General features: G+C 43.1%; 4 protein-coding genes and 1 riboswitch (1 of these 5 running past the window's edge). All 4 genes read right to left on the reverse strand.

The genetic code is table 11. The features are described from left to right. Positions 1-52,815, reverse strand: a 52,815-nt coding sequence (locus MUF05_06565) for a helix-hairpin-helix domain-containing protein (protein MCU0666738.1), incomplete at its 3' end; no start/stop codon positions are given. 1 nt (position 52,816) lies between these two features. Further along, positions 52,817-55,975 (reverse strand): hypothetical protein, encoded by a 3,159-nt coding sequence (locus tag MUF05_06570; protein ID MCU0666739.1) that lies wholly within the window; start codon positions 55,973-55,975, stop codon positions 52,817-52,819. 86 nt (positions 55,976-56,061) lie between these two features. Next, a riboswitch (cyclic di-GMP riboswitch) is annotated at positions 56,062-56,169 on the reverse strand. Between the two features lie 362 nt (positions 56,170-56,531). Continuing rightward, positions 56,532-57,077 (reverse strand): sensitive to high expression protein 9 homolog, encoded by a 546-nt coding sequence (locus tag MUF05_06575; GenBank protein ID MCU0666740.1) that lies wholly within the window; start codon positions 57,075-57,077, stop codon positions 56,532-56,534. Beyond that, positions 57,058-57,671, reverse strand: partial view of a hypothetical protein gene (locus MUF05_06580; GenBank protein ID MCU0666741.1) — the 3' portion only. The gene runs 283 nt beyond the window's last position; the window shows 614 of its 897 coding nt (coding positions 284-897); its start codon lies off the right edge, out of view; it ends in the stop codon at positions 57,058-57,060. The genes MUF05_06575 and MUF05_06580 overlap by 20 nt, the downstream gene beginning before the upstream one ends.

Raw genomic sequence — 57,671 nt, forward strand, 5'->3', positions numbered from 1 at the left:
AATATTGTGCTCGGTTGCCGGGTCAGATAATACATCATTTATCCCGGGCATCCCCATGGTGGAGGTATGGGCAACGCGGGAGTTGAGGAAGTCGGGGTTAGGAATAGTTGGGGATTTTTTCACTATCTGGCTGGCAAAATACGCCGCGCCAAATGCCCCTTCTCTTCCTAAAACATTGGAGTTTCTCGGCCCTAATGTTACTTTAACTCCACGCCCCAATCCTGTAGATGTCAAATATGTGTTGGCGGCATCAACAATGACCTTGCCGGCACCGCCCCAAGTGATATCCCCATAGATTAAAACTTGTTTCATTCTGAAGACATCACTTAATTCATGAATAGCCACGGCTAAATAACGGCCTATATTTTCATAAATCAACTTGCCAATTAACTGGGCGCACTTATTATCCTCATTTTCAAGGTCCTGGGTGATCCGCTGATAAGAAATCTGGCTTGCAAGATAGAAATTGATCTTTTTCAATCCTGGAAAATCTCTTTCAAGCATCTCCCGCATTTCTTGAGCAGACAACAAGGAGTGAAAAGTCTTAACAATAAGAGCATTCACTTCATCTCTGTTAGAAAGAATTTCTCGCAGCTTATTAATGATCAAATTTCCGGTAAATTCCCCAACGGTTTGATCCGGAATTAAGATTGTTGGCACCTGATATAGGCGATAATAATTTATGACTTTAGCAGCAAAACCCAGGCTTATAGCTTTAACAATATCGTCTAACGGCTTGCCCTTAATCGCATTGGCTAGTTTTAGTATAGCATCCTGCACAAGCTTTACGCCTGCGTCGGTAGGCTCACACAAAGCCGCATCTAATTTTTCAATATCAATATCCAAAAGTTTAGCTTTTCTAGGGGCATCTCTTTTCATATAATGCGAAATAAGGCTGGCTTTTTCCCTGCAGTCCTTCTTCTCATCTTCCAGCTTAAGGGCTAAATCCATTAACTCGAAGAATTCCTCTTTCTTTAAGCCATGGGTATCGCTCTTTTTCACTACAATATCAACCGCATCTTCAAAATCGTTATCCACTTCCGAAGACAACAAATCTCCCATTAAAAGCCTTTTTCCTAACCTGGCAACGCCCATCTTAGAGAGATACTGCTGGGCAGCTCCCTGCACATGGGAGATAGAGTGTTTAGCAGCTCCCAAAGATAAATCAATAATGAGATTGGTGGCCTCATTGAAAACAGCTGCCAGATGGCCGTCCTCACCAATATAACAGGAGCTTACTGAATCACTCATACCTAATAACAGTACGTTATCGTTTCTTGTCTCTACTGCCTCCCATAAACCCGCGGCTACGCCATCATTGACTACGATAACCGGCAATCCCAGGAGCCTGCCAACTTGCTCCCCTAATGAACTTATTTGTTCCTCGAAATCCTTTTTGGTCAACCTCATGGTGCTGGAGCCTCTGGCTATAATCTTGCCTTCATTCACCGCTCCTGGCCAACTGATACCTACTGCGTCTATTCTGCCCATATCCTCCCTGGCTTTATTTACTTCATCTATTACTACCTGGGCATAATAGCTGGCGTCGGTAATCATTCCTGGATTCCAGGCAAAATCACGGCTATATTTTATCGAATTACCATTGCTTAATCCAATCACCCTTATAAAGCTACGGCCCAACTCTATGCCCAGAACATTCTTATCTGATAAATCAATGGCGGTGCCCGCTAAAAACCGACTAGCAAGATTACCTTCGGCGGAATTGATAACTTCCGGGGCATCATCTATATGTATTAATCCGAATTCCGGTAGACAATGATATTTTTCCATATATTTCCCGATCTTGCTATAGGAATAACCCATGCCTTGCTTGTATGCCTTATGAAAATCTTCAGAGATGGCAGCGAATAAGGCGCGGTCGCAATCGATCACCACTCTCCTGGCGCCTAATGAGCTCATTTTGTTATATATATAATTGACAAGAATGCCAGACATAAATCTGGTTTCGTCGGATGTTAAGTCATTTACTATATCCAGATTGAAGCTGCGATACTCATCTTTTCTATATTCAAGCCATACCCTTACCTTTTCTAAGGGACGCGTGCTTAAATGCGCAAGATGCTCTATAGTGTCAAATACATCCGCGGAGGCCAGAAAATGCGGGGCATAATAAGCCTCATTCTGTTGGTGCATACGAACATTAAGACGCTGCGTACGCCAATCTCTATATGCCTTCAGTGGCTCCGGCGTGAAGATCCTGAACAGCCTAAACATCATGCCTATTTCATACAGGGTGTGGGTCAGGTTCAAGCGATTATAAAGCAAAGATTCCAATTCTCCATTTTTCCTGTGCTCGGTAAAATCGGTGACTTCGTAAACAATCAATCCACGCTCTGATAAAAACTCAATATCTTCTGGAAGTAATTTCTGCACGTCACCGGGAACTTTACTGAGCTTTTTTGACAAATCACCCGCAGCTCTTTTCTTTTTAATTTCATCGCGTTTCTTGTCCCTTATATCGATAAGATGCTGACGCGTCCTCTCCGGAACCATTGGAACAATTATAAAAGGAAATATTTCTTCAAATTTTATCTTACTGCCTATAGCGCGCTCAAGGGTTCTTTCAAAGGCCAGTATCTGTTCTTTTACTGTTAGCCCGGCTGACTCTATGTCGGTTGTTGCCTTGACAATAAATACCCTGGCAATATCCTTGCGCTTTGCAAAGCCTAACGAAATATCACCGACCATAAAGTTGGGGATAGCGCTGGTAAACAAACTCCCGTTTCCTGCGCAGAGCAACGTGATTGTCCTTTCAATCATTTCTTTTACGCCTTTACCAGCCCCGGGTATTTCTTGAGGGGTAAGATTGCGATAAACCCTTCTTTTTATTTTGCTATCGATAATAACAACGGGTTGTCCATCTTTGTCTAGCTTAATTTTGCCTTCCTTGTCAAGTTTGTATTCGTATTCAATCCTTCCTTCTGCGTCGGTCTTGACCTTTTTATTTATCAATACCCATACAGGGGAAGGATGAAATTCGGCGGCATCGGTGATACTGACCTGTTCTTCAATAAGGCGGCTCTTAAAACTAACGGTTACCCCAGCCGGAATAACATCAAGGCCACCGTCGCTAATAACAGCCTTATAAATATTGCCGCCGCCATCCTCATCATCAACTTCTGTGGCTTCTATTTTTCCTGCTTCCTGCTTCAAATTTTCCCATTTGGCCCTGGTGTTAGGCACAATGGTAATATGGCCGTCAACGCGTAGAACGGTCTTGGCTTCCTCTTCTTTGTCTTCCATAATAATTATTTCATCTTTACAGCCATCTATCCGCATGGCGACATCACCATCTGCAGTCTTTCTAAAGTACACCTGGCATCCGTCTAATTTTAAGGCTACTCCGGCTGATGTAACTAGCGATCCTGTCCCTGCCTCATTCAGATGCGTAGTTTCCACTTCCCCGGGTTTATCTTCTTCACCAGGCTTACCTTTTTTGCTAGGATTGGTTTTCTTAACCGGAGTTACGAATATCCCCTGGCCTTCAACCATTCCTATAATCACTACATCTTTGCCGATCTTAACTGCGGCAGCTTCCATTATTGTGCACAAAGTAACTTCATCATACGTAGCCGGACATACACACCCCTCGACTCCCAGTATCTGTTTTAATTTACTAAAATCTTTTTCTGTATCAAGCTTGGCTGTCTTGCCGTCTTCTGATACATTTAACATCCCGATTTCTTCCATAGAGCAGGCCAGAAAAAGATTCATCCAGCTTTCGTTCCGAAGCTTTCTCATGCCGCTTTTTATATATCTTTGATCGGCCTTTCTAGCCATATTCAATACGTTAGCGGTAAAGAACAGCAAATCCTTTGGACGGGTATGCTGGCCATATTCCTGATAAGGACGGCCGATCAGGCCGTCTATAGCCCTTATACGCTCTTTTACCATGCCCTCTACTGTCGTGATTGAATGTTTACCTACGAGAACGTTATCTTTAACCTTATCGAAGGCCTTCTTATCAATTGCGCCTCGAGCAAGTAACTCCTCGACTTTTTCGATCGGGCCAAACAATTTTATGTTAGCAATGATTTGCTCTGCCTCTTCTTCAGATAGAGATAATAATTGCAGGGTAGCGGCATCTGCTTCATTAACGTTTACCTTCGCGGAGAAATCGCTTTTTTCATAAATAAGCTCTAATTTGGTGGGGTCTCCGGTTAACCAATGCCAGAGCACAATGGCATCGCCGGGAGAAATAATATATATCTTCCAGATGTCCCTAATAATATCCTGCAATTCCCTGGAACGGCTTCCGTCATCTGCGGTTGTGGTGATAGTGGCGAATATATTCTGAACCTTGGCCTTGATCTCTCTGGCGGATCTAGTGAATTCCCAGGCCAGATCGGTAGTAGATCTGCCGCCGCCGCCGCTATATACTACTTCATAAATATAATCTTCTTTCGGAGGGCCGCGCGGCATCTGGGAAAGAAGCAGGGCATCCTGAGGTTTAGCCGGGTCTAAACCTACCATACCGATTACGGTCAATAGCACAGGCATACCGGTGTTCTTTGATTCTTCAACGATACTTCTCATCGTAATCATGCGTGCTTTGTCCAGCTTCTCCTTGGCAAAATACTCCATACTCATAATCTCAAAGTTAACTGTAAAGCGGCTATCAAGCCCGGTATAATAAGCAATCAATCCCTCTGCCAGGCTGTCAATATTATATTTAGCGGTAATTTCCGCTGGATATACCCCGCTTTCCAACCCAAATCTAAACGCCAGATCAAACAACCGTTCTCTTTCGCTGGCTGTTCTCTCCTTTTCCAGCTTGTCCATCCTGGATTGTATGCCTATAATCTGCTTTAATATATTGCGCTTTTCTTTGCTTAAACCATACTTTTCTTCCATAAGGTCAAGCAGATTATAGAATTTGAACAAATCCGGATAAGACCTAACTAATACTGTATAAAAATCATTATCATGAGAATTGATTGCTCTTTCTCCTATAAGACTGTTTAAATAGGATGCCTGCCCTTCTAAGCTTAACGAGTAGAAATAAAGCCCTTGTTCGATATCGGTTCTAAACTCGGCGCAGGCGCGTTCACTTGGGGTTTGCGCAGCGGTAATAAAATGGTCAAATTCTTCTAAGAGCTCCCCGGTTACTCTTTCTTTACTGCCCAAAGTATCATAGCTTAACAATAAGACATCCGGGCTGACTGAAGCAGCTACCTGCATACCGCCAGCTACCTGAATGGGAAGATTGTGTAAAATTCCGGATCTTTCGCCATAGCGCTTGCTCATTCTATCTAAGGCATCGCGGTAACCATTCTCTAAATTATCTAATCTTGTTCCATAAACTCCCTTGGCTCGTAAATCCGCGATAACCTGTTCAATCTTGCCCCTTAATGATTCCTTGGCATCAACGCTTGGCTGAATAATGCGACGAGGAGAAGTAAGGGTCACTCCGGCTATAGCCGCACGCACTATTTGAATCGCCGGCCTGACCTGCTGGGCTTGGGTTAAGATATCGGACTGGGCACAGGCAAACTCAAACCATTTTTTGGTAAATTGAATGCCTACTCCAACGCCATAAAGGCCGGGTAAATTAATAGCCTGATGTTCGCCGACATTTACTCCCATTATTCCGGGCATAGCCATTACCGGCCGGTCATTGCCGCCCTCTTCAAATTCATTACCAAAGTAAAGGATGTCTTCTGGGGCAATGCCCTCGTTCTCTACCAGGTCCTTGACTGCGGAGAGTTTGTTGATCCCGCCGACATTAACATCAATGCTGACTGCGCCACCTGCGATAATATTGTATTTGGTACGAAACTCCGGTGACAACTCGCCTGCGGCAATCCTCTGCTCAATATCCGCGTTAATCTCGGCAAGCACCACTTCTCTTTCGTCCTGCTGAAGATTAAGCTGGGCTAATCTATCCTTGGCTATGAGTTTGCGGGAAGGAACAAGCACTATTGAAAGTTGAACCAGGCTTCCGTCGGAAGCCTCACCGCGGGAATCCAGGAATGCCTTTCTAAAGTTTCCTGCTACGTCCACAAAAAATTCCCGTTTAGTATCATAGAGGCTAAAGTAGGCGGCCTGATTCTGCAGGAATCTCTGCCAGTATCTTTCTATGGCAGCCTGTAAGATTTCGGTAATGACTTTGCGGTCGTGGCTGGTGATACTCTTATCCGACCGGTAACGCAGGTCTTCCTGATAGTCGCCGTTCTCATCAAAGATGAATTTCTGGGCAGCGCCGTTGACATAGATGGAGAGATTTCTTCTTAACGTGGGAGGAATGTAGCTGACTACGCGATAAATGAACTGATCTAAGTTGTTGCCGGTAATCGGGCTAAAGCCAAAGCTTCTTTGCAGTAAACCGAAAACATCATGGAATACCGGGTTTTCCACCAGTATCTCTTGCTTGTCTCTGGTGGGAGATTCGAGGACCGTTCCGTCTATATCAGTGACGATCCTTCCCCTGGCAAGGACGGGATGAGCAGAGGCCGCAGCCGGGTAAGTGGCATTGGAAAGACGGGTGTATTCAGCAGTTAGGCTGATTAATAATTTTTCTAATACTTCTTCCGAATATCCTCTCTCTCTAAGATACGCCCTGTGCAACGCCTGTGCCTGCTCATGGGTTGATCCGCTAAGGTGAGCAACTTCGTGAATCAATAAAGCGGCGAGATAATCATTCAGTGTTTTTGCATCTAAGTTACCTTGGAAATATTTTACTAAGGCCAGGGCAATATAAACTGTGGGGGTCTTTTTGTCTTTGCCTTGTCCGGCATGGACATACTGCCAGAGCTTGGCGCTAAAATACATCAGGCCTAAGAATCCCGGAGGAGATCTTTCCTTGGGAACAACTAAATCTATGGCCAGCTTATTCTTGGTGTTCTCATCCACCACTGTTCCCTGCGCATCCAGGAAGGCCAAAGCAGCGCTCTTGGCTGCGGCAACAGCATCTTCAAATCCGGTGTTATTGCCTACTATGTTATGCTGGGTATGCGGATCAACTAACAGATCATTGATGCCGGGCATTCCCTGGGTGCCTTTGTGCGGAATGGCGGAGTTAAGGAAGTCGTGGTTAGGCTGACCTTCGCCTTTTCCAAGGTGCTCTTCCAAATACTGTTTTGCAGCGAGAATGTCATAACCAGTGAGAACAGTTTCAGTATTATAGTCTACAAAATACCCATCTCCTGAGCAAGAAGCTCCGCCTGCAAATCCCTGATTTATTATTTCATTTCCTGGAACGTTTTTATACGTAGCTACGATAGCTAAAGCAGTCTTAAGACCAGAAACTATTTCCTGCGGCTTATCTGTTTTTGATAATGCTACAGTGATTAAATCCTTAATATCTGATAAAAATAGGCTGAATCCTGTTGCCGCGTTAATAATTCTCATTGTATCTTGAATATCGGGTATTCGCGGTAAGACAATATTGATTAAATCTTTAATGTCGGATAAAGAGATCCCACTATGTGCTAATGATTCAAAAATTTCTATCGTGACTTTAATATCAGCTGCTCGTTCTAAGACAATATTGATCAAATCTTTAGCATCAGATAACACCATATTACCATACCCTGCTGCTTTAAGAATTCTTATGGTAAGTTGCATATCGCTTGTTTTTGTTAATGCAAAATTAATTAAATCTTTAGTATTAGGCAAAGAGAACTGCTCCATAGCAATTGCTTGAACGATATCTATAGCATCACGGATATTGCCTGTTTTTAATAAAATAAAGTCAAATAAATCATTAATATCTAAAAGTGAATAACAATACAACAACCTCCTGAGAAGCTCCAGATTATTTTCGATATCTATATTTCTAGCTACAAAGAAATTGATTGAGTCTTTAATTTTGTCTAGTAGGCAATTCTCTCTACTTGCCGTTTGTATTACTAGCCCTATCCTTGCGATTGGCCAACCTTTTGATAACATAAAATCAATCAAATCTAAGCGTTTAGAAATGGAGAATTTATTTCTCCAAATATCAGAACTTGCTAAATTTAACCTATCTATTTCTTGAACACTTAAATTTTTTCTTAAATAATGATTTAATTTATTTAAAAAACTTATAAGAATGGTGTTTCCAAACAAGACCGTAGGAATTAACGTGATGATCCATACAAAACAGCCAAGACCAAATGCTGCTGGCCAAGAAGAACCGTTCTTTATAGCTACAACAAGGTAAATTGCTGATGCTAATATGGATAATCCACTTACAAAATTCTTATTATATTTTTGCTCTTTAGAAGTTATTTTTTGAGCAATATTAAGTTTAAAACTCAATACTCGCTCAATCCGTTCTATTTTATTTTGATTTAATAAAAACAGGCAACAGATAAATATGGGAACCGATATAATTGTAGCGGCAGCAACTACAATAAAACCAAGGCTACTAATAAATGGGTGGTAAAAAATGAGGTCTTTTATGCCGCTTATAGTAACTTCTGGAATTCTATCTCCAGGAGCAATTTCTCCATTACAACCAATACCCAAAAACGCTAAAGCTGAAACTAATCCTAATAACAGTAAATTATTACGATTGGTGAAAAATCTCCAAGCTCTGCTTAAAATTACTTTACCGCTGCCCGTTGATAAGATGACCGCATTCTCCTCCGATTCACCACCAGCCCTAAAATCGCAAATCTGGCCAAACTGTTCTTTTTGAAAAGCTTCAATTTTTACTTGAAGAGCTGAAGGCAGCACGGTTAAATCGCGCTTAATCTTGGCTTCAGCTAAATTTTTATCAAAATTAGTATTTTCTTGGTGGGTTAAACCGGGGATTAAAGCCGCGCGTAATTCATGCTCAATACTGTCAGCTTTTGCATCTGCGGGCAAGATTATCGTAATATTGGCGGCTGTAGGCGTAGACTCGTCCAGAATACATGGCCCGTATTTCCAGCCATCCGGCGCGCGGCTAAAATGAATACCGCGCTGCTTGATAAGCTCTCTAAAATCTATCGCAACCTTACACAACTCAAATCTCCTGGTGAGATTATCTATTGCTTCTTTTATAAGATCTTCCTTAACGTCAGAATTAAAGTTGGCTCTTCCGAACTCCTTGATAACCCAAATCCGCACATTATGCCCCTGAACCCGCTGATTGTGCCGCGCTACAGCGCGATTACGCTCATCTATTCTTTTTTTAAACCAATCAAGTATCAATCCAATAATTCCTATTTTGATAATATTGCCATTTTCATCTCTGACTATATTGCCCTTATTATCTTTCTTATCAAACGAACCTGCGCCATGAATAACTCTGCTCACCCATGATGCCAGTGTTTCAACTTTTACATCATTCATTATCCAGGGTATTTTTAATTCGTTTACCTTCCGGATTAAATCATTATCCTTACCTATTTTTCTACCTGCAAATTTAAGCTGAATCTGTTTTGCCCATAGCATTACCCTTATTTTAGCCGGGTAATAAAGTACGCTCAAAATATAGGCGACAAATGGCCCGATATGTAAGGTAGCGCCCTGATGATTTCTTCTTGAATAAGCATAGTTAATTGCGAGCTCGATAACACCAACTGCAACTGCAATCGCTGCGCTGATTCCGCCAAGGGCAATGCCCAAAGGAATTGCAGAACCAATCGTTAATAGACCCAGAGTTTTTAACCATTTCGTATCATGACCTTTTATTCTCGGATAAAACTGATTTAATAAGACTAAACCCATACCAACTGCAACTGCAATCGCTGCGCTGATTCCGCCAAGGGCAATGCCTAAAGGAATTGCCGCAGCAATAGTAAGCAAGGCCAAAGTTTTTAAGCGGATAGAATGCAACAGGTATAAGCCTATCACTGCCAGAGTAGCAATAACCAAACTAGCCATGATATAAATAACCGCGGCTTGGGAAAAACCAAGCAAGCTAAGGCCAATCAAAACCACAGCTGGAGAAATAGCCAAAAGTCCCTGAACAAGCCCAATTAAGAACTTTTGTATCATGAGCGGTAAATTCTCCATCAACTCTTGTGTCTTTAAAGGTAATCTTATTATAAAATTTTTTCTTGTAACTTTTGCCAATCCTCTGCTTAAAGTTTCTGCTATTGGCTTACCTTTTGCCAATTTTCCGCTTATAGCTTCTGCTATTTTAAATGTACCATTTTTGCGCGGGTTGCACATAAACGGACCAAAGGCCCAAGCCAGAGGCATTGCCAGTAAAAAGACATTGATTGCCCAGCCTAAGGGATCAAACGGCGCGCGCAAAGCCACAACCAAAAGCAACAGATTAGCTAAGAATATGCCAAAGGAAAACTCCTTGGCCATATTCCAGAAAGTAGTCCTGACTAAAACCGGAGACCGGTCAGTTAAGCTGTATTTATCCCTGGAGTGTAAACCCTCGGTGATTAATTTATAGGCGTGCGGCGGAATAAAAGCCACAAAGAATAAGAATAAAATCGGGAAGTAAAGCATAAATAATCCCATGCCCTTAACCGCGCCATACCTCTCGGTAAAATATTCAATAGTCTGCAGGTTAATGGACTGGGCAAAAACCAACCCGGCATAGGTGAATAACCACGGCCAGAATAACCCGGCATACACGGCAAAAGGAAGCAGAGTGGCGCAGACAATCATCGCAATATTAGTGGCTAAGACCAGCGGCTTTCTTAAATAGAACCCAGAGGTATACAGCGCCTCTACCTTGGCTGTATAATGCACATAATCACTGCTAATAAACTCCCAGAAGATAGGGCTTAAGCTAGTCTTAGACACCGGGCCGGCAAATCTCTGAATAAAGCCGACTGAATCATAAATTGATTTTTCCTGCGACCCCTTGAAACAGATATATTCAACGTGCTTAGTGCCGTATCCGGCAGTAAGCAATAAATAGCTGGTTATAGTGTCTTCAATAATCTGCGATGCTTCAACTCCGCCTACGCTCTCCAAAGCCGCTATATCAATAACCATCTTTCCGAACCCGCCTTCTCGGCCAACCCTGGCTTTAACTGACCTGATAGGAATATTCCAGGTATTTTCGCCTGTGGCATTACATACAATTTCCGGGCTGTATTCTTCGCCGTATACTCTATAGCTGGCTGAAAGCAGGCCTAATGTCCGGTCTTCCTGGAACTCACGGAAGACATTGGGCAGATAAATAAAATCTTCTACTTCCTGCCTGTGGCCAACATCCATACATACAATGCGCGGGGTCCTGATATAAGAGCGCATCTGACACCAGCCGCCGTATTTCGGGTTAAAAGAGGGATTCCTGCCAGGGAACATGCAAATTACATGCGGCATATTAGCCCAAGGCCTGCTCGGATCCGGACTATGCCATTTCCCATCAGGATTAAGCCTGGGGTCATTACCTACTTCTGCATCAACAACAAACCCGTATTCTCCAGGAATTTGGCGTTTGAATTGGGCTTCAACACTACTCCTCTTGGTGGAAGAGTATTTAAATATAATCTTTACATGCTCCTTGGCCCAGCTCTCTAACGCGGCATTATATCTTGTCTCTTCCACCGGATCAGACAAATCTGCGTGGGCAATAATCCCCAAGCGATGGGCTAGCATCTTATATGACCACACAGCAGCTAAACGCTCGCTTTCAGTAGTCTTCCAAGCGCCTTCTGTTCTCCAACACAGCCAATCTTCCATCATATTAGTTAACTGAACATCAGTTAAGCTATTTCCTTTTAAGACAGTAAATACATCTCCTGCTCTCTTCGGAGAAAGTAAAATATCCCTATTGTCATCTGTAATTACCACTCCGCAAGCAGGGGCCAAGACATCACTAATAAACAATCTCCACTCATAGCTGTGCTTAGAGAAAATCATTTCAAACTGGGTCATGTCAATGTCAATCACTCGTTCATCATCGGGATTTTCCCATTTTCCTTTAGCATCCACTCCCGGCATCCAATCCCTGCCTTCTTTGGTATCCCTTAAGTACACCCTATAAGGCTCGGCAGCCATGGAACCCTGGATAGTCAATGTTTCTACTTGTGCCTGATTATCAATGCTGATTTTCTCCATATAGTAGCGATTTACCAGATCCACGATTCTTTCCCGGACAAAAGCAAGCTCGGGGACATTGGCTTCATGGCCATCTAAAATCCCTAACAGACTGGCTTTTTCTTCTTTAGAGATCAACGGGCCGCGCCCAGCTTTGATATCAGTGAAACTGCCGTCTATGCCGCCCCTTAAATCCTCCACAAACTTCATCCAGATATAGCGGTAGCTCGGATCTGCCTCAATTATCTCGCGGATCTTCTCAAGCGCTGTTTTACAATCAGTGACACTAACCAGGTTTTCCTTGCGCACGATATTTCTGCGTAATGCCGCGTAATTTGCCTGAGTAATGGAAAAGAAGGAAAGAATTATATTCAATAATAAAGGTAGGTAGAAAGCAATCTTCCCCCACCAAGGAACCCCGACAGGAGACCATAAACCAAATAAAACAAAAACCAACAAGCCATTATAAATAAACCACTCGGCAAAAGTTATAACCCAAAACCTTGAAGAAACACCCGAGGCAGGTTTGGCTTCCGGCGCAGAGCGCTCGCCAAACATGCCCAGCAAAATAGCGCACAGGATGCCGCTTAAAAAGACCATAATAATCCCAGTGATAACTGGTAAGCTTGTAAATGCGCCTAACATAATTGCCAAGACAAAAGGCACAGCTAAAATTATTGTTATTTTAGGAACGGACAATCCGAATATTCTACCGATGATTTGAGGAAGCCTAAGAGCAAAATATTGCAATCCGCTTTGCGGTAAATTAAAGCTCGGGATGCCGTCCCTTGCTCTTCGCTGCCGCAGAAAATCCCTAATTCCGTTTTCTCCATGGATTAAATCCATTATTATGGCATCGGTTAATTCACTCAGATGCTCCGCATAGTAAGCTAAATTATGCCCGCTGGATTCAAATTGTGTAAATAAATCTATATTTTCTTCTGCGCAATATCTATAAAGTGTATCCATATCATGTTCAGTAAAAACATACCCATCTGGAGCAGAAATTCTCTGGCCCAAGCTCCTTTGCTGCATTGCTGATATAGTCGTTGCTTCCTGATGGAAAAGTACCCTGAACCATAAATTACGATGGTCAGAGATTAACTTCAATATTTTCCTTTCCTGTTCAGAATACTGCGCTTGGGCCTCTTCCCTCTTAGCCTTAGCTGCTGCTTTTTTAGTCTTAGCCTCCGCCTTTTTTGCAGCAGCTTCTGAATCCCTACCCAATTTTCTTAGTTTTTCAGCATCTTCTTCTAACTTCTTAGCTTCTCCTTCTAATTTATTAGCCGGTTCTTCTATTTTTTTGGCTTGTGTATCATGCTTTAATAAATCCTCAATATTCACATCCGGATATTCCAGTTGTATGCGCAGCAATAAATCATTAATTAACCCCGGCCGATAATTCATTACCCCGATATGATTAATCACAAACATATACCAAGGATCATTGCGCAGGGCTGGCCTTACAGTCACGCTCGGACGCTGCTTGGTATCTCTGCCGGATATTAATCCCCGCATAACAAGGCCGAGAGCGCGCAATACCCCGTATAGTGCGCCTATACCAACAACCAAACCCAGGAAACCCCAGACTAATACTTTCGCTATAGGCCAAATTGCGCCATCGCGCTTAAGCGCCGTAAATACATTGTTATGTCCCAGGTTATATTTCAGCCTTTCCCAGAAAGTCCCTGTTTTTAACTCATCGGTAAAAACATTATGCCTCTGCATGATCAATCTGCCTCTGTCATCGTGCAGGCGGCCGTCCACAGGCCCGTAAATATAATCTTTGGCGCGGGATAAATCCAGCCATTCATGATGCTTGCGGCTTAAGAACCTCTCGTTAAACCAAAGATATCCTGGCTTAATATCAATGCCTTTTACATCTGCGGGTATAGGCGCGGGAGTGAAAACCGAGTAAGAATCTTCTTTGTCTAATTTAATGCCGTCGGCATCCTCCACCACCTTTGTTTCTGAAGGAAATCCGTTGCTGCCGTAATAAAGCTTTATCTTGGCCGGGCCGACTTTCGGCGTCCTTGCCTTATACATATTCCAATAAGAATCTCCATTCATCCTATAGGCTGCCTGAATCAAACTCTCGTCTCTTAATCCATCATCAGTGCCAACCCCCCTCTGCCAATTAATATCATATACATTCACCGGCCTGCCGTCTCCATTGAGCTCCTGGTGAGAATAGGTAGAGGTGAATAAAAAGTTTCCGCGATTAAGATCCATCACAAAACTGCTAGGTAAAATACCGAACGGCGCCTTGGTTAAATTAGTACCCTGCTTCCACCATTCAGAAAGAATAAAATCCGTATCAGTCATCTGGCACAGATCGCTACCCAAGGGATCATTGGGCAAAAGATAAATGCTGTTTGTGGAATCATCCTGCTCGGTATAAACTACTTTGTAAGCACCGCTTGCGTCCTGCTTGAGCGCGGGCACCTTCAGGGTCTCAGTTACCTTTACTATCAATGTGTCCTTAGTTATATTCAACAAGGCCAGGTCGCTCCAAAGGTCCCTTCCTGTCTGCATAAAGTAAACAGCGGCTCTTTGCTCGGTAAATAAATCCCCGGCCTTAACCCTGACTATCTTGCCGTCAGCTCCGCGGCTATCATAGGTTCTAGTAATAGAATTATCTGAGTTTAAGCGTAAACTTCTAACTTGTTCTTTCCCCTGCCAAACAATACCCACAATCTTAAATGAACCCTGATCATGAACAATAACTTTTAGCGGATCGTCGGCAAGGCGATAGTCCGTCCAAACAGCTCCCCAAACAGTATTAACCCGGCTCTGATCAAGCCTGGTATTACCGTTTATGCCCGATACTGCTAAGCCGCTTCTTATCTGCGCGTCTATGCTGTTAAAAGGTATGCCGAATATTTCGCTAAGCGTTCCTGGCTGCTGATATCTAGTTTCAAAAACCCAATTCTTGACATCGTAAGTATAAGTATTCCCGCTGCGTGCTGCGCGGTAAGTAATCCTGTCCGGAGTATCATCGCCAGCTTTGGGACTGGAAGAAATTATCTCCACTAAATACCCGCTTCCTATTAGCTTTGAGATATTCGCTCTCTCTTCACCATCATTATCCATTGCCCTGGCAATTACAAAGATCCCTTCAGGAGTAATCTCATTGGCAATTAACCACTTTTCACCTTTAATCTTATCATCCGTCCTAACCACCCAACCGGCTACATTGCTTTTATTAAGGGCAGTATCCTTATCAATAGCATTACCCTGACGATCAAACAGGTTGAAATTACTATCGTAGTAAATAACCGGCCTCGTGACCAATGTATCGGACCCGATAATCACTTTACCAAGAACATTAACTGCGTTCGGAAGAGTTACGGGGCCCCTAAAGAAAAGCATTACTTCGTTACCATCGTTGTTAACACCAAAAACCCTGACTGTTTTATTAGTTTGAGTATCTATCTGGCGCATTAGCGCGGCTTTTACAGCGCCATTTTCTCTCTCTGCTGGATTACCTGCGATAACCACCTGCTCTGTCTTGAATAATAATCTACCAGTCGCCCCGCCTAAGACCGGATAATGATAGGTTTCGGTTCCGGTTTCGTTCCCAGCGTTATCGCGGATAATTAAGGAAGCTAACCCTCTATTACCTTTGTAGGCCTTATCTAAAGCAATGCGAACTGATTCTTTACCCGAATCGACGTCAACCGAGAAATAAGAAACGCTGAAAGTTCCATCAGCCTTCTTCAACAACTGGGCGATTATCGGATAATCTTGATTATCAAAAGTGATTTTCTTGCCTGTCTCCACCGCCCAGCCGGTTTGGTTGACGGCAGGTAAATTGAATTCGGTATCGAATCCGCTATAGATACGTTTTACCGGTTCATCGCCGGTAAGTTCAGGAACATCGCCGACAACAAAACTCTTTTCTCCTAAATTCACGCTTATATTCTTAATCGCGCCTTCTTTCATATACGGCTCAACAAACACCTTGCCCCAAGCGTCATAGCCGACATAATTAAAAGGCGGCAGGTCTTTGCCATTGGCATCTTTCTTATAGTGAGCAGAGATTATAAAGCGCCCGAGAATCTTATCACCGTCTTTTACAGTCTTTACCGCCTTAATTTCTTTGGAATAATACTGCACAACGCCATCGGACTTACCATCTTCAGTCATACCATAAACACAAGCGTCCTCTTGCCCTTTATAAAGCCCCATAACCACAGAATCCTTAAGCTCTGCTGTCGGGTACACATACTCTACGGCATTTCCTCCGGAAACAAGGCGCATCAATGTACCGCCATTATAAATTTCTTTTGCTAAGTTGGCGCGTATATTCGGGTCGGATAAATCGCCATTCTTAACCCATACCACACTATAATCAGCCTCAACTAACTTAACTAACAGGAGATTCTCTTGATACATCTGACCTAAAGAATCACCTAATAAACCATTTTCCTGTATTCTTACGCCGTTCATGTTAAGAATATTCACCGGCTTCCAGCCATCAAACAATAGCTTTTCTACTTCTGAAGTTTTTTCACCCACAGAATGCTCAAAAGATTCCTGCTCTCCGATTTCAGGCCGGCCATTATTATTGTTATCTTTATACCAAATATACTTTCCGTTTTTATCCGTGCCTTGGGTGGATTGAATATTCTTCCAGGAATTATTAACAGGCACATTAACCTTTGCCCCCAGCAACATGCCCTTGGTAACAGGCGCATTCAATAACCCCTGTTCTCCTTTTTCGTTGTAAATCAAAGTATCGGTTGAATCCTTAAAGATAATTACTCTATCTTCATCGCTATAAGATTCTTTGTTTTCTCCGATGGTCAATTTGCCTTCCACGACAAAGAGGCGCCATTCTAAGAATGCCAACTGGCGGTCCGTAAGGTAACCCGGAAGCGATAACGCAAGGCCGCTGGATTTGTTATAGAAAACGTCCCAGGCATTCTCTTTCTTTATCTCAAACGCATCTGAATCCTTAACCTTGGCAAACTGGGCTTCAGTTAAATATTCTAAATGTATCCTATCGCCTGACTTAATCGGATTGACAATATATTTTTGCGCTAATGCGTCTAAAGCTTGATATCCTTTTTCGCTAAAGCGCAATAAATTATTGCCGACAAAATACTTGTATACATTTTTCCCGGAAGCGTCTAACTTAATTTTCCCTTCTGCGTCATAGGCAAAATCAGCATAAATATTACCTGCTAAAGCATGCTCTTCTAATTTCTTCTCATCCAAAACAACAAGCCCATTCTCCAGATCTGACACAAGCGCAACTGCGTTAGGATCATTCTCAAAATTCTGGATTTTCTCTAATACAGAAGCTCCGGCTTTGACAATAATCGGTGACTTTGCTTCTGGAAATTCCTTCAGGCGGTAATTCTTAGGCAAGATAAGCGCGCGGCCTGTATCATCGCCGACACAAACTTCTCTGTCTATTTCCTGATTGCAGTTAAAATAACCTTCGCCTTTTCTATAGTCAATTTCTTCATTAAGTAATTCGCCCTTGGACAAGGAATTAAGCGCGCGCGCGTTCACATAATCTCTTTCATTTATATCCACGATTTCCGAAGTACCGGAGATAATGCCGATATTTGATTCTTTTAATTTAGTAGTATCCTGGTAAGCGCCCGGTCCGAATTCAACCGGATTTCCTTCTTGGGTGGTATTTAATACAGGGGAAAGTTCTGCGGGAGAATTTTGCACAACAGGAGGAGCCTGCGACCTATTAGGCTGGAATCCAAAATAACAATCTAAGGGGAATTCTGCCGGAATACCTAATAAATCTACGCGCTTTTCTTTGGCAACTCTTGCCAACGGCCCAAAGGTAACTCCAAAGCCATCGTACTTTCCGCCATTAAACCAATTAATGCCATAATTAATATTGGCTGAGGCGTCCTCTGTGAATGGCACCGGGACATCCAAGCCAAAGCTAAGAGACTTCATATCATATTTATCGTTCACGCCAGCCTCTACGGTAAAGGCCATGTCTTTGGGCATTTCAATAGTAACAAAGGCTGTTCCTTTAAATGATTTGCTGCCAGCGTACATTGCGCGTCCGCCTACGGAAGTCTTAAAGTTATCATTGGACAAAGCCTCAACAGGAAGTTTTCCTTCCGCGCCAACATAAGGATAAAAAGACTTACTTGCCCACTTGGAAGTATCCCACTCGGGCCTTACGAAAACTTTCCACATCGTGCCGGTTTCTTTATTTTCCCAGCCAAAACCAACGCTTGTATAAAGCAATCTTTCGCGAAGCATCATTGAACGCGGCAAGATAATCTCTTTTCCTTCTTTGTCATGGATAATAAAATCTGCTTTGCCCTTAGCATCAGTAAACACGCCACCTGCGCTTAATTCCGCAAAATAATTATTCGCCAGATCATCGCGTAAATGCACATCCTGCACTATAATGTTTCCTTTATTATCCAAAGACAAATCCGCATAGCCTACATAGGCTGCTGAAATATTATCCTTAGCATAGGCCGCATTCTCCACTAAGATCATGCGGCGTTCTTTGACTTTCTCAAATTCTCCGGGTTTCTTCTCTTGATAACTTGTTCTATCAGCAATGCCCACAGCGATAAGGTTGGTCGCATTGTCTCCCACAGCAGTACGCACGCCAACACCGCGCTGAAGCGTATCGGGCGTGCCCTGATACTGCACAGAAACACTGTATAAATCAATCTTATTCCCAAAGGCATCGTAGAGATTAGTCACTTGAGCGTTATTATTAAGATTCCCATCGCCCCAAAAAGCATTATTCATATAAGAGCCTAAATACCCTTGTGGATTTTCTGATTCAACCAACTCCTTTACTTCTTGTTCAGTAAACACCGGCAGGTTAGGATATTTTGCTGCTAAATCTTTAGACATAGCATTAATTTCTTTTGCTTGCGCATTAAGGGCGCTCTTGTATTTCTGAACTTGCATAGATTGTTTGGCAATCTGGTCGCTTAAGTCCAGAACATTGTCTCTTGCATCCTGGAAGCGCGCCAATAATTCCCCAGCCTTTTTAATCGTCTCTGTGCGATTCCTAAGATACTCCATTGTTTTATCCATATCTTCGCCCATATCTTTCTTTAATTCTTCTATATAGGCGGTTATCTCCGGCAATGAAGCAATTTCATCTGTCTTATCATTTGAATTCTGGATTTTATTCAGGTATTCTTCAGCCTTCTGAACGTCATTGGCGGTCTTGGTAACATATTTATTAGCATCAACGATCAATGTGTCCTTTAATTTGTTGTAGCGCGCGGTAGCATCATTCAAACGCACCGACCAATAATCAATGTTCTTTTGTTTCTCTTCTGCGGGTATCCCAGAAGCGTTATTGGCTGCTGCAAGCTGTTGCTTAAGCCAATTAATGCTCCACTTATCATTTGATCCCAGAATTGCAATTTCACTGGACAAAGCTGCCTGGCTTTGCAACGCCTTAGCATATTCCTGTTGGGCATAAGGGACTCCCTGTTTGGCAAGGTTAACTTTTGCCTGAACATAACCCAATGACTTCTGAGCGTCATCCCATTGTTCAGTGGCGGCAGCCAACTGCGCATTAGCCCAACGTTCTGCGGAGCCCTGAGGATCTTTATACCACTGTGATTCTGTGGGGACAGATCCTCGTCTGTCTTCCCAATTCTTCAAAGCATTAGTAGCATTTACTAAATCCAGAACCTCATCAAGACTTTGATCTTGACCCGCTAACCTGCCCTTATATATCTGCGCCTGCGTAAGCTGCTGATTTAAACTATTAATATTAGCCTGTGCCTTGGGAATTAATTCATTGTAGTAAGCCACTAACCCGCTATTCCCATTACTGATATATTTCTGGCGCAGGGAGTTTAATTGCGCCAACTCCTGCTGGGCTTGCGCGATTTCACCTGTTAAGGCGGTAATACCGGAATCTGCTTTATTTAAAGCTTGATTATAATTTTCTTGGGCCTTTGTTTTATTTTCTTGCGCCGTTTCAATATTCTTATCAATCCACGCGGTTCTCTCGCCTGCCCACAAACCTGACTGGGTGATAAGATACTGCATGAACATTTTATTCTCTAAATCAATCCTTGTGTTCTCCTGCGCCTGTGGCAGGACACGGTAAACATTATTCAGCCATTCATACAAAGCTTTCTGATATTGATAAGAATGTACGTTTACGCTTAAGTTGTTTAGTTTAGTGAAATAATTAGATAAATCCTGATATACCTGCGGAACAGCTTCAGTAGATACTGCGGGAGTTGTCTCTAAGGCAGAAACATTGACTTTTTCTAATTGCTTTTGGATAACAAGCCCTGCCTGCTCTCTTGAAACACCGAGCTTCGTGCCGTCGGGCTGGGTAATATACGCAAATACATTGTTCTGATCAACCCCTTCTGCATATTTAACGGAATCGGCGTATTCAATGACCCCGGGAATAACTGTTTTCTTGCCGTTGGCATCCACGCCTTCAGCTAAATACGGGGCAGCCCAGACTTTATTCACATCTGTTCCTAAAGTTACCTTGTCTAAGCCATCACCAAAGTCAACCACGACCTTGTCTTTGGAAATCTTGCCTTGGCTGTGTAAAGCTAAGACATCGGCAACGCTAAGCCTATAAGAATAAGGAGCGTGATTCTTGAAAGTATGCACAACCGCGTAAGGAACATCTACGACTACAGGCGTAACAAAAGCAAAATGCTGCTTGCCAAGCTTATACCCTAAATCTGAAGACCCAAATATATTTACTATTTTCTCATCCTGCTGAGTAACTTGCGTAATAGTATTTGTGTGGATCTTCCCATCTTGCCCGGTAACTTCATATGTATATTTATATTCTGTTCCCTTGGGAAGGATACCTGTCACAAAAGCTTCGTCTTTTTTAATATCAAATCTCACGCCGTCGCGCACAATGTATGCGGTCTGCACGCCCATTTTACCTTCGCGCATATACATTTTAATAAGCATATTCTCTAAACCGCCGATGGCAAATTGACGATTATAAGGATTTAAAGGCGCTTTATCCATAAAGATGTTCTGCGCGTCTTCTCCCACAAAGGCGCCATTCTTAATAAGCGGGGCATCTGCAGATACAGTTACCGGAGAATCTTCAAAGCTTTGCGCGGGAGTGAAATTACCAGTAGATATATCGCTTAATCCGCCATTCTTAAGCATATTATGGAACATCACGTCTATATTGGCTAAGTCGCGCTGCCCTGTTATGCGCATTAAAATATAAGGCTGTTCTTTCTCGGCCTGGTTGGTCAGCCAAGGCCAGAGATTCTGAAAACGCAAGAATTGCTCGGTAGATAAAGATAATTTTTCTTTGCGGAAGTCTATGGTCAGCTTGTCTTCGTCGCGATAATACATATTTGTCTTAGAAACAATCTCATTGGTATTTTTGGTTATATTCCTGCGATAAATAATCTGTTCATGGGTATTTATGTCCGCGGACATCCAATACTGCACTTGATCATCAGTATCCGGCTCTTCCCCTGTTACCGCGCGGTAAGTAACTTCATGCTGCGCTAAAGACGGGAACACCACAACCGGGAAATTACGATACTGCGGCTGTTTAGTAAATAAAGCGCCGATAAGTTTATTTAAGGCCTCGCCAAAATTTTCCATATTGTAATAATCTGTCTTGTCATTGCCGAATTCGGCATTAAACTGATTCACCCCATCCTTGTTGACAATAGTCGGGAAATATAAATAAGCTCCGTATTCAGTTTTGATAAGATAAATATTATCGTTCAACAGCGAACCATTCAAAATAATATTGGGAAGAATATTACCGAGGCGATGCTCAAAATCCACTCCTGCCTCTACGCGGGCAATCCAGGCATTAAGGCCAATCTTGGTCTGCTTGCCAACAGTAACACAACCAACTTTTCCTAAACGCAACCCCAGCAGAGTTCCATCATCTTTCCCAAACAACCCTTCCTTGCCCAAGCCAAGGTTTAACCCAAAAACAGTCACCCCAAAACGGTCTACTACATCACCCTCATATTTAAGCGCTAAACCGCCTATACCGTGGGCTATTTTGTGATACTTAGGAAGCTGCAGGATAGTAACGATATCATCATATAAAGCAATTGATGCCAAAGCGATATTGGTGCCTCCGGTGATTTCTTTCTGGCCGAACCCGTAGATAATATTTACTGCGTCTACTAAAGCGGCAACATCCCCGCCTAATTGAAGCCCAAGATAAGTATTCTTGAATTTGCCTAAATTGATCATGGTATTGGCAAAATTCTGCTCTACAGCTATATAAAGCGAAACCAGATCATACAAATTCTTATCTTTGCTGGCCTTCAAAACCTCAAAATACGTCTGGCGAAGCTGTATGAATGCTTCATAGGCGCTTCCTAAGGTAGCCTCAAAATAAGCGACATCCCTGAATGACATATCTTCGGCAGAAAGCGCCATATTCTTCTTGCTAAGATTATCATCGCTATAATCTTCAAGCAGTGCGATCACTTTTTCGCTATTAACCTTTCCGGCCTGATCCAAAAGATTTTCAACTTCTGCTTTAAGCTGGTTAGGTATAGTAATCTTCTGGCTGTTCTTCTTATCAAGCGCGTCTTGAGCAAAAGTTATTTCTTTATTTAATTTTAAGAGCTCTTCGCGCAATTCATCGCGGTTGCTGGAAATTTGGTCTCTTATTTCTTTTAGCTTTGCAGAATTCGTGGCTAAAATCTTATCCCGCTCTAATTTAATAAGCTCTATCTTTTCTTCTCTGGAAAGGTCATGCCCAGCCGCAACCGGCACATTAGGATCATTATTTACTTGAACTGGCGCTGTTTTAACATTCTGCCCTAAGAGGCTATTGCTTATCTCTTGCCCTAACTGCTTGATCTTTGTTTCTCTCTGGGCAATGCGCCCTTTGATTTCATTAATCTTCGCGTCAAGCGCGGCGATCTTGTCTTTAAGTTCGGTTATCTTAGCGAAATCATCCACCGCTACTTGGCTGGCGTAATTAATATATGTAAGCTTGGGTGAAAATTGATCAACTGGAGTATAAGCTATTGCCTGTGCTTGAGGGGCAACAACAGAATTCAAAGTTAAGGCGGAACGGAGAATTGTGCTTTGGGCAAAGCGCTTTAATAAACCGGGATGTTTTGGAGGACCTTTATTACGAGGAGCCTCTAACTGGATTTTATTTGGCAATACAATACTTTGAGGTTTAAGTGTTTCACCTTGGGATTTATCATCCTCAAGCCACTTTTGCTGCATCGCGTCATAAACTGGCTTCTTAGAACCATCTGCTCTTAACCAACCCCAATAATCTTCTTTGTGATCCTGCTTATCCTGCTCTCCACCTTTTCTCTTGTTGTCCTCAAGGCTCATAAAGAAGATGCTTATGCCTTCTTCTTTTGCCTGACGCCAGATCTCTAATGCTGCCTGTTTCTGGAAATCTTCTCCCTCTTGGCCAGATACGCCAGCCTCAGCAACATATACAGGTTTAGCAATTCCTGCTCGCTTCTTGGCTAATTCATAAACGCTTACAATATCGCCTATATTTCTATACCAATTAAGCCCGATCATATCTACATCGGTTTTCATTATTTGGGCAAGATGCGCAACAATATTTTCATCTCCTAATACCACAGAAATCTTTACATTTTCCCCAAGCTTCTTATGAATATCTTTGGCTAAACTATCCACTAATGCGAAATATTCTTCTATCGGCTTTCCGGTCCAGGCAGTATACCTGCCGGACATGTTGTATTCGTTACCCAACTCAAAAACGACTTCCATCTTGCCCTGTGCAAGTTTCAATACTTCCTGCATATAAGAGATTAAATTGCCTGAAGTCATGCTTATTCTTTCATCCATAGAAGGAACAACTTGGCCCCAGAAATTAGTAAGGTGATTATAGGCATAGCCGTCCAAAGGAATACCGATAGAAAGCACCTTAGTTTTTCCCTGCTCAATAATCACCTTTAAGATATCTGTACTTAGCGGATAATAGGTGCGTTCTGCGTTACCGATAAGGCGGACGACATCAGACTTATCGAAAGTCTGGGCATCAATAGTCAAGCCGTAGAACGGCTTGCCGTTCAATAAAGTCTGGGAACCTTCTAACTTTAAATCCGTCTGCTCTATTGCTGCCTCTTTAACTTCTGCCATATCCGGCTCAATTGCTGCTAATTGCTCAACCAGCTTTACCTTCTCCTGCTGTAATTGATTTAATAACTGTTTATCATTTTGCAAATCTTTTTCTTCCTGCTGCAACAGTTCATTAAGGCTCTTTATTTCTGCGGAGACGGAAACATTTGGATCATTAACGCCTAACTGCGCGTTCTTTTTAAGGATGTCTGATAAATCCGCCAACAGCTTCTGGTTGGCGTTATGATCATACTGTTGATCAAAACCAAACTGCGGCATAAAAGAAGGCGTATGGTTAGGATCATTGTTTGCGAATGCTAGATTGCTACCGTTATATGAATTAAAATCAACACTTAAACCCGCCCATGCCCCTGCGACCAAAATAGAGAAGAAGCCAAATATTATGACAAGCCCTGCCCAAGGAGAATTTTTTCTTGTAGATACAGTTGCAGGACAAGCCTCCTGGCCAAAAACAGTGTTCAAGTTGCGCGCGCTTTCTCTTAAGGAAGCTATGCTTTCCTGCAGAGCCTGAACAGCTTCTTTAAGCTTTTTATAAGCTGCCATTCTTAAAGTTCTCTTGGCAAGTTCCTCGCTTCTTAAAGCATCACCCTGCAATTTCAAAGCTTCAGACTTATTATAACGATAGCTAAAATCACTCTTAAGGCCGTTTATTATTGCCGCGTGTTCTTCTTCTAAAGAGTTTCCCGCCTTAGATATTGCCAGGGAAACTATATTCTTATAAGCGGCAAGGCTTAATATTGCTTCCGGAATAGCCAGCGCCATTTTTAAGGCTTGCGCATCAAAATTATCGCCTATTGTATCTATCATTTCCTGCTCAAGATATGCCCAGATAAGCTCTGCCAATTTTCTGCTCATCTTTTTCTGATCAGGTAAAACATTACCAAATTTGGATAAATACGACTTAACCCAAGTATGATACTGGCTTAATGCCGCGTAAGTAAGATGTTCGGTGTTTGAAGGCGCCTGCGGCAAGGCTTCAATCTGACTACGAAGCCTTGCTATGCTGGCTTCGATTTTCTTCTCTTTACGCTGTAATTGCTTTATCTCTTCCAGAGCTTCCGGGTAAGCACCATTTATTTTTACATCTTTTTGCAGCTTACTTAACTGACTTGCTGCCTTTTCTTTCAACGCTTCTAACTGAAGAATCCTATCCGCAAGAGGGCTTACCTGCTCAGTGTATTTCTGCACTTTAGCGGAAACATCAGAGAATTTATTTTTTAACCCAGCCAGGAATTTGTAAGATTGGCCATTAAGAAATTCCGGCTTTGCCAGGCTTAATAATTTATTAATTAGCAATAATACGCCTGCCGCGCTAAAGGCGATTATTGACACCGCCCAAGAAATCTTAGTAATAGCACCTAATGCCGCAGCGGGAATAAAAATTGCGATAAGCACGCTTACTGCTATAACTGCCACCGCCACCAGCACCGCGTTTATTCCAAACCCGCCCTCGCGATGGTGGTTTGACTTTTGTATATTTGTTTCCTCCTGCCGCTCTAATGCATACTGTGTTTCAATAATCTTCGCGTAAGCCATATCTTGTAAATCTTTATCCAAAGTAGAATAAAATGCCGCGTCAAATTCATTCCTTGCTTCTCTGTATTTGCCTTCTTTGAATAACATTTCTCCTGAATCAAAATGGCTTGCGAAATCATCCGAATTTTGAGCTATTGCCTGTTCCTGCGGCACAAGAGGAGCATTTACTAAATAATCCGCGCCATTGGCCTTGGCCAGCGCCCTGTCCATAGCCGCCCAATCATCCACCTCCCGGAAATATTGCGCAGATACGGTAAAAAATTCCTTGCTTGCCGCGATATTAGCGACATCGCCGGAATTAAGCAACGAATGGCCAAAATAGAAAGCAATCTTTGCCAAAGCGTAAAGCGTGTTATCCGTAAGTTTCCTGCTTGCGTTGCTTTTTAATATATCTCGGGCGCGGCCCATTATTGTTTTTATATACCCATCTTCACCTGTTAAGTAAAACGCCTCGGCAAGGCCTGCTAAAGCTGTCAACTCTTTCATGGTGCTTAAGCCGGGAACACGAAGCGCTTTTCCGAAGAATCTAATTGCCTGCGTATAATTTTCCTTGCCCAAATAAGCCTGCGCCAGAGATATTAGAACCGCGTCTTTTTTTACCTCAAGTAAATGGTCTTTTCCTATGGCAAACAAGGCCCTCGTAAAATAACCAATGGCGTTATTAAACTTTCCAAGCTCAAGCAACCTCATCCCTTCCAAATACTCTTGATCTATTAACTCAAGCGCGGCGACGCGGTCATCTTCCGTAGCAGCCCTGTCCTCTGCGTTAAGAATACCTTCTTCTTTGCGCATTTTACTTAATTCTTCCGAAGCGTATTTCAATAGATCATTGGCTTTCGTATCACCGGTATCAGCCAGCTTTAAATAGATGACGGCCTTTTCTAATAATACTATTTTCCGTAAGTTATCGCGTTGTGTAGACGCCATAGTAAGATAACATATTGCGATTTCAAAGCTAAGTCCCATATACGCCTTTTCTCTGCCTTTAATGCCGGCTACCATCCTGCGGGCTTTGTGAAAATGCCTGATGGCAATTATAGGTTTTCCGGCGTAAGAGAAAATCGAGCCAAAGTCATATTGCATCTTGTAATTATTCCTATAACGCTTTAATTGATGAATAATTTCAGCTGCTTCCACAATCGCTTTTATTTCTTCTGGCCTGGGGCCGTCTTTACTCTCAATAATCTTTGCAAAATCCTCAATCGCCGCTTCGGCAGGAAAAACAATTTCATTTACAATCGTTTTCTTTAAGTTAAAGCTGTTAAGCTCTGCCTTAACGCGCCTTGAATACCTTTTCATATCATATCTTCCCCATCTCCAGAAGAATGGCACCCCTGCCATTGCCATGCCTGCGGCAGCAGAGTGGTTTAACATTATCTGCGCCAAAATAATTAATCCGGCAACAAAAACGGACTTTAACACATTCAGGACAACTGCGCCAAGGGCGTTATCTTTATTTCTTAACCAATCAAGGGCTGCTTGCTTGGCCGCTAAATTTACTTCTAACTTATTTACCCGGAAGTCATCTTTTTTATTTTCGGCTACCGGTATAGCTAATTCTATCCTTGCGATCTGGCGTAATAAAATATTCTCCAGAGACTTTTTCTCATTACCGTTTAACCTCTGCCTTCTCCTGCCGTCTTTAAAGGTAACATACACTTTTCCGGAAATCACTAACGCGTCAAATACGTCGCTGGAAAATGCGTATGTTACAATCTGTTCGTCGGATAGAGTATCGGCTGATGCGAGAGATTCTTTCTGCCGCGCAGTTCCACCGAATAACATATCTCTGGTTTTCGGGAAAAGCCAAAGTAACATTGCCAATGATGCTAATAGCCCAAACACGTAACCTAATGACCCCACCTCAGTGCTAATATTACAATTTATAGCTTCCTTCGCTCCGGAAACCTGCCCTGCCTGAGCAGTATTAACCAGCAATGAAGCAAATAACATCATTACTGCTACAGCTGCTGTCTTAATTGGCTGATCAGTAAAGAAGACTCCTACGCGCGTTATCAGAAGGGCGGTCTTTTTATATTGAACTGCAGAAGGATATCTATAATAAAGTTGCCCGCCGAAGGTGCCGCAAAATACTAAATTGTCCGGATTTTTATTATCGCCTTTTACCCAGGAAGGCTGGCTGTTCTTGGGAACCATGGCCTTGGGGCTGTAATAAAGCACGGCGCCGCTGGTCGGATCGGCAATTTCTCCATCAAAAACGCGCTTTGCAAATATTTTGGCAATAGAAAGGTGCTTTGGGCTGGCTTTATAATAATTGGAGTTCTTATCCAGCACGCAGGAATAAGCGTATTTACGTAAGAAAACTGATTGTAAGGTTAAGGTGTATTTCTCGCCATTCTTGATTCCAAATTCTTTGGCCTTGCCTGACTTAACGCGGTTAACCGCATTCCAGACAATTGCAGAGGCCGCTTCTATATCTTCTTTGTCGCCTTTTTCTAATCCCGGCAGGAATTCCACGCCTTCACCGCAGAGTATTTTTGAAGCTATTTCAAGGTCTTGGTCATTGTAGGCGATAACCGGAGGCCCGGTAGTCGTAGGTTTAGCATTAAGAGCCACTTTCTTTATTGGCTGTTCATTTTTATTAATCTTAACAATGTTTTGCGATAACGTCTTTGTATTTGCCGCGGTCCTGTTAACCGCGCCTGCCGCGCCTGACCCCACGCCGCCGAAACCAAAGAGATAGAAAATAACCACCAAGAATTTATTCTTAAGCTTATCTTTAAAGGCAAGCCATCCCAAGAATGGCACTGCTAACCAGGCTATGCTCAAGCTCTGGAGTATCGGGCCTAATCCATTAACCCCCATTGCCATTGCCGGCAGGCAAAGCAAAGCAGAGATTAAAATTGCGGCTATAGCAAATAATCTAAGCCCATTATTGTATTTTAATGCCGTGGGAGTGCGCTTAATAACCTCTTCTCTTTTTACTTGCGCGTTCTTTCTTTCAAAATAAGTCCTGATTATTTTAACCGCATCAAGAAATAATTTCTTAGTCAATTTAACAAAATCAACAAACATATACCCGATAGAAGTAATGTCATAGACTTTTACGGAAGTCTTTGTATTCACCTTCGCGCCTGCCCCGGGCAATTCAGATGATCGTCGAAAGTCAACCGGCGGCACGCCCTTTTTCAAGATCGTCGGGTTCTCTAAATTTGATAAAATCTGCGCCATTCTTGCTGCCCATTCAACACCCAAAGCTATCACGGCAAAAATACCAATACCAATGATAATTAAAGATATTTTATAAAATATCAATGCGGCTATCCCGATAGTCATAGTGATATTGGCAATCATAGCTATCTTATATATCCGTAACGCTATATATTTTTGGTAACCATTTAACACCGGCAAGCTGTTATTGGCATATAAAGATAATGAAGATACTCCGGCTAAGAACCCTACAGCAGAAAGCGCCGCAATACTATTGAATATTTCTTTAACAGCCATTTCCGGGAAGAAAGCTTTTATGCCAAAAGCAATACCAAGGCCCGACGCCACAGTAATCATCGCGGCCTTCCAAACTTTTCGCGGATTAATCTCTTGCTTTATTACCGCCATTTTATACATCTTATACAGTTTAAAATACACGCTGGCCGCTAAAGCTATACCTAAGAAAATAACTAAAGCCTTCAGAAATACAAGGTTGCTTAAGGCCCCCTGAACAACCTGCTCATTAAGCACAGTCTCTTGCCCTGCCTGCGCCTGCTGTGACATCAATAACACTGCCGAACCAATCAGGGCCATCAAAATTCCAGACTGATGCGCATTAGAACCGCCCTTATCATTTTCATCTAAAGAAGATTTGGCATTCTTGTGGATCTGTTTCCTTTCATGCCAAAAATATAAGTGTGCGCAGGATTGGACAAACGCAACTGCTCCCAATCCATAAATTGCTAAATCCTGTATTTCTGAGCCGTTTAACATCATGCCTGTCGTAAAAGGAAGCGCGGTTGCCGCCAAAATCATCCCCACCACAGAGCCATAACTTGTCTTAGGCAATTTTCCTGCAGACAACCTATTCATTATGGCGCTATTTAATCTATCAGCCAACCCTGGATCTTCCTGAGAAATTCTATCTACAAAAGCATTAATAATATCAAATAAGAACTCTTTGTTTATTTCATTTTTACGGATCATTCGCCTCAATGCACTAACCGATACCTTAAACTCAAATGCTATATCAGGAGTCTCTTTAACTGGACAAGCCAAATCACAGATCCTGGCTTTAAATATTCCGTTTTCTTCTGTAATAATGATATTCTCTGGATTTGTAACTATATCGGTGGGGAATTGACCCTTAGTAAGAATATAGAACTGCGCGGCCATTATCCCGGCAGACTGGAAAATTGCGTGCATTTTGATTTTATCATCTTGGCTCATCTTGCCTTGTGTCATGAAAATCTTAATATAGCGCCTCAAATCAAGACCAGGCAAATACTCTTTAAAAATTACACGCATAGAGTGATTCTTTTTATTATAACTATAGCCATAATCAGCATACCCATATGGCCTCTGCAATATATTTTGTGCCACGGCATATAAACGATGCAGATTGTCAAATTCGGCCTTGCTATGCTCTTCTAAATCCTGAATCTTAATACCCCTGAATTCCCTATCAATAGCCAAAGCAAATTCTTTGGTCGTGTCATTTGTTTTAATAGTAACTTTATATACAAACCGATGAGCGCCCTCCCCGATTTTCTCTAAAGAAACTCCCCCTAAGACTATGTCCTTAATATCCTTTATATTCACTCCCAATTTGTGCGCAATATCATAGAGGTACTTGCCATGGAGATGCTCAATACCGTCATTGGCAACCGGCAGGAATAACGCGGCAACAGCTTTAAAATGAAAGTTATATTTCTTTGCCCGGGCAAAATTGTCACGGAGTTCATCACTAAAACGTATCTTCTGTATAATAGAAATATCTTGTTCGTCTAAAGCAACCCCTATAGCTTGCGTGAAATTGATAATTTTCTCTGACTGATTCCTTACGGCTTTATCAAAAATACTCCTGCTAGTGGCTAACAACGGCACTATTGCCAAAGCCATCCCACTATGCCCAAGATATTGCGCGGCATAATAAAATAAGCCAATAGTAAAAACAGCTAATATTGTGTTCACCACTGCGCCGGGCTTGGATGAATTAGAACCGTCCCCATTTTTCTTATCGAACTTAATACCTAAAGCTAATTCTAATTCCCGGATAAGTTTCTTTGATATCTTGATAAAAGTATTTGTATTTATAGCAGACAAGTAGAAATCTCCGTATTCTCTTACCATTTCAGCCCTAAGCACAAAATACTTCAGATCATCTGAACTCTTAACCCCCTTAACTTCTACTATCCGGCCTTCTTTCATCTTTACTAAATTCATGCCCGCTGCTGTAGATAATAAGGAATTTACAGTGTTGAAATAATAAATGGCCCTGAATAAATTTATAGTAAAATACAGTGCTGCCAGGGTCATAAGCCCGCCAATGCCTAATATAATCGCCAAGCCGTGTTCTCCCACAAAGGCCATGGCGCGCTCTAATAAAGTAGCATGCACCTGCGGATCCATCTTAATTCCGGCGAAGGCATGGGAAGAAAGGAACAGCACTATACCGATCATGCCCACGATAGCGCCATAACCTCTTACTACCTTACCGCCGTTTCTGCCCTGTCCGCCGTTACGCGCAAATGCGCATACATCAATATTGCCTCCTACGCCTTCGGGATTAGCCGGCTTCTTTTCTTCCTTAACAGGCTTTTTCTTAGACTGTTTTTCATTTTTGCATTTTTGGGGCAATCCAGAAGGAATTCCTTCTACAGGAGGAACTGGGCGCACACCATTATCAGCAATAACTGGTTTAAGCGGCGACCAGCTGTTCCCGATCACAGCTATCATTAAGGTGGAAAACAGGAATATTGGGACGGGACTCTTTAATGCGCTTAAGCACAATTGCGGATTCATCTTCGGTAAGGAATTCCCAGCTGTCAATGCGGCCATTGCGGCTATAGACGTTACCAGTATTTTCATATACAAGGAATATCCTGACGTGTTCGTGGTAGCGCGCCACAGCGAAGATAGTGTGGTCTTTTTCGAATATGACGAGATGGTCGAAACGGAGTTCTGGATCGGTGTAATTGATCTTAACCATTGTACACCTCCTTGTTTAGAAGAAACAACACCCGCGCAATTCCAATTAGCGCGGGGTGTCTTGAGTTGTTTCAGGAGCTCCACAGCGCGGGTCAGTGTCCTGGAGGTCAGGAACGCTGCAGAGCTCCCAAAAACAACAATGCCGTTACTAATATTCCTGCCACGGAAGATATAGTTAACGGCTTGCCCTGAGTAAAATCGAAGGGCTTTGGTTAATAATTTAATTGATTGTGTGATTGTGGTAACAAATGCGCCTAATTTGGAAGATTTTTTGCTGATAGCTGACAAAGGCGGACTGCGGGCACTACGGTTTTCGCTGGGATTTGAATGGAATAAACCGGCTATAAACGACCAGATCCGCCTAAAAATAGGCGGTTTAATTACTTTTATTTGGGCTATCTGAACAGCACTTCCCGAACCACCGTTTCCAGAGCTGTTTGCACTATTGCCGGCTCCAGAACCTGCGCTGTTCTGATCTTTACTGTTTGCACCTGTAGAACTCCCCTCAGCCTGCGCCGAAACTTTTCCAGGCAAACTGCGGGCACCAACTATACTTATTACTAATGCTGCTGTTGCAAGTAATACACCTATTACTACAAACCAATTTGTTTGCGCGAGTATTTGTTCAACGACTGCCTGTGCTTGCGCCAGCACAGCAGCCATATTAATACCGCCTGGCCCGCTTACGGCAGGGCCTCCGGTCTGTGTCCAATGAAGATGACTAATCGTGACTGGCAGGGTTACGCCTTGCGCGGCATTAACTAAACCTAAAATACCCAAAGCTGGGACAAAAGTCCTTGTGCCTAAACCTCCTACCACACTGCCAAAAGTATTTGGCGGCGTAGCCCTTGCCGGCGCCTGCGCAGGCAAAGCCTGATTCTGCCCCTTGGAGACAGGTTTTTCTCCTGGCGCGGGACTACTCTGAGCGCCAATAGGCATTGCTGTAAACCCTGCAGCATGATCAAGATTAAGCGCTAAAAGTATTGCTTGGTCCGCAAGCGGCAAAGAGGCGATATTGGCTAATACTATTTCTTTTCCGCTCTCCATGCGCGCACTGCGCAGCCAATCCACAAGATTTGAAATATACACTGTACTAACTTTAAGCTGGTTAGCCAAAAGCCAGTCTCTTACCTTAATAATATCCTGTTTGCTGGACCAATCCGCAGTAACGCCAATAATCCTGCCCTCTTTGGCCATTACCCTAATATTTCTGTAATTGGCTTCGTTGGAAAGCCAGGTTTCGTTACCGATTTTATCCAACCCGGACATTTTCTCCAACATGTTCAGGACAAGATAAAATTCTCCTTTTTTCATGAAATACTTAGCCCAGAACTTTTTAAGCGGCTCTTGCAGCTGCGCAGGGAACATAAGTGAGACTATGTTCCAAGCCTGTTTTCTTGCCGCGATAAAGTCTTTTTCGCTGGTATTGTCCAGCTTCCGGCTTATCGCGTCTTTAAGCTGGGATAAACTGGCATTTTCTAATTTCTGTAATTCTCTTTCACTAAATTCCACTCCCGCAAGTAGTGCCAAATACTGCGCGCGGCTGCCTGACAGAGAAATTAACAAATTCCTAACCGGGATAAATATTTCCGCGCCAAAAGGATTGATATCCGCAATCACCAAGTAATCAAACCCACCTCTGGAAACCAAGGAAAGGTTTTGGCCGCCAAATCCAACACCCAGATAAACACCGCCTTTTACGCCCTGTAGTGCTTCATATCCGGCAGAAACGGTCTTGGTTTCGTTTGTCGCAAACCAATATCCGATATCATTAAGGTGCTGCTCTGTAAACGCGCTTTCCGCAGCCGCTTCAGGATGATGTATCGGTAAGGCTTCTCCCTCTGTTGCCATATTATGAATAAGATTTGCTCGGCTTTGCGCTCTATCATAAGAAACTCCGCCTGAACGGGACAAAGATTCAATCAAACCATGCTCTAAGTCTTCTAAGGTCGCGGTTTGCGCAAGATAAATCGTGTTCGGATCCTCATCAAAAACAAATTCCCGGTCATGGTTTGAATTAAGCTCATAAAGGTTAGACATCAAAACACGCACTCCGGGGAACTGGCTGGCGCGTTCACCAATTTTTCCGCCTAGCGTAATCAATGAAGAATTATTAATGTTGCGGCTGGTTTCTCTGGCTAAACCTTCTTCTGCCACGCCGTGCCTTCCGGAGCCGGAAACCTGCTGATTTGACGCGGGTTCTACAGCCGTGCCTTGTTCAAATAGCGATTCGCTGACCTCTGAACCGGGATGGACAACATCAATGGTTGTGCCGTCCTTAGAATTCCATTCCAGCAATAACGCTTCGGGAACAGGCGCATTAGAATAAGACGCTGCGATTTCACCGTCTTTGCCTATGCCAGTTTCTGCGGCGTAGCGATACGCGTCGGACCACTGGGCAACACGCCATTCTTTGGATGCCTGATCAAACAAATACACCCGCGCTATGCCATTTTCAAAACCAAGAAGCACCTTAACGCCTCTATACGCCAAAAGATTAAGCGCGTTATTAAAGTTTGCGGCATTCTCACCACTTGTAAAGATGGCATGCTGATGCCAATCATGAAGCCCTGCATCTTCACCGCCTGTATTGCCGTGGAATGATTTTACCCTGCGTATTTGACCGTCAGCAGTCTGCATATAAACAGATCCCTGCTCTGTGGTAAATACGCGCACTACCGGTGAGCCGTTTGGCGCGGCTAATTTACCTTGCTTGGCCAAGTCCACAATAACCTGTCTTATCCTTTGCATAAGCTGTCCTACAACATCGGCTCCGGCGTTATTCGCGGCAAGCTGTTTCAATTCATCAGAAAGCTTATCAATCTGCTGCCATGCTTCGCCTGCCTCTGCCGATGCATCAACCTTATATTTCTGCGGGTCGCCCTTCTTTTGCTCAAACTTCACATCTTTAAGCTTTATCTTCTGGCCGTTGATCTCTATCTCCGGGTCCTCTCCGATACAAACTTTGATCTTGGCGTTATTAAGGTCGGTTTCCTTGAGTTTGTTTATAACTGTTGTTTTCTCGCTGATATTTATATCTAACTCGGCTGTGCCGATGACCTCGCCCTCATTGATGATTTCAACTTTGGTATCATGGATGCGCACGCGGCCGGTCAACTCTGCCGGGGCCCCTCCTTTAACCACCACTTCGGCGTTCTGGACATCGATTTCCAGCTGTTGCTGGGCAGCATATTTTGTCTTCACCAATTCTTGGGCAAGTTCTGCGGCGGCTTTGTCTTCAGAATTAACTTGAGCTGGAGATTCTTGGGCTGGCTGGGTTTCTTGGATAGGCGTTGCTGCTAAATAACCTTGTGCTCTCCTAGTCATCTGAGCGATAAAAGAATCCCCTATCCTAAGTGCTGTTTTATCACCAAGAATGACTTCTCTTCTATGGTCTAACTCTAAAATACCTCCTGACATGCGGCCATTGATTTCAATAACATACAGCTTTCCTGTTTTATCGGCCATAAGGTCTATACTGGCATAATCCTGTTGGAGATTCCCTTTCTCTCCCTTACTTAACATATCAGCTTCCGCCTTATTCTGCATAGCCTCAAAGGCGGCGATAGAAACTTCTTCAATTCTCTTCATCTCTTCATCCGAACTAATACCTCTTGCCTTTAAGGCTTCTTCAAAAGTAAGAATTCCTCCGCCTTGAGAGATATTTACAACTCCACCTACCCGGCCGGTTCTTACAGAAATTGCCATTACCCTTGGTTTATTATCTGCTCCACGGGTGATAAAAATACGGTAATTCCAATCATACTGATTATCGCCAATCTTAATAACTGGCGGAATAATCCTACTCTGAAGCATAACGCCTGCCTTATACTCTCTATCCTTACGAGCAAGCAGTATTTGATCTACAACTTCATCAACCGTAAGCCCTTCTTTAAGTACGCGAACACCATAACCGCCATACCAATCCAAAGGCTTAATAACCACCCCACCGGGTAAATTTATTTCGCCCTGGCTAAGGCCATATAACTTCCTTACTGCAGCGGCCACTTCTTCTCTATCAGCATTTCTTGAGAATGTAACTGTACCGGGAATGCTTACGCCGGCGGGTTGGAGAATTTCCATGGTAGTTTTCTTGCTATCTTCATACTCTTCAAAAAGCTTATTACTGGAAACTGGCACTCCCATATTTTCAATCTCCAAGAAACGCTCGTTGCTAATAGGCCGGAAACTATGTACATACCCCACGCGCACAGGTACAGAATAGCGAACAATTTCGTATTTACCTTCGCGGAATCTTATGCCCTTATTAACATACACACTGTTACCCTTGATGATCAAATCTTCTGCCCTATCAACCCAAACTACTTCTACGGGGTGGCCAGATGCCGTGGCTCTTAAAAGAGCAAAATTAGCAAGATTGCCATCGTTATACGCATACCTACCTATCATAACAACTGCACCCGAATGAACCGCGGCGTCTTCAACGACCCCCGGGACTAAATCGAAATCTGAACCAGCTAAATATCTAGGTAATTGCTGACGGAAATTATCTAATTGTGCCCTGAATCTCAACAAATCAGAATCCTCAAGAAGTCTCTGCTTATATTCAATGGCACGTCTATACGCCAGCTCTATATAATGATTGAGTAATTCATTGGCTTCTTGCGTCTGGCCAGAAGCTATCATTACTTGTTCTGCATGCCAAATGCCACCTGATGGATTACCGTTAACCTCTATAACAACTGGCTCAAGCGAACCATCTGCACTCTTACGAACCATTACATCAATACCAGAAAAATCATGCTGATTACCGATAAACTCAACTGTATCATTGCGCCTATATGCATCAACAATAGAAAATGCGGCTACGGCTTTAACTTTTATCTTTTCTATAAGCTGCTTTGTCTCTTCTTGGCTTAAGCCTAATTTCTGACAAACCTGCTCTATGGTCATAGCGTGGGCAGTCAAACTAATATTAACGACTTTACCTTCACTATCAACGCGTACGCCCATGCCGGTATAAACCGGATTATTATTAGCATCACGAGATACAAATACTCTCAAATTCCAATCTTGAGGAATCCCGTTTTCTTCAAAGAGAGGTGGTACTATTCTCTCCTGCATAATAACGCTATGATCTCTTTTTAATAAATCTACTATGGCTTTTGCTATCTCTTCATCAGATGCGTTTGACTTAAATACCTTAACTCCAAATCCCGCCCACCCGTCAGATGGCTTAACTACGACTTCTTGCCCATGCGCTAACCTGAATTTACGGACTAAACTAATAACATCTTGAACATTACCTTCCCCTCTTATTACTGATGGTGCTAACTTTATGTTTCCTTCATTGTCAATATCAACAAAAAGTAATTCGTCGCTGTGTGATTTATTTACTGCCTCCGATAAACCCACCCTATCTCTCTCGGGGGCGTTTGACAGCACAAACGACATAGACGACGGAGCAGCTACGCCGTTCTCTTCCAATAAAGCATTAACCAAGGGCTTATTCCCAGCAGTATACTCAAAACTATGCGATTCAGAAGTAGGAACCAGCAAAGGCTCTTCTGTATTGTTCTGCGCACTATTATTAGAAGTATGTGGATACTGCGCCCAAACATCGCCGTTTCTGTATAATAAGTAATGCGCCTCAACCGGCCTTGCGGAATCGGAGAAGTTCGCGAGAACAAATCTATACTGATGCCCTTTAGTTTTAATTAAAATTAATGCTCTCTTAATAAATACCCTTCCGTCCTTGAAAATTACCCATGAAGGATCCAAAACAAACAAAGCATTTGAATCTGGCTGAACTACCATATTACGAGCAAGCACAGTAACTTCGTTATGCCCAATAATATTTACGCCTTTAGACGAACGGCCTTCCAAATGTATGATGTTGGGGGCGTTTTCCTTAATAAATTTATAGCCGTCATCAGTTACTTCAATATCTAACACAACCCCGCCCTCTTTGATCTTACTGCCGACTCTTAATAACTCCAGAGCCCTTAAAGCTTCTTCTTTGTTTGGTGTAACGATAGCATTAGATGACGATGCATTAGTTACGGGCTCGTCAGAAGTACGGATTAAATTTTCCGCGGCATCTACATTAGTAAATGTGGTTTCTTGATTAACACTAACTGACTTAGATTCTTTTGTTTCATGATCTAGTTGATAAGCATAGTAATCATTTCTACCTACTGGCTTGATAATCACATGGCCCTGTTTATCCATAGAAACATCAAAATCACCCAATTTTGTATAAATACGCCTGGGAGCTAATAAAGCGTCTAATTCAAATTCAACAGAAATAAATTCTTGGGGATTGGTTTTGCTACGGATATCAATCTTGACAATCGCGGGCTCTTCTGCTTTATTAGAAGATACTTTCTGTACAATAATATTTACTTCTTGTGCTAGTTCATAGGCGGGGGCTTCCCTAGAAGCTGAAGGAGTAGAAACTCCTTCGGAATTAAACTTAACTTCCGATTCTTCTTGTTTAACCTCGGCGGCATCCGGCGGGGCGTTTTCCTGCTTGGGGTCTGATTTCTTGCCCTTATAATCATACGCAGTAATGCTAATCTGGAATTTCTTGCTGAACAAACCCTTACCTTTAATATCAATATCATAGCCGCGGCCAATACCTGTTGCTTTATCAAAATTAAGCTGGTCAATAAACTGGCCGTTTTGAAGTTTATCTTTGGAAATTACCACTTCTTCATTTTTATCTCCCACCTTAACATCAAAGACTAACACATTGAAGTTTCCTTTAGTTAAACGGAACTTGCTTACTGCGGTTTTTAATATCTTATCTATAAATCTTCTTGCCGGAGCCTGCACATCCGCGTAAAAATCAAATTTATTCGCTGGTACTAACTGGCCGTTGCGGTCAACCCGCAAAACATTCTCTTGGTTTGCCTTTTTGTCTTGGTATTGCCCTTTGACTGCCCCAAAGAAACCTTTGGATAATGTAATAGTCCCGGTGCCGATATCTACTGTAGAGCTTGCGTTCAAATCCACAATTTGGGTTTTCTTTACCCGAGGCGCATTTGCATCCGCTCCCGGAACATACCATTCCAAAAGCAAAGTTCCATCTGCCTGCTGGGTAATGGTAATTCCTCCAAGAACCCAGCGCCTTCTGCCATCTTTACTATTAACTTCTGTCTTATCATAAGCCTTAGTAACATCAATTTTGGCATTCTCGCGGGCAACAGGAGAATTATCCTGCGGCACGCCCCACCTTTGCGTTAAGAACATTGGAATACCATAATCATCGGCGTTAGTCAGTTCTACTCCTGCCTTCATCGCAGATAAATACGCCTTAATGTAATTTTCCCGGTCAAAGCCCTCATAATAATTCCAATCTGTGCGCCATCCCAGATTAGATGCCCTTAATAATGGATTCATGAATTGCGCCAAACCAAGCAACATCCTAGTTGTAAAATATGTCCCTCTTTTAGTATCATATTTCAGGATAAAATCCTGCGAGCCCGGACGGAATTCTACCCATTTATTCGCGCTTAAAACCTGATAAGGAGTAAAACTATACGGTGTTCTTAAACCGGGGTCTACCGGTGATATTTTTATCTTGCCATCGGCATCAAAATCTGCCACAAACCCGTCTTGATAATAAGGCGCTAATTTTTTAATGTCTTTCTTCTTTAAGTTTCTGCCATTTGAGGCATCCTTCTGGGCCCAGAAAGCGTATTTAAGGCTCTTATTGATCAGGCTCTTTTGGGCATCTACTATATTTCTTAAATTTAACCCTCCCAAATCGCCAAGAATATTGTATGAAATAATATTCCTAAATATATTAAGCCTAGCCGCATCTCTTATGGCTTGGGTCTTTAATTTCTCTTCTGAAGCTACTACTGAATTTCTATAGACAAAGTTTTTTAAACTATTTATAAAATTTTGGACTGGATTCATAGCCTTTAAATCATCTTTGGCCTGCTGGGTTATACCATTTATATAATGAATGCTTCTGCCGGATAAAGAACGGGCTAACCCCTCCTGCACAAACTCAAGTTTAAGCTGAACATTGCCCGCTAAAATTGTTTTCCCGGACAACAAACTCACAATATCCGCGTCATTAAGCCTGTCTGCCAAAACCTGCTGCGCGGCAAAACGCACTTCTTCAGAGGCATCAAACTGCGCTAAATGCAGCAAATCAGTGTTGCTGCTGCTAGAAGATAAAGAAATTCTGTTGGCCATAATCTTTAATTCACGCACATCCTGGCTGTTTAAATCAAGGGCTTCTTCGTCATGGAAAGTTATTTTTACGTCTCTTTGTTCTAACGCCAAAATATCCTGCACTGTCTTTTCCTTATCCTGATCAGACAACGACCAGAAATTATTAATCCTATTTCTTAAATCATCTGCGTCGGGAGGATTCTTTAAATCTTTTCGGTTGTAATCTAATGCCTCTACTTCAGCGTCAAAAAGCCCTAAATGCGTGGAAGGAGCAGCTGGTGCGGCATTGTGGATTTCCTGGATTTTATTTATTACCTCTGGAGTAGCCTGATTTAAATAATTAGCAGAATAATCAGAGAAGCTGATATTTAAGTTTTGCGCATTCTGCCTATGACCGTTTAATTCAGCTAAAGCATGCTCTACTGCCTGTTCTAATTCTGCCCCTTCCAAAGAAGCATCCACATAAATAACCCCTCTTCTTAATCCTACATGCTCTAACGCACCAGAGGCATCTTTTAATCCGCGTACTCTCTTAATCTGCGCCTGCTGAGGCATAAATTCTATCTTGTGCGAACCTGCCGGCAAACTGGACACCACCTGCTGGCCGTTAGCAGATATACTAACTACCGGAGCACTGGGATTATAATTTTGTGTTGCATTAGCAGCAATAACCGCGCCTGATGAATTGCCTGACGCAATATTTAAATCATTCCCGTTTTGAGTAACTGTTACTGCCTGATCGCCATAATTGGTAATGGTTGTCTGGCCATTAGGACTAACCTCAATTACAATATTGGGCAGTGCCTGATTTTGCGGCAAGGTAACGCCGTTTAAAACACCGTTTACATTTACTCCGCCTAAGACCGTCGTGTCCACGCCAGGGACATTGATGTTGGTACCGCCGTTTTCCGCAGCAATAACCGCATCTACATGCCCGGCTGGAGTAACCCCGATTCCGGTATTGGAAACAGCCGGGTTAGAAGGGTTTGTCTGATTCTGAAAACGATTATTGGGAATATTAAAATTAAGGTGCGCAGAAAGAGTATTTGTGTTCGGATGCCGGTCATAGGCTTCCTGGAACCACTCCATCACCTGCTGATAGACTGCCTGTGCATAAGCATAATCTTCTGCTGAAGTATAATCAATCCTTCTTGGAGCTGCGGCAATGCCGCCTGTTCTGTCAAATATCACCCTCATTACTGCGTTGGTAATTTGTTCTCTAAAAGCTTCTTCTCCGAAAAAGTCTATAAAACCTCCAACTCTATTCCGCAAAGCTTCATTCTTAATTGCTCCGGCCAATATTCTGCCATCGCCTAGAACGTCAGCGATAAATGTCTGTATCTGTGACAATATAGGTATATTCATCAAGCCTTCATACAGAATTGGCCTGACAAAATGCATGGTCGGGCCAAAAGTAAAGGCAACCTTTACGCCTTCCCACGAAGAAATGGACATCTGATTAGCCGCATATTTTAAAGAACCAAAAATAGATCCGTCTTTTAAGTCTTGGATCCGGTTTAAAATATTTTCTCTCTCTGCGCCATGGACAGTTCCAACACGCTGCTCTAATTCTGTTATCTCTACAGCCCTTTGCAGTTCCCAAAGGCTTTTACCGTGATTAGGATCAATGCCTAATTCTAATGCCCTGCGGGCCATTCCCGGGCCGACAATCCCCTCTTCGTCCAGAATAGTAGCAGTAACCACTTCTCTTATCCGCATTGATTTATCTTTATCGCTATAGGAAGATTTTCTGATTAAGGCAATAAGGTTCTTGGCTTTCTCGGCTTTCTCGGGAGCGACATTTTTAGCAAGAAAATCTTCTGCGCTCTGGCGGTTTTCGTCATGCATCCAAGCTAAAATCTTATTCGCCGTATCAACACCAATCTGGTCAAGATTAAACATCTGACGCACCTGCTCTGCTACCCAGCTTTCCTTGCTAAACTTACCATACAATAATAAATTCTCTACTATCGGAAAGGTCGGCATCATCAGGGCCAATTGCGGAACCATATGCCGCGCTTCTTGCGCCAGATTACCCACAACCTGCCAAGGAGTAGCGGTTATACCCTTAAAAGTAAACCACTCTACATATAATTTATTCGGATTCAAAAGCCCGGGAGCTAATATTTTAGTGCCTAATAACGCCCAGTTAACTGCTTCATAGATTTGTTCGTGCTTAGAAATAAAATCACTGTGAGGAGCTCCAAATATCCAGCCAACAGTTAAAGCCCATTCTGCCAGATTCCCGCCTCTAAATATACCAAGTAACCCCTTAGAATCATTGCCCCACAACCTGCCCTTAACTTCTTCTCGCCACCACTTAAGAGAATTTTCTTTAAAATTAAGCTTTTCATTACTGCCACCTTCGGCTCCTAGGCGCCGCGCCAAAGAAACCATAAGCCATGTATTATTAAAATTACGTATAGTATCTGCAAAAACCGGGCCAATCACCCCGCCATTTTTAAACTCTTTGCCAAAAATCTTTCCCTGTTGTAATACATCTGTGCCAATATCCACCACTGCCCAGACATAAAGAGAAGGGGATTTCACAAAACCCAATAGGTTCTTTTCGATTAAAGTGCTGCGCGCATCAAACTCAATCTTATCGAAATCAAGATTGCCCTTTTTGGTTATTAACTCTCTATTCCATTTGAGGAAGCCATAGAAAATAGAGCCTGCGGCATAACCAGCAATAAAATCCTGAACCGGAGTTGCCCATCTGTAGTTTTCTTTACTCTTGTTGCCGCCAGAGACAAACGGATAAAGAAAATGATTTGCCAAGCCTGATCCGGATACAGCTACAGCGCTACTTGTAGCAAAGGAATAGGGGTTGACCACATCTTTTGCTCTTGCCGCAGGCATAATCTTCATTCCGGCAAGCATTAATAACGCGCCAGTTACGGTTTGGAATAAAAACTCGCCCTTATTCTCGCCAAAAGGAGTAGACCCGCGGATAATCGCCCTTGAGCCGCCTAAAACCGCTCCAGTAACAAGCGCGCTTGTTGTAGGATATTGGCTAAAAACTTTATACAAAGGCACCCATCCGAATAGAGGAGATAAGGCTTCCGCGCCTAATGCCCATAAGGCTGCGGTTCTGCCCTGCTGGGTATAGATTCTGGTGGCGACAAGTGGATCTAGGAACTCACCATTAACAACTAAACTCTTGCCTTCATTATATAAAGTAAAACCGCCTCCTATGACGTTGTACCAAAATAAAGCTTGCTTGCCAGCTTTTATGGCTTTAGCTGCCATAGTAGCTTTTCTGGATAATTCATAAAAACCGAATATGCTCCTAAAGGTACTGACTGTTTTTACAGTTGCGGCGCCTGTGGCCGATACTCCTTCTACTTTTGTTGGAGACAATATTGACCATATAACTGCACCTACCAGTAAAGCCGCATCCGCGCCTAATTCTATGGAATTCTGGGTCAATTCACGTATATAATCATTGGCCGCCATTGCCGGAGAAAGAACGCCCAATATATTCTTCAAGTTATCTTTGTTTGCCGGAACGGATAAATCGTTCTTTAGGGCCAGCTTCCAGACCTGCATCAAATACGGCTCGAGATTATTTATATAATAGGATTTACCATTGCTTAATATGGCAAAGTTGTTCTCGTTTTTCCCGCTGTCTATACTATTGATGAACTCTAATTTCTCAACCCCTTTACCCAGATGTTCAATAGCCCACTCCAGATTGGAATTAAACCTCCCGCTATCTATATAATAAGATTTACCCGTTGCTTTGCCATCTGCACCAAGCTGAAATATTTCCACATCATCAGAACCCCACCACCACCACGCCTTACTTTCCTTTTTATGCTCTATGTTAACTAAAACCCTGACAACTGTTGCTTTTGTGCCATCAGTTTTATCTATTTCTTTAACGTTATTAGGATTAGAAAGATAATCTTTTATAAGCGCCTTATCCACATCACTGTGTTTGGCCTGTTGCTCAAAATTCTCTTTTTGAATCCAGGCCTCCATATATCGATCTGTTCCGCCAACCACGCCTTCATTGAGTTCTTTTGCGCTTTCTGCTAATTTAACAGGATCCTTGCCCCAATCCGCAGGCAAAGCTTCACTTGAAATAGTAACGGTTTCTCCGGCAGCATTCTTGGCATATTTAGACCACCACCATCCGCGCTTTTCTGTGCTGTTAACAATAGCACTCCTGCCGTATCCATCTGTAACTACTTCCCAGGAAACTTTTTTGCCTGGGCGCTTCTTGTCCCATTCACTTGCCGGGATCCAATTGATTTTTTCTTTTCCTCCTAAAATAGTATCTACTGTCATCCCCTCATCATCCGGAAGAAGCGCGATATATTTAGATTTGCCATCTTTGTCTATTTCTTCCTGAAATACCGAGAAAAACGTGTTTCTGTTCTGCCGCAGGCCCCGGAAGCTCGACTCAATAAAATTCTTAAAGCTTGCCGAATCCCATAATAATATATTGCCTTTTATTCCTAATCCGGATGAAAGGGAAAAACCATCAACCCCGATCCCGTTTAGCGCAAAAAACTGCTTTCCGCTTGCAGTCAAATCAATCAATCCTTTTTCTGCATCAATATTATATTTTGTTATCTGGGAACTAGCGGTAATCCCTAACTGACCGTCCCCGATATTATCTCTTGCGGCATTCTCCTTTTTAGAACTATCTTCCCTGCCGGTTTTAATCAATATAGAATTAATACCTACTGAACTATCTTCAACAACCATATTTCTAAAGAAGGACGGCAATGGAACGCCTTTATAGGTAAAAATTCCGTCTGCGACAAAGCCTTCCCTGACTGGGCCTTTGGCGCCATAAACAGCATCCCAGGCAATTATTTTCTGCATAGCGCCCAGATCATCAAAAAGCGATCCGGAAACTCCATAAATAGTAGCTCCCGTGCCTAAGAACTTCCCAAATTCATTAGTAAATTTATGGCCGCGATAAACAAGCGGATCTTGAATTGTAGCGGGGTCAATTCTTTGCACTTTATTGTCCTGGATATCGGTATAATCTTTTAGCTTGTAGCTGCCTATGCGGCTTTGAGTAAGAGACTGGTCTGAACCTTCGCCTCTTTCTATTTCACCCGCGCCGCTAAAGCTTATATTCTTTCCTGTATCAAAATAACGCGCGATGGCTCTTTCTTTCCCTTTTTCGCCTTCTTTGGTAAATTCAATGCGCGGATTAGCGCCATTTTTAAATACAAGCCCTGATTCATTGGCTAAAATTTTATTCGTATGTATGTAGTTATTGGCAATGAATAGCTCATCCGGGCGCGCCCAGGTTATTTTTGAGCCATCTCCTGTATAATGAAGCGTAGGCATTAATAGCTCATTATTCAAAGCAAAGACTAACCTGCCGGTTTTGCCGCTGTCAAAAACAACTCCGCCAAAGAAATCATCTGTCTTAAAGATGCCGCGCGAAGTAATGGTTGCAATAGTCGCCACGTCTTGGGCTTTCGTAGCTTTTGGCTCTTGAGGATTAGCCAAGGATTCATATTTGGAACTATACGGGGAGCTAACTGACCAGTAATTCCCAGCGCCTGTTAATGCCGCGCCAGAAAACGCCTTATTCTCCGGCAATACCAAATTCCCTATTAAAGTAGAAAATTCTTTTGCCCCTGAAGCAAAAGACGCGGTTACCTGCTGGTCAATCTGGCCTAACGCAGAAGGGCTGGTGCCTGCTGGACCGCTATAGACCCAATCATTGCCATCGCGCTTAAACCATCCTGCTCCTGAAGTCACCGTATAATCTATATTCCCTATCTGCTTAAAAGATACTCCATCTTTAGAAGGATTGGCCTTTAAAAAATTCTCCGCCTCATCAAGCAACTTGCCATACAATTCTAAATCTGATAAAGAAACATCTTGATCATTATTCAAAGACGCCAAAGCATGAGCCTTATTAAAAAGCTCCTGCCCCTGAGAATCAGCAAAATATCCCTCTGCCATATCTTTCTGATCTTGAAGGTTTTTCAGCCTAAACTTAGATAACTCTAACTTCGCTATATTATTGCTCTTATCAACCCTCAATGATTTCAGAAAACCCGCATAAGGCAAAGCTTCTTTTTCTTTAGCTAGAGATTCTATTTCTCCTTCGACTTGCCTTATAAGTTTATTCAATCTATCGGAGTAAGATTTTCTAAAAGATTCTTTATCTTTTACATCAACCGATTTATCTTCTAATACGGCTTTTACTATATAGACTAAATCCGTGTTCTCTCTTCCTTTCGCTAGCAAAGCTTTCATCCTATCGTTATCTTCTTTTAATTTGGCAATTTCAGGTAGATTCACTGTATGATTTTCATCAATGCCGAATTTCCTGTGAATCAACTGCGGAGAAAAATTATCTGCGGGGACAAAATTCCCATCTTTGCTATAGCTTACAAATCTACCTAATAAATCCTGCTCCATGGACTTGGGAGAATTAGGCTTATCGGGAAGCTGTAAAACCATATGCTCTAAATTACCGGTCCCGGCGTCAAACAACAGGCCCTTTTCAAAATCAAAATTTAACGCCCCCTCAAATAATGTTTGGGTTGTATTTTTATCATCCCTGAAAGTTAGCCCCTTGCTTCGAATATCAGCAAAAACCCCGGACTGCTCTAATAGATACTTTTTATAAACTTCCGGATTAGTTTCTTTTAAAATAGCTAAATCTTTCTCACCTTTAGTAAAATTCTCTACGTTTAATCTTACCGCCGGATCATAGACTAATTTCTTAGAAGCAGAGATGCGCGTTCCGGCAAGCCCAAAAGTCGGCTGCATCAAAGGATTATCTACCTGAAGAACATAAGTTAGCCTTCTTGCCTGTCCGGTCTTCTCATCTATCCCGGCAGCATTCACGTCTATAAATTTACCCTTACCGGAAATTTCTTGGCCGGGCTTTGCTTCTACTATATTAAGGTAAGCATCAAAGACAATTTTGCTTACTTCGCTTTCAGCTTTTTCATCGGGGACCTTGCCATTAAGCCAATCATTGATCTGGACTGAATTAATCTTCAGCTGATTCAATATCTTTTGAGCGTCTTCTTTGGTCAAGCCTAATTTTCCCAGATCAATCCCTGAATCGCTAAGGTTATCCACAGTTACTGATTTTATGTCTGTTTTCTTGCTGCCACGCAATGCCAAAAGAATATCCTGGCCGGGGTTATACCTTATATTAGGCATATATACTGGCACATAATAATCGCCACCGGTTTTTGTCGCCCCACCCCATGATAATAAAAGCCCATATTTAGGATCTGAATGCGCGCCCCGATAGGCCAACGGCTCACCTCTATAAACCAGTGGGCCAGCAGAAATCTGGTTATTGTCAATTGAACTTTGTGTGGCCTGCCAACTGCCAAAATTTTCCAATAAGATATCTTCATTATTTATATCTTTCAAAACACTATCCAGGATAACTTCGGCGGCCTTGCCTTTTCCCTCTAAATCTGCTGCCATCGCGTCCTTTAAAGTCTGGCCTTCCTGCACTTCTACAGTCTTATACTCGCCATTTACCCTTACCCAGAGAGCCGTTTTCTTGTTAAAGATGGTTTCCGCGCTAACATTAACCCCGCGTGTAAACCAGGCATCCTGCCCATAAACCACCACCGCGCTTTTTTCTAATAACTCCAGATTATTAACAATTAAATCCGCTTCTTTCACCCCGTTTTCTTGAGCTATCTGGCTTAAAGTCTTAGAGCCATCTATTGTTTTCTTTTCTTTGTTTATAACAAGTTCGGTTATTCCAATGGCTGATAGCTGGATATCTGGATTAATTTCAAAAGGCCGCACCTTGCTCATCTCGGCAAACACCGGGCTCCAGGAAGCATCCTTGTTAAAATCTACAACACGAGAAACTTGGCCGTCTTTGCCTTCTTTATCAGAGAAGGAAATTAATGATCCTGTTTTCCATTCGCGCAAACCTATACCCCAGCTAAATGGAACCGCTGTGCCAGATTTTCCAGCTACACCATCTATTACTCCATAACGGGAATAGTTAAACAGATTTACACTCTGCAAAGAGCCCCCGGTTAAAGCAAACCCGGATTTATCCTGGGTAAAATCAAGTATCTTCTGTTTGTCTTCGGATAATTTAAACTGGCCTAAAGTAAAACGGCTGAAGACATCAAATCTTTTATCTCCGGCAAAAATTGCGCTCACCGCCACATCACCATCAATAAGCTCCGACTGGCCCTTGCCACCACCCACAGGAAAAGCAAAAGAAGGAATATTCTGGGCATAAAAATTATAGTGATTATCAATATTTAGGGCAAACTCTCCGGGCGAAGATATAGAGACAGGGTTGCCATTAACATCAACAGTAATTATCGCAGTTTCAGTCTTGGATAAATTCGGACTTTTCTGCCAACTGCTATAATTCTGCTCTACTGTAACCTGCTTGATCGCCTCAAGATGCGCCTTAGTCCCGTCCTGGGTAGTTGCCTCCAATGCCACAGGAGGCATACTGGCAAGAACATCTGACACATCATCCTTAAGTGCTTCCTGTGCTGCTGTAGCAGGCGGCCTTAGGGATAAAGAAGGATCGGCCTCAAAAACCATATAAGCCCGCAGGTTCAGGGATTCAGCTCCCCGCATGCTCCATTCATAATTTTCTTCAACTCCGCGCAGGTCCCATTCATTATAATAATGGTAAGGATCGATTTCTACTATCCGATCTCCACCCGCGTTTCCTTTGATAAGTTTATCAAGCAGCGATGTTTCGGGATCCAAGTTTAAAGCCGAGTCTTTTGTACCAGCACTTAAGAAACCTATATCCTGCGGAATAATCCTATACAGCCCTGTGAAAAGGGCGCAACCATCGCTTTTAATAGTGGCGGTTTCCGGGATCTTACGCATGGCATCCAGAAGAAGCCCGACTGCCTGGTCATGAGAAACCGCTGAAGGCACCTTGACATCCTGCGGGTTATCTACGTTAATATTGTAGCGGCCCAGGAACGCAGAAAGTCCGTCCTTATCATTATTTTTCAGAATGTTTTCCAGCTCAAGCGCGGCATTTTTGTCTTTTATGGTAAGGCCTAATTTTGCGGCCTCTTCCGGCTTAAGCGAAGCCTTAAGCATTTCACCAAACTCTTTATCAAGGCCTACACCTTTTAAAAAGCTCGAGATAATGTCCATACGACTAACGGTCCTGTCCGGCTCAGCAAAGCTCATAGACCTGTTCACGATATACGCGGCAACAAAACCCTTATCAGCTATACCCTCTCTTGCCCCTGTAAGATAAAGAATGCCTGTTTTTGGGGCATAATCAAAAAGCACGCTTGTCTTAGCTTCAGAATTAAAGATATCTCCTCTTGCGTCATCGGTCTTGCCGCCGATAAAGATCTCTCCATTGATATTGGCGTAGAGATTGGGCTTACCTGCCTCGATCTTAGCCATGCCTTTTAATGCGCCATCCTGGATTGTCTTAATATATCCTTCGGGCGCGGCAGGCATCTGCGCTTCAAGGCTGTGGCCATTTATTAAGCCGGTAGTGTATTGAAGATGGGCGCGCCCGTTATTATCCAGATAATATGCCCCTTCGTTACCGAAGCGGGCGATCACATCAACCGCATAATCATCAGACAAAGTAAAATTGTATTCTGCGGTCCCGGATAACTGGGCTCTGTATCCCTGCTTATTTACATTATAATAAATACCTTTACCTAAATCAGTTTCTCCGGTTAGGGGATCCCAATGCACAAGCGCTGAGTTAGCAAGCTGCGCAGCATAGGCTCTACCGGCGAAATCAATCTTTGCTACCACCTGTCCATTATCCTTTATGCCTGAACCTGCGTTCTCTTGCTGTGGAAGAAGCGCCTGCCCAACCGGGACGGTGGCAACCTTATCTAAACCTTCTACAAGCGCCCTGTCTTGAGGATTCTGAGAATGTAATACAGAATAGCTACCGGCATCTTTCTTTAAATCCTCCCACAACTGACTTGCCTTCTGCATGGCTTTTTGCTTATCTATAAGGCTTCTGGTATCTGGACTGGAATCAATATCTTTAATCACGCCTGCTAATTCTTTACCCTTATCCCCCATCTTCTCTAATTCCGGGATGGCTTCCGGAGCAGGGATTTGTGCGGACTGAGAAACCGGGCCAATGCCATTTGCCATTACCTCGCCAGTGGCTCCGACGCGATTTCCAGTGGAATTAAAATAAAGTTGGCCATCATGCGCCTCTAATAATCCAGTAGCTATGCCCTCAAATTCTTTGCCGTTGCTTTTTACCGAGGTTAACGCCTCAACTGTCATTTCTTTTGGCGAACGCTTAATGTCCCATTTGGCATTACTATCACCGTCAAAATCCGCCTGAATATCTAAATTCTTAATCGTGTAAGATTGCGCGTTCTCTAATCCCTGGATCAAAGAATTCCCGGAATAAGAAAATTCTTTTCCCGGTTCATAAGTAAAACGGCTGGACATGTTCGCCCAGCTTAACTGTTTATTGGCGTTTGCCCCGAACATGGCATCTTTACCGTCTTTGCCAAAAAGATGCGTATAGGTGGAAATTTTCTCTTCGCCTTCTTTATTGATCATCTTTAACGATGTCCCGGCCTTAAAATCCACATGATGCCCTAAATTAGCCACATCATAATGCAAGCCCTCACCAATATTCATCCTACCGTCTAAGGTTGAGAAAGCGATATGCATACCCTCTTTGCCGGCAACGGCAGTTCCGGTTTCGCCTTTACCTATAATTAATGCCGCGGAAATTCCGCTTGGGTTGGCAGGCTTCTCGCCTTTTCCGCCGCTTGTTTTTGCAAGATCCGGCAGGATCGGCTGGGCCTCTTGGGCCTCAAAATTATATTCCGCTTTGGCAAGGGTTCTTAAGAAAGGAGTGGAAAATACCGTGCCGTTTTTACTAACGCTTGCAAAATCTATTGTGGAAGCCAAGCGCACAGGATCATCTATTTCTTGGCCAAAAGTTGCATAGGTGCTTCCAGCGGCAAGGCTGCCTTTCGCGCCTTCGGAAGTATATTCTAAAGAAGAACCTTTCTTTAATAAAAGCCCGTTCTCCTGACTGTCTTGAGTGACTATTCCCTTGACCCATCCTGAATCAACTCCTGTCCCTGCGCCGGGCGAAAGGACTAATTCTGTGCTATTCTTATCCGCGTAATAATTAAACAAACCTAATTTCGCGGAATCAGGAATATCATTGCCAAAACCGGAAATTCTCCCCTGATGCCCTAATTTGGGATCACCAAAAAGATTACCGTCGCTTGCTACTACAAATCTACCGATAACGTCCTCGGGAGCGTATTTAAGTTTACGCGTTGCCCCGCTTTGGCCAAAACCAGTGATATACTGTTTGCCGGCAAAAAATAAAGTATCTCCGACCCTGACATCTGCTCCGGTAGCATAACTAATATGCGCGAAAGGCCTATCCGGAGTAACAAATATCACCGCAACATCAGAATTCGGAATATTGGTATATCCATATTCAAACGGCCGCATTGCCTCTGCTCTATTGAGCGCTAAATCAGGCGTGCTTTTTGTCTCGGGTTTACCATCAATCATATTACCGATATTCTCATTGATAAAAGCGATGTTCTGATAAGTCATGTTATTGATGTGCCCGCTAAAGCCTTCAGGGGTGATCTGAAAATTATCGCCTTTTACTGTAGAAACCTGCGCTGGATTTGTGCCAGAGCCAATCTTAAAAGCAAGATTTGCTCCCGGGACATCATAGCCGTTTAAGTTCGTGGAAGCACCCGGAGTTATAGTTATTAACGCGCGGTCCTGCTGACTGACAAACTTGGGCATAATATCATTGCCATAAGCTTGTATTTTGTTTCCGGTTGCCGCCCACATTGTGCCGTCCAGGCCATTGGTAAAAGTAACCATGCTCGTACCGGTAGGCAATTTGCTTCCTGCAACTCCATGATTAACAATCGCCACACCTGTAGGATTAACATAACTTCCATTCACGGTAAAACCAGCACTATTGGCATTCATGGCGCGCGGAAAATAATAAGAAGGAGTGATATTATTGCTGCTGAAGCTGGGCATCTTAGGCATGGAAAAACCCGCCGGGATACTATAGGTGCCGGCGTTATAAGAAGAGCCGCTTCCGTCTTCCCAGGAAGAATAGGTAACCCAGTCGTCGCTTGCGCCTAACACGCTCATTGCTTCTTTATCACTCAACAGCTGATAGCTGAAGGCTGAAGGCTGATAGCTGATTAACGCATAGCCACTAAAATGCTTGAAGAACTCTTCTACGCTTAAGGAATCTTCTTTATGGTTACTGCTAAAATAAACTTTATTCTCGGAAATCTTGGTTACTAATACATAGTGATCGCCCTTAAAGTGGGCGATAAATGGCGTTGCGCCTGATAGTTTGATATCAAAGGAAATCTTGACAGGCGCAAGTTTCGCCCCAAAGAAACCTGAAGCCAAAGACAAAGCATACAGTGAATTCTTGATTACTTCCGGATTTCCCTCGGGCTTAACGACACCATTTAAAATATCCGCGGTTAATGCCATTATCGCAGCGTCTTGTTCTTCTACCTGCAGGCCTTTAAATTTAAGATAATCAAAAAGCGCCTTAGAGCCGCAAGACTTTCCTTTTAACCAATTATATAATTCCTCTATCCTTGCGGCGGACATATTAAGAGGTTTATCCAGATGAATTGTGGTAACGTCGGAAAGCTTGATGTCAGTAACGGGTTTTTTACTTACATCTTTAAGGATGCCTTTTATGGCATTGGGAATATTTAAATTAAAAAGCGCGGCCTGGCCCTGCGCAGCTATCGGCGCGACATAAAGCTTAGGATTATTCCATAAAACCCGCGGGTCAAACTGCACGGCCTGGGCTACCTGCTCCGGCAAAAACACTACCGCAACCAAGAAAGCGACAACACGGATCCAAGCCTTAAAGCTGGAGTGAAACACCTCTTTCTCCACCTCTGGCTTGAATTCTTCCCCAGTTTTCGGTTGAATATTTTTGTCCATATTATTTAGTTAAACCGCTTTTACGCAGATAATCGCTTTCGCTCATCTGCGGCCTTACTCCGTACATGGGATTAGGAAAAACCCAGAACTTGGTTTCTATGGCACCCATGCCGCCGTGGAACACCTGGGCCTGGATAGAATACCTGTTCCGGGATAAATCTGCAGGCATATACCAATGTTGCAGGCCCTGCTCTGTCTTAAGGGTTAATTCTGAAGCCGAATCAACAAGATAAGCATCCAGCCACGAAGCGGGTTTCTCTGGATAAGAAATTTCTGTGGACAGCGTCTCAAATCCGCCTTTTCTGGCCAAGGGATTATCAGCGTAATTGCTCGCGGTCTGTTTGTTGAAAGTATTAGTAAAACCATAATCCGCGTTCCAGATTAAATTTTCTGACTGGCCTGCAGCCTTAGCCGCGTACTTAAAGGCTAACTGCTGGCGGGTGATCGGCTCGCTTACATCCTTTAAGGTGTGCAACCTGACTAATCTCTGCGGCTGCATATTAAACATCCGGGTAACCCCGGGCACCTGCACTAACGCGCCGGCTATAGCATTACCCGCAGCATCCTGATTAGACTGTGAATATAAATAAGACAAGGTCTCAGCCAGCCCTTTACTGTTATAAATATTGACTAGGGTGGGAAGCGAATATGCGGAATATGAATTCGCGTAATTATGCCAGGCAAAAGAAGAGATCTGCGATGAATCTACGCCAAACCCTGCTTTGCCGCGTTCAGAGGTCAACGGTAAACCAAAGGTAAACATCTTATTCGCCCACTCAACATTTGACTGCTGCATACTAGCCCCCACAGAACGCATAAGCCCGGGATTTCTATCGTCGGCAACAAGGCTGGCTACCCAGCGGGGATCTTCGGCCCCCTGGTTATAATCCCACTTCATCCTCTCCCGATGCAAAATAAGCCCGTTGCCCGGGGTCATGTTATAAGTAGCTACGAATTTATTAAAAGCAAGCAAGTCTCTATCATAGGAGGTCTGGCTTAATACATCCTGTATGGCATTGTAACTGGGATTTTCTACTGCCTGGCCATATTGGTCTAATATCATACTTCCGGTCTTGACATCTGTAAGATAGAAGCTCTCTTTATACGGCTGGGGCATGACAAAATCCAATTCATTCTGCCATTCAGATTTATCTGCGGTAGAATTGTTCCAACCCAAAGACCATGCCGCCCCGCGTATCACTGAAGCAGCCATATTCACTCCGGAAGAGAAAAGCATCTTTGTCGTCATATTTCTTTCATCGCCGAAGTTCTTATCCAAAGCAGACTGCAGGCCTCCGGTAACCAGGCTTTCAAATACACCGGAAGTTACTCCACTATAAACCTGACTGGCAAATATCTGGCCCCTTGTAACGCCAATCTGTTTTAAGGCCTCATCAGTAGTAAGCGCGTCAGCCAAACCTTTCAATTGGCCCATAGATACCTTACCGGCAAACATAGGCATCTTTTCAGCGAGTTGCTTCCTCAAGGAAGCTATGGCCAAGTTACGATTCATCTGGGCCTCATCAATACTTCCTCTTTGTAAATTTAATGACCCGGCCAAAGCCTTGCTATTAATCCTTTCCTGTTCTACTATCCCGGAGTTGTTTGCGCCTAAAGCATTATTTATCTTATTTTGTAACTGTTCTTGGGATAATTTCTGCGCATCCCCTTGAACCAAAAGAAGCTCAAACGGAATACTGGCGATTTTATTTAGCTCCTTGTTATACTGCTCGAAGGTTATCTTTCCATCACGATAGTCTTTGTATGTTTTCTGTATTAAAGCAATGTCTTTAGCGCTTGCCAGATCCACGCCAGCTGCGCGCAAGGTATAATCATAACGAAGCCTGGCCTCTATTTTGTCCTGTTTGCTGCCAAAATACCTTGAGGCATCTAACCCGTAGGTATTGGCCATGCCGCTAAATATAGGATAACTTACAGACTGAACCAGGCCTCCTACCAAAGGAGCCAGATATTTCTTTTTTTCCGGCAAGCTGTTGGTGGCAATTATAGACATGGAGCTGGCGGCTAATCCCGGCCAACTCTGGGCATTAAAAGTATCCACAAAAGCGGCCTTGGCGAATCTGCCAAAAATTTGGCCGCCGCCTATTTGAGCTTTAGTATCAGTCCATTTTAAAATATCGGGATTGCTGGTGGGTTCAGCCAGATAGCGGCCAGGCTCAAGAGGCCCTTTAGGCACAACAGAAACATCTGAAAATTGCCACATTTTATTTTTATCCAATGAAACCTCGTTGCCGCTTTTTGCATCAATATATTTTGAGTCATAATGATATACCTTGGGGTCCCAAATAGACCTGCCTAAATTCGTAGCGCTTACCCCCGCAAACATCCCCAATATCTGCGCTGTTGCCCCGGGATTTTTTGCTGAATTGATTTTATCGCGATCTAACGCGGCTATTACCGCGCTATTAGCAAACCCGCTCAAGGCTCCGACAGAAGCGCCTTTAAGCATATTAGAAAAGTTGGTGTTAAATCCAAAGTTACTAAAACTGTTAGTGGTTTGAGTAATTCCAAAGGAATGCGTTGGTAGGCTAGGATTATTAATCTGGCTGTTAAGTGCTTCGGTCGGCTTAGCATCGCCAAGGGCGTCTGACGGATTAAGAAATCCCGCGGTTGCTCCGATTGCAACCCCAGAAACAATCATGGTGGTAGCCGGCTTCCACCCATAATAATTTCCTGCCACGCCCACAAGTCTTCCCACTTGGGAAGCGGCAACAAAAGTAGTATAACCTTTGGCCATGTTTGTAAGAGCAAAGCTGTTCTTTAAGGCGTCTCCCATAGCCGAGAAAGGCTTAATCGCGTTTACAGCAGTACTTCCTGGAGTGTTTGTAATAAGATTGCCCATGCCGGTGAAAGTATTGCTAAATCTGGTGCCCATGGTCGCGGTTTCAGAAGTAACTGGAGTTGCGGCTTCAAAACCGGAATTTAAGCTTGCGCCAATTGCCGCGGTACCAATAGAGATACCCGCGCTGGTAGCTATTTTGCCCCAATCCACTTTAGAAATTTCTCCGCCGCCTGCGGAACTCCGAGCAGCAAAAGCTAATGGTTGTAATATTAAACAAAAAATTATTATTAGGGAAATAAGGTTTCCCCCTTTCCCCAATCTTTGACTGGTTTTCATCTGCAACTTTTTTTCAGTCATTTTTGAGTTTTTAAGCTCTTTGTGAAACTATTTGTTATCAACTTAAAAAGAAAACCGGACTGTCAAATACCTGATTTCTCGTCGGTATCGGCAGCCCGGCTATCTTAAGCTTTTACTTTTTCGCTTTACTTTTTTCGCTTTTAAGATCCGTGGCTTTGCGCCCTCCGATTTCTCGGAGTTTGCCTGTTCGTTCCGTGGCTTTCTTAACGACACTTGAAGTATAACATATACATATATAGTGTCAAGCGCTTTTACAAAGAATTTTGAGAGCGTTTTCAATCCGGGGATTTTGGCATATTCTGTTGCGAATAATGAGGTTTGGCGCCTGCTAAAAAAGAGCTTAAAGAGCTGATATTGCACTATTTTTAGAACTCTAAAACGGCCTTTTCTTAGGGTAAGTTTGAGGGTGAATAACGGGGGTGGGTAGTCAGGAATGAGTGGTGGGTTTAGCTAGACTAATAACCCACTACCCCTGCCTACCGGCAGGCGGCACAACTCATCCTCAGATTGGACATTGAACGGGCAGATTGGACATTAATATTGCAGATTGGACATTTCATAGTTTGAAACAATCTGGATATTTGGCATTATATTCAGCTATCTTGGCTTCTTTAGCAGTTATCTTCTCGCTGATTAGTTCAATTTGCTTCTCTATCGTGTTAATTGCCTTGTTTAGCTTCTCAATAGCAGAGGCATAATCGCCACCAGTAGCCTGCAATGCCAATATCTGGCTTTTTAAATCATCAACCGTTGCCTCTAAAGAGGCTCTTTGCGCCAAAAGCCCGGTAGTTACTTCACCATCCGGCTTGGCCTCACCATCAAGCTCTTTGCGCATAACAGCTATCCTGGCCAATATAATCGGGCAATCATCTTTTTCTTCTGGCGGCTCAGGAACAATAGCGCCGCTTTTAGAGGTATTTTGAGATTGGGTTATTCCCAAAGCATACTGATTTCCCTCTCCAAAAACATCTCCTGCCTGGCGATATTTATCCTGCACTGACCTGCCCATATAAATCTTCATCGCCACTAATGCCGCGGCGATTATAATAACCAGAACCGCATACTCAATAAAACCTTGTGCCTTATTTTTTATTTTCCGCATAGTCCACCAATATTGTGGTTATTGACATATTCTCAGAGGCATTGCTGGCATTAGAAAGCATAATATTACATTTGTCCCCGGACGGATTAGAAAAATTCAATTCGGTCAAGGCTAACTCTATCTTCATATCTGCCGCTGGCGTCAGCTTCTTGCATGAAGGACAATCCCCGGACACGCCTCCGGCAACCTTTCTTTCAATAGGCTTCATATCCACCAGGTTCCATCCTTTAGCGGACATATTATCCTTATAAAAATTGGCCACAGGCTCTATATCGCTTGAGACAGAATAAGTCGCTCTCATTGTTTTATCCTGCTCTGACAAAGTCAACAAGGATGCCCCCGGATAAACCGGAGTAACGTCTTTCTTTGGATGCGCCAGCAACTTGGGGAAAACATTTTCCGCCTCTTTAGAAGAACTTGCATTATCATTTGTCTTGCTGTATGAAACCGTAAATCTTGTCTTATTGTCCCGGGAAAATTCAGAAGGCATAAAACTTATGATCACCTGCTCCGGGTCTTTAGAAAAATACATGGTGCGCCCCATGGAATCTTCCATTTCCGGGGTCACCCTTACTGCCGGCAGTTTCTTTAGAT

Source organism: Candidatus Omnitrophota bacterium (assembly GCA_025453395.1).
In the GTDB taxonomy this organism is placed as follows: domain Bacteria; phylum Omnitrophota; class Gorgyraeia; order Gygaellales; family Profunditerraquicolaceae; genus JAlOQK01.

What these genes read in the sequence shown, in the direction of transcription:
- MUF05_06575 (MCU0666740.1), bottom strand. Translation starts at nt 57,077, where the DNA reads ATGCGGAAAATAAAAAATAAGGCACAAGGTTTTATTGAGTATGCGGTT.
- MUF05_06570 (MCU0666739.1), bottom strand. Translation starts at nt 55,975, where the DNA reads ATGACTGAAAAAAAGTTGCAGATGAAAACCAGTCAAAGATTGGGGAAA.